The following is a 44,616-nucleotide window of genomic DNA, read 5'->3' as shown; positions in this document are numbered from 1 at the left end:
CACCTCCGAACAATCGAGCGCTGGCCTCGACATGCTGACTGATGAGGAGCGCGAGACCTTTACCCGGCTCAACACCGAGTATGTGGAGAAGCACGGCTTCCCCTTCATCATCGCGGTGCGTGATCACAACAAGGCGTCGATCATGGAGGCGTTCCACCGGCGTATCCACAATGACCGGGCGACCGAGTTCGACGAGGCCTGCCGCCAAGTCGAGCGCATCGCCCAGTTCCGCCTGCAGGATCTGCTGCCGTGAGCGGGCGGCTGACAGCAAAGCCGCTGACCGCAGCGGCATTTGCGCCCTATGGCGACGTGATCGAGGTCTCGGGCACACCCGACAAGATGATCAATCAGGGCATGTGCGGCCGTCACCACGACCGCGCGGCACTTGATTTCGGCCCGGACGGACGGGCCGGCATCAGCCTGTTTGACGCCAAGGCCCGCCATCTTCCGCACAAGGTGGACATGGTAGAGCGCCATCCGGAGGGCAGCCAGGCCTTTGTGCCAGTAAGCGGTGTGCCGATGCTGGTGGTGGTGGCGGATGACGACGGCGGTGTGCCGGTCAACCTGCAGGCCTTCATCAGCCAGCCGGGCCAATCCATCAATCTGCACCGGGGCACTTGGCACGGGGTGCTCGCCCCCCTTGGCGCGCCCGGCCAGTACATTGTTGTCGACCGGATCGGCACCTCGCCAAATCTCGAAGAACACTGGTTCAAGGAGCCATTTACCGTGGTCGCTGTCTGACCGCATACCTTGAAGCCGCCAACAAAAACAAGAAGCGGCAAGATCCCCATGACCGACAGGAGATTCCATTCATGGCTGACACTTCCATCGGGACGCCAGCACAGCTGCGCGACCCCAACTATACGCCGCCCTTGCACAAGGCGGTGCCGCTGGGCATCCAGCATGTGCTGGCGATGTTCGTTTCGAACGTGACGCCCGCGATCATTGTTGCCGGCGCAGCCGGCTTCGGTTTCGGCTCCAACTCGCCGGATTTCCCGGAGCTGCTGTACCTGATCCAGATGTCGATGCTGTTTGCCGGGATTGCCACGCTGCTGCAGACCATCACTTTGGGCCCGATCGGCTCGGCGCTGCCGATTGTGCAGGGCACCTCCTTTGCCTTTCTGCCGATCATGATCCCGCTGGTTGCTGGCAAGGGCGTGGACGGGCTGGCCGCCCTGTTCACTGGCGTTATCGTGGGCGGCATCTTCCATGGCTTGCTCGGTACGGTGATCGGCAAGATCCGCTTTGCCCTGCCGCCGCTGGTGACCGGGCTGGTGGTCACCATGATCGGCCTGGCGCTGGTCAAGGTCGGCATCCAGTATGCCGCAGGCGGCGTTCCCGCCATCGGCACCCCAGAATACGGCTCCCTGCTGAACTGGTCTGCGGCGCTGGTGGTGATCTTTGTCACACTGGGTCTCAAGTTCTTTACCAAGGGCATGCTGTCGGTCTCTGCCGTGCTGTTGGGGCTGATCGTAGGCTACATCTATGCGCTGATGACCGGCATGCTGACGTTCGAGGCGGTTTCCGGATCCTGGGAGCGGGCCGCGGCCTTTGCCCTGCCGCAGCCGTTCAAATACGGAGTGGAGTTCTCTGCCGCCGCGATCATCGGCTTCTGCCTGATGAGCTTTGTCTCAGCCGTGGAAACCGTCGGTGACGTCTCCGGTGTGACCAAGGGCGGCGCGGGCCGCGAAGCGACCGAGGAGGAGATCGCCGGTGCAACCTATGCCGATGGTGTGGGCACTGCTGTGGCGGGCTTCTTTGGTGCCTTCCCCAACACCTCCTTCAGCCAGAACGTTGGCCTGATCGCGATGACCGGGGTGATGAGCCGCCATGTGGTGACCTGCGGCGCCATCTTCCTGATCGTCTGCGGTCTGGTGCCCAAGGTGGGCGCGGTGATCCGCACTGTGCCGATCGAGGTGCTGGGCGGCGGTGTGATCGTGATGTTCGGCATGGTGGTTGCAGCCGGCGTGTCGATGCTGTCGGACGTGGACTGGAACCGCCGCAACATGGTGATCTTTGCGATCTCCCTGTCCATCGGCCTAGGCTTGCAGCTGGAGCCCGGTGCGCTGCAGCACATGCCGGACACCGCACGCATCCTGCTGACCAGCGGTCTGCTGCCTGCAGCGCTGATTGCCATCGTGTTGAATCTGGTGCTGCCGCAGGAACTGGCGGGGGAGGCCACCGAGGAAGTCTCCGGCGGGATGAGCGGCCACGGCCGCGGGTCATTGCCGCATGAAGATCGCGCCTGAAGCACACCCCGTCAGGCAAGCTGAAATTGAAGAACCGGCCCGCAATGGGCCGGTACTTTTTTGCCTTAGCCCGCCAGCCCGTGCAGAACTGCCAGCCCCGGCAGTCAGCAGCTCCGCCGGCCGTTGCGCGGCCAGCGAGGTCAGCAGGGCAACGGCAATGAACACCACTGCCGCAACCGGGTTGATCAGGATGATCTCGCGGTCCTGAATACGACCCATCTGCCAGATGCCGTTCAGGCACAGCACCACGCCGACGACCAGCAGACTCAATCCCAAAAACATTCTTTCGTCCCTCAATGAAAAACAGGAGAGAGGTGCACCTCTCTCCTGCTGCTCCGCTATGCGGATATTTACAGAATGTGTTTCTAGCCGGGGCTTAGAAATCGACCTCGATGGCGATGCCTTTTTCGACCGCAACTCCAACGACAGAGGCCGCGACGGCCAGGTCCTGCAGGCCGACGCCGGTGCCGTCGAACAGGGTGATCTGGTCGTCCGAGGTGCGGCCTGGGTTGTTGCCGTTGATGACCGCGCCGATCTGGGCCACATCAAATTCCTGGATCAGGCCCTGCGCCACGGCGTGCTGCGCCTCGCCGATGGTGATCGACTGCGCCACCTCGTCGGTGAACACCGAGGCTTTGACCAGCAGTTCGGCCTCGACCTCCTGCTTGCCCTTGGTATCGGTGCCCATGCAAGCGATATGGGTGCCGGGGCTGACGTGATTTGCCATCAGCGACGGTGCGAAGGCCGAGGTGATGGAGATGATCACATCCGCCTCAGCCATGCCGGGGAGGTCCACTGCTTCAAACGGTAGGCCTGCCTCGGCCGCGACCTTCTCGATGTTGGGCAGCATTTCCGGGTGGTAGTTCCAACCGATGACCTTTTCGAACCGGCGCTGCTCCAGGGCTGCGCGCAGCTGGAAGGTTGCCTGATGGCCCGCGCCGATCATGCCGATCACCTTGGCGTCCTGACGGGCCAGATGCTTGATCGACACCGAAGAGGCCGCGGCGGTGCGCAGCGCGGTCAAGAGGTTGCCGCCCACTATCGCCTTCACCTTGCCGGTGTCCGGGTCGAACAGGAAGACGGTGGACTGGTGGTTGATCAGCCCGCGCTTTTCCAGGTTGTTCGGCCAGTATCCCCCGGCCTTGAGGCCCAGAGTTAGGCCCGCGCGGTCAAAGCCGCCCTTGAAGCCGTAAAGCGCGTCCTCGTGGCCGATTGCCTCGCGCACGACGGGGAAGTTGTAGGCATCGCCTGCGGCCATCGCGGCAAAGACCTTCTCGACCGCATCGAACGAAGCTTCGCGGGTCACAAGATCCGCAATCGCCTTTTCCGGAACGATATACATGTCTGTTTCTCCTCAACAAAAAAGCCGGCGGAGGGCGGCATGCGCACCTCCGCCAGTTCGGGGATCGTTTGCTTAGTAGGCCTTGCCGCGGGCCGAGACGGGCCAGACGGTTTCGACCTTGCCGCCCCTGACGCCGACGTACCAGTCATGCACGTTGGCGGTCGGGTCGCAGTGGCCGGGTACCAGCCGCAGCTTGTCGCCCACTTTCAGCGCACCGGAGGGGTCGGAGACAACACCGTGCTCGTCCGAGCATTTGATATATTCCACGTCGTCACGGCCAAAGATGAAGGGCAGGCCGCTGTCCACGGATTGCGCCTTGAGGCCGGCATCCACGATGGCCTTTTCGGCCTTGGCGTGGCTCATCACCTGGGTCAGCAGGAAGAAGGCATTTTCCCACTCGCCTTGGTCGATCCGGTTGCCGTCCTTGTCCAGGATGCGGCCGTAATCCGCGTCCATGAAAGCGTAGGAACCGCACTGCAGCTCGTTGTACACACCCGAGTTCAATTCAAAGTAGTAGGAGCCGGTGCCGCCGCCGGAAACCAGCTCGCACTCAATGCCTTCGGCCTTCAGGCCCTCAACCGCATCAGCAACTTGGGCGATAGCAATGTCCAGCTTGGCCTTGCGGTCCTCGTAGCTGTCCATGTGCTGCATGGCGCCCTGATAGGCCTGGATGCCGGAAAACTTGAGGTTCTCTGCCGCGTTCACTGCCTTGGCAATTTCAACCACGGCTTCGGTGGTGGTGACACCGCAGCGGCCTGCGCCGCAGTCGATCTCAACAAACACTTCCAGCTCGGTGCCGTGTTTCTGCGCTGCTGCTGACAGGTCCGCCACGTTGTCCAGATCGTCAACGCAGACGATGGTGCGGGCGCCCAGCTTGGGCAGGCGGGCCAGACGGTCGATCTTTTGCGGATCGCGGACCTGGTTCGACACCAGAATGTCCTTGATGCCGCCGCGGGCAAAGACCTCGGCCTCCGACACCTTCTGGCAGCAGACGCCAACCGCGCCGCCCAGTTTCTCTTGCAGTTTTGCGACATCCACCGATTTGTGCATCTTGCCGTGCACCCGGTGGCGCATGCCGTGCGCCTTGGCGTAGTCGCCCATCTTCTTGATGTTGCGCTCCAGCGCGTCCAGGTCGAGGACCAGCGCCGGGGTCTGGATGTCAGCCTCGTTCATGCCCGGGATCGCCGGGACGTCATAGCCGACTTCAAGCTCTTCGAATTTGGTCTGTGCGTTCATGTTTCTATTCCCCAGTTTAGCTGTTCATCCAGGGCAGCTTGTCGAGGTCGACATTGCCGCCGGTGACGATCAGGCCCACGCGTTTGCCCGCGAAGGCGTCTTTGTTTTTCAGAATGGTGGCGAGCGGCACCGCGGAGGATGGCTCCATCACGATGCGCAGGTGCTTCCAGATCAGTTTCATCGCCTCGATGATCTCCGCGTCCGACGCGGTGTAGATCTCGCTGACGTGGCCCGAGACAAAGTGCCAGGTCAGGTCCTTCAGCGGCACCAGCAGCCCGTCTGCGATGGTCTTGGGTGCATCGTCTGCGATGATGTAACCCGCCTTGAAGCTGCGGTAGGCGTCATCGGCCTGCTCCGGCTCTGCCGCAATCACCTGGGTTTCCGGTGCCAGCGTCGACAGCGTCAGGCAGGTGCCCGAGATCATGCCGCCGCCGCCGATCGGGGCCACAACCATGTCGAGCCCGTCAGTTTGCTCCACAAACTCCTTGGCGCAGGTGCCCTGCCCCGCAATCACTCGGTGGTCATTGTAGGGATGCACAAAATCGCCGCCGGTCTCCGCCTGCACCTTGGCAAAGGTCTCCTCGCGCGAGCTGGTCGAGGGCTCGCATTCGGTGATCCGCCCGCCATAGCGGCGCACGGTGTCCTTCTTGGCCTGTGGTGCGGTGCGCGGCATCACCACGTTGCACGGGATGCCGCGCAGCATCGCCGCATAAGACAGGCAGGAGGCATGGTTGCCGGAGGAATGGGTCGCAACGCCTTTGGCAGCCTGCGCCTCATCCAGCCCGAACACCGAGTTGGTGGCGCCGCGCACCTTGAAGGCGCCCGGCTCCTGGAAGTTCTCGCACTTGAAGAACAGCTCTGCCCCGGTCAGTTCATTCAGATAGGCAGAGGTGCGCACCGGCGTGCGGCGGATATGGGGCTGGATGCGCTCATGCGCAGCCAGCATGTCCTCATAAGTTGGGATATACATCGCAGTATCCTTCATCAGGCGGCAGCCTTGGCGCTGGAGGCTGTGTTGCCGCGGTAGTAGTCCTGCGCAGCAGCAACGCCGGAGCCCAGCGGGATGTTCAGGCCGAGGTCGGCCATGACCATTTCTGCGGTCGCAATACCGGACAGCGCCATCACGTCGGTCAGGCTGCCAAGGTGGCCGATGCGGAACACCTTGCCCGCGACTTCGCCCAGGCCGGTGCCAAAGGCGACGCCGTATTTCTCGGCCGCCAGACTGACGAATTTGTTGGCGTCAAAGCCCTCCGGCGTGCGGATCGCGCTGACGCTGTCGGAGTAGACTTCCGGCGAGGCGGCGCACAGCTCCAGCCCCCAGGCGCGGACCGCGGCGCGGACGCCCTCGGCAATCCGGTAGTGGCGGGCAAAGACATTCTCCAGCCCTTCGTCCAGCAGCATGCCGCAGGCCATGTTCAGACCGTTCAGCAGGCCAACGGAAGGCGTGTAAGGATAGGCGCTGTTGGCGTAGCCGTTTGCCATGTCTCTGATGTCAAAGAATGTACGCGGCAGGTTCGCGGTGTCCACCGCCTGCATCGCCTTGGGTGAAAAGCCAACGATGGCCAGGCCCGGCGGCAGCATGAAGCCTTTCTGCGAGCCGGTGACGGCGATATCGACGCCCCATTCGTCCATGCGGAAATCCATCGAGGCGATGGAGGACACGCCATCGACAAACAGCAGTGCCGGGTGGCCGGCGGCATCCAGTGCACGGCGGACGGCGGCGATGTCGGACTTAACGCCGGTGGCAGTCTCGTTGTGTGTCGCCAGAACCGCTTTGATTTCATGCGCTGTATCGGCGGTCAGGATTTCCTCGTAACGGTCTGCAGGAAGGCCTTCGCCCCAAGGGGTTTCAACAATCTGGACGTCCAGCCCATGACGCTGGCACATGTCGATCCAGCGGTGGCTGAACATGCCGTTGCGGGCGGCCAGGATCTTGTCGCCGGCGCTCAGAGTATTGGTGATCGCGGTTTCCCAGCCGCCGGTTCCGGTCGACGGGAAGACAAAAATCTCGGCGCTCTCGCTTTTCAGAACCTTCTTCACCCCGGCCAGTGCCGGGTGCAGGATCTGACCGAACAGCGGCGAGCGGTGGTCCAGCGTCGGCATGTCCACGGCCTTGCGCAGCGCTTCGGGCATATTGGTCGGACCGGGGATGAAAACCGGATTTTGAAAGCTCATTTCGTGCCCTCCTGTGGCGATTTCCTTCAGAGTAAGGGGAAGCTGTCCGCAGGTGAATTTTTTTGAAAAAAGATTTCAAAAACTAGTCAAACATAGAAAAGTCGCATAATTTCAAGCGCTTTAGTTTTTTCACTGTACAGAAGTGATTTTCATAATTATCCATAAGCTGCTGCTTGAATTGCCAGGGAAGGCCTGAAAATGCCCCAGCCGCCGCGCCGCAAAGGCCGCCCCAAAAGCTTTGATACCGCCAGCCAGCCGGCCACGATCCAATCGCTTGACCGGGCGCTGGATGTGCTGGATGCGCTGGCCGGAGCCAGCGGAATGACGCTGACAGAGCTTTCCACCGCGCTCGATCAGTCGGCGGCGACCATGTACCGGGTGCTGGCCACGCTGGAGGCGCGCCAAATCGTCGAGATGGAGCCGCAAAGCCAGACCTGGCACATCGGCGCCATGGCCTTCCGCCTCGGCTCTGCCTTCCTGCGCCGCTCCAGCGTCATTGAACGCGCCCGCCCGGTGATGCGCGAGCTGATGGAGGCAACGGGCGAGACCTCAAACCTCGGCATCGAACGCGGCGGCGACGTGATGTTCGTAAGCCAGGTGGAAACCCACGAGTCGATCCGCGCTTTCTTCCCGCCGGGGACGACGTCGCCGATGCATGCATCAGGCATCGGCAAGGCGCTGCTCAGCTGTTTCGAAGAGGATCAGCTCAGCCGCTTCCTGCGCGGCCGGGCGCTGGAGAGGTTCACAGAGAAAACCCTGACCTCCGCGGCGGCCCTGCGCGCGGACCTTGCGCAAATCCGCAGCCGCGGCTGGTCGTTTGATGATGAAGAAAAAGCACCCGGCATGCGCTGTGTCGCGGCGCCGGTCTTTGGCATGCAGGGAGAGGTGCTGGCGGGGATCTCCATCTCCGGCCCTACCGCGCGGATGCCGGACGGCGGCATCAATGGCATCGGCGCGCTGGTCAAGGAAGCCGCGCAGAAGCTTTCCCATGGGCTGGGTGCGCCAGCCGTCGGGGATACCCTGCCCGGCTGACCGCCGGGCAGCGCCCGGGCACAGATCAGGGCCGGGCGCTGCCCCGCCCCTTAGCGCAATGGCGCCAGCGGCATGTGACGGTTGACGTCCTTGTACAGCAGATAGCGGAACTTGCCCGGCCCGCCCGCATAACAGGCCTGCGGGCAGAAGGCGCGCAGCCACATGTAATCGCCCGCCTCAACCTCGACCCAATCCTGGTTCAGCCGGTAGACCGCCTTGCCCTCCAGCACGTAAAGCCCGTGTTCCATCACATGGGTTTCGGCAAAGGGGATCACCGCGCCCGGTTCAAAGGTGACGATGGTAACATGCATGTCGTGGCGCAGGTCATTGGGGTCCACGAACCGCGTCGTCGCCCATTTGCCCTCGGTTTCCGGCATCGGCGTGGGAACGACATGCTTGTCGCTGGTGACAAAGGCCTCCGGCGCCTCCATCCCCGCAACTGACTGATATGCCTTGCGGATCCAGTGGAACCGCACCGGCGCATCGCTGTTGTTGCGCAGGCTCCATACGGCCTGCGGCGGCAGGAAAGCATAGCCGCCCTCCTCCATCTCATGCGCGGTTCCGTCAATGGTCAGGGTCATTGATCCTTGCACCACGAACAGTACTGCCTCGGTGCCCGGCTCAGTTTCCGGACGCTCGCTGCCGCCGCCGGGGAGTACCTCGGCGATATATTGCGAGAAGGTCTCGGCAAATCCCGACAGCGGCCGCGACAGCACCCAGAAGCGCGCCTTGTCCCAGAACGGCAGCAGGCTCGCCACGATATCGCTCATGGTGCCTTTGGGGATCACCGCATAGGCCTCGGTGAACATCGCCCGGTCAGTCAGCAGCTGGGTCTGCGGCGGCAGCCCGCCTTCCGGTGCATAATAGGATCGTTTGGTCATCGGCTGCCTTTCCTGCTGAACTGCTGCCCCATTGATACCCGCCTGCCCCGCGCAACCGAACTTATTTCCGTATCAAGATTACCTGAAGGATTATTTCGGAAATTTTGAAGGCCAGGAAACCAAGGCTACTGGCCGCTGCCGATATCCTCTGGCGCGATAGAGACGGTTTTGACCACTGCATAGCATTCTGCACCGGGTTCCAATCCCAGCGCTTGAGCTGAGCGGCGGGTGACACGGGCCAGCACCCGGCCTACCGGCGTGGTCAGCGACACCATCGCGCCCGGACCTCCCCCGGTGCGGACATGTTCGACTATGCCAGGCAGGATATTCAGAGCCGAGAGCCCTTCGGGGCGCTGGCGCGACAGTATGACCTCATGCGCCGAGATCCGCACCCGGACCACGCTGCCGGGTGCTTTGGCGACTTGCGGCAGGAACAGCGGCACGCCGCCTGCATCCAGTTCCGTCAGCCCGTCGCTGTGATGCCGGGCAACCCGCGCCTGCAGCAATGCGCCTGCTGCACGGACCCCTGCAGGTATCACCGCCGGATCGCCCAGAACCTCTGCCGCGGTGCCTTGCCGCTGCACCTTGCCGTCCTGCAGCACAACCACGGTGGTTGCCAGCCGGGCAACTTCGGCAGCGGAGTGGCTGACGTATAGCATCGAGATGCCGATTTCATCCCGGAGCCGTTCGAAATAGGGCATTATCTCCGCTTTGCGGGCCTCGTCGAGCGCCGACAACGGCTCATCCGCCAGGATCATCCGCGGCGCGGCCAGCAACGCCCGGCCAATGGCAACCCGCTGCTTCTCGCCGCCTGACAACCGTCCAGGACGCCGCTGCAAAAGCGGTCGGATGCCCAACAGCTCCACCACCCGGTCCAGGCTTTCAGGCTTGGTATCCCGCGGCGCAAACCATTGCCCGAACAGCAGGTTCTGCCGCACCGTCAGATGCGGAAACAGCCGCCCCTCCTGAAAGACATAGCCCATGCGGCGTTTGTGCGGCGGCCGCCATTGACCCTCTCTGGTGTCGCACAGCACCTCCCCTTCCAGCGCCACCCGGCCTTGATCAGGGCGGAGCAGACCCGCCACCGCCTGGATCACCGTCGTCTTGCCGGTGCCGGAGCGTCCGAACAGCACGGTAACACCCGGCGGTGCCTCAAACTGCACATCAAGCCCGAACCCCGGCAGAGCATGTTGCAGCGACACAGTCAGCATCAGCGCCCCTCTGCCCGGTCAGCCGCCCGCCGCGCCAGCAGTTCCGACAGCAGCAAAGCGGTCAGGGCAATTGCGATCGACACCAGCGTCAGCCTTAGCGCGGCGGTTTCTCCGCCTGGAACCTGCAGGAACGTATAAATCGCCGAAGGCAGCGTCTGGGTCTGCCCGGGAATGCTGGAGACAAAGGTGATTGTGGCGCCAAACTCCCCCATCGCCTTGGCAAAACCCAGCACCGCACCGGCGATCAGCCCGGGCAGGATCATCGGCAGGGTGACGGTGGCAAAGCACATCAGGCGGGATGCGCCCAGGGTGGCGGCGGCCTGTTCAAGCTTCGGGTCCACTGCTTCCACCGACAGGCGGATCGCCCGCACCATCAGCGGGAAGGCCATGATGGCAGCGGCCAGGGCCGCCCCGGTCCAGCGGAACGCAAAGACGATGCCGATCTCCTGCAGCGCCCCGCCGACCGGCCCTTTTGTGCCGAACACCATCAGCAGCAGATAGCCGGTGACCACTGGCGGCAGGATCAGCGGCAGATGCACCAGGCTGTTGACGATCTGCTTGCCGGGAAACTTCCAGCGCGCCAGCGCATAGGCCACAAAGACCGCCAGCGGCAGCGCTGCCAGGGTGGCCCAGACAGAAACCCGCAGCGACAGCATGACCGCCTGCCACTCCTCGGGTCCCAGCCATGCGGTCCCCGTGCTCACTGTTCCGGTACTCCAAACCCGTGCTGCAAGAAAATCTTCTGCGCTAAGGGGCTGCGGAGATAGTCCAGAAACGCGCGGGCCTCAGCGGCGTTACGGTTTGCAACAATCGCGGCCGGATAGATGACCGGCGGGTGGCTGTCCTGCGGAAAAGCAGCAACTATGGTAACATCGGCGCTCGCCGTTGCATCGGTGGCATAAACCACCCCCATCGGTGCCTCACCGGAGGCGACGAGCGCCAGCGCAGCACGCACATTGGCGGTCTGCGCAACCTTTGGCGCAACCGCCTCCCACTGCCCCAGCGCCGACAACGCGGCCTTGCCGTAAACACCCGCGGGCACCGCGTCCACAAGCGCCATTGCCAGCCGGCCCTGGCCCAGGAGGCTGGCAAGGTCGGCATCTTCCAGGTCCAGAGGCGCCTGTCCCTTACCATGCGCAATCAAGACCAGCGTGTTGGTCAGAAGATCCAGGCGCGAGCCCGCGTCGATCAGTTCTGCGGACTGCAGCACATCCATCCAGCCCGGATTGGCCGAGACAAATAAATCCGCAGGCGCGCCAAGTTGGATCTGCCGGGCCAAAGCAGGAGACCCCGCATAGGAAACTGTGAGGCTTCGGCCAGTATCTGCCCTGTAGGCTTCGGCGGCTTCATCCAATGCTGTTTTGGTGCTGGCTGCAGCAAAAACCGTCATCTGGGCCTGCGCCAGCCCCGTCAGGACAATGACCAAACCACCAGCCGCAATCAGGCGCCGCCAGAGTTCCGGCGAAGCCAATGATTTCAAGAATGAAGCCGGGTTTGCGTTCATAACCCCTAAGGAAGTACCCCCGCCGCCCGGCACGGGCAAATGGAAATTCCAGCCTGGCTTCCGTGCAGCCCTGCCCAAAGGGTCTACTGGCAGAAGGCCTGAGATCAGAACAGATCAACCACGCCCGCACTTGCAGGCGCAGGAGCCGCCGCCGCTGCCGGCCGTACCGCGGCACGCTGCTCCATTTCACCCAGGCGGCGGTCGTCTTTGACATGGGTCTGCTGCGCCGCACCGGAACAGGCGTGGAACCGTACACGCCGCGCCGAGGTGCCGCCAACACTCGACGATATGCAGGGGATGCCTTCATCGCGCAGGAACCGTTGCACGAAATCTGCATTTGCAGCACCGATGTCGGACAAGTTCGCCGACATCTTGGCACCGCCGAACACCTTGGCCTTCAAGTTCGAACGGATGGCGCCCTTCTTCATGATACCGTTGATCAGCAGTTCCATGGCGTGGATGCCATAGCGGGCATTGGCCGCCCCTCCCTGGCGGGCATTCGCAAGGAGGAAATGGTTCATTCCGCCTACACCATTTTCGGGATCATAAATGCAAGCCGCGATGCACGACCCAAGCACCGTGGAGAACACGGTTTTTGGATCTGTGGTCACACGGTACTCCCCCTGCAGAACCGTTACAGACTTTGAATTGGCGAAGACAGTGGTCAATGGTTTGGTTCCTTCCTGCGGAGCATTCAAGCCTTGCTGGCTTGCAATAGTGTGCTGGCCATCCGGGTCAACGGAACCTGCTGCTGTGCGGCGCCGATGTCCCAAGCCACCCTTGGCATCCCGTAGACAACCGAGGATTTTTCGTCTTGGGCAAATGTCTTGGCGCCCGCCTTGCGCAATTCCAGCAGACCCCGGGCGCCGTCCTGGCCCATACCGGTCAGGATGGTGGCAACAACGTCCCTTCCATATGGCACGGCAGAGGTGAACAGAGCGTCAACAGAAGGCGTGTGGCCGGAAATATCAGGCCCCTCCTTCATCCGCAGACGCACCGGTTTGCGGCTGCTCAACCCCATATGGCGGCGCTGGCCGGCCGCAACATAGACATGGCCTGGCTCCAGCGTGATCCCATCCTCAGCCGGACGGACCCGCGCCGGGCAGATCCGGTCCAGCAGCGACACCAGCCCGGCGCCGAAATTCTTCCCTGTGTGCTGCACAATCAGCGTGGGCGGGCAGTCAAAGGGGAAACCGACCAGAACATTGCGCAGCGCCTCCACGCCGCCGGTGGAAGACCCGATCAGGATCAGTTTCTTGACGCCGTCCGCAGGCGAGGCCGCGCGCCTGGCGCCATTGGCCGCAGCACCGGCACTACGGCGCGGCGCCTTGATCATCATGTCGAAATACTGGGCGAACTGGCTGGGATGATCCGCTTTTGTCAGCTCAAAGATACCCGCGCCCATATTCAATAGCGGCGAGGATTTCCGGGCCGGGGTGGCACCTTGGGTATCCATGACTGAAACCCATCGGGTATCCATCGCGGAAAACAGCGCCATCATCATCTCAAATTCTGGCAGCTTGGTAAATCCGTCCTCCACAAAGGCAAAAACCGGCTGTGCGGCTTCTGCCTGATTGTAGGCCATCATCAGGTTGTTCGCCAAAAGCACTTTCATGCCGGGGTAGGCGGATTCCATGTAGCCTTGCAAAGTTCGGGCAAAGCTACGGTCAGTGGTAATGATCAATAAGTTTCGCGAAGACAATGGGTTCCCCAGTCAAATTGCAGTGCCCTAGGAATTTGCAGGCACAGGTTGCCATGTCTGAAGGCGCCGCAGACTGGCCGCGGCGCCTTCGGTGAGTTCTTAGAAGTCCTGCCACACATCGCGGGCGGCGTTTCCGCTGCCGGCTGCGGCGGAGGACGGTGCCGGGCTCGCCTCAATGTCCCAGGCATCATCGCCATGGGCGGATGGCGCAGCCGGCGCCGGGGCCACAGGAGCTGCAGCCCTTGCAGGACGGGGCGCAACGGTGCCCCCCGCCACGCGGAAGTGCGCCACCAGTTCGGCCAGCTTGCCCGCATCAGTGTTCAGCATGTGGCCGGCTGCGGTGGCTTCCTCCACCATCGCGGCATTCTGCTGCGTCACCTGATCCAGCTGGGTCACACCGGTGTTGATCTCGTTAAGGCCCGTGGATTGTTCGGCCGCGCCTTCTGCGATGCCGGACACCAGTTGCGAGATATGCGTGACCTGCTCAACGATGCTCTGCAATGCCTGGCCTGCCTTGCCAACCAGATCGACACCACGCTCCACTTGCTTGGAGCTGTCAGAGATCAGTGTCTTAATCTCCATCGCCGCATCTGACGAGCGCTGCGCCAGCGCGCGCACTTCGCTGGCAACAACGGCAAAGCCCTTGCCGGCCTCGCCTGCCCGCGCCGCCTCGACACCCGCATTCAAGGCCAGCAGGTTGGTTTGGAAGGCGATATCGTCGATCACGGAGATAATCTGGCTGATGTGGTTCGAGCTCTGCTCGATCTCAGTCATGGCAGAGACCGCGCTCTGCACCACTTCGCGGTTGTTCTCCGCCTCGGTGCGGGCCTCGGCCATGGTGGTTTCGACGCTGCGCGCGCCCTCGGCGGCAGATTTCACCGAGGCCGTCAGCTCATCCAGTGCCGCGGCGGTTTCTTCCAGCGTGGCCGCCTGGCTTTCGGTGCGGTGCGACAGGTCATCGGAGGCCTGGCTGATCTCTGCTGCCCCATTGCGGATACTGCCAGAGGCCTCAATCACCTGCTGAACCGTAGAGCTGAGGTTGCTGACAGTGCTGTTAAAGTTCTGCCGCAGCTGCTCATACTCCTCCGGGAAGGCACTGGTAATCGGCTGCGAGAAATCACCATCCGCCAGCTGAACCAGGCCGGCACTCAGGCTTTCGACCACCTGCTGCTGCTGGCGCTGCATCTCGGCACGTTCTTCTTCCGCGGCACGGGCCATTTTCAGATCGTCCTGCATGGACACAAGTGTCTTGCCGATCTTGCCGATTTCGTCGGTCCGGCCTGCAGCCTCCACGTCGGTGTCCAGATCGCCGGAGGAAACGGCCTCCATATCGGCGCAGATGCGGTTGATCGGCTTGGTGATTGACCGTGCAAACAGCCAGCCGAAGAGCGACATGCCCGCAGCACAGATCAGAGACGCCATCAGCAGCATGTTGCGCTTTTTAACGGCAGGCGCCATCAGTTCTGCCCAATCCTGTTCCGCAATGATGGCCCAGTTGGCGAATTCCAGCGGCAGCGGCTCTGAATAAGCCAGTACAGGCTGTCCGTTCAGGCCCGGAACCCCCTTTTGCACATGGGATTCGCCATCAAAAGCCGCGGCCACTTGCGGTGTCGAGGGCAACTGAGAAAGCACCTTGTACCCTTCCTCAAACCGGGAGGTGGTCCGGGCTTTCATGTCAGCGCCTGCAATATAGACCTGCGTGGAGCCGCCCATGCCTTGTTCGTTGTTCACAATCGCGCCCAGCAGATCCACCGGGATTTGCACCGCCAGCACGCCGACGGTCAGATTGGCGTCATTCACAACCGGCGCCGCAGCAAAGGCAGCCGCCGCCCCGCCCGAAGGTGCATAGGGCTCCATATCAGCAAAGAACACATCGCCGCGGCTGCCATCCAAGGCAGTCTGGTAGACTTTGGCCAAGCCGGAGTCCTTGAAAGGGCCGGTCATCATGTTGGTGCCGAAATCATTTTCCTTGAACACCGAATAGACGATGTCGCCAGCCAGATTGATCAGGAAAGCGTCATAGTAACCTTTGCTCTCGATCAGAGTCTTGTAGGCCGGATGGAAGGTTTCGTGATGCATGTGGTAGGGCGAATCGCCCTTGCCGCGTCCCAGCAGATGCTTCTGCCCGATCGGGTTCGGATTATCGTCGATATAGGCCTGGCGCAGGATCTGCCCCGGATTGCCGTCCAGATCATTCCAGGTCATCGTCAGCCATTCGATGGCCGTAGCGGTTGATGGCACCGCCGCCAGGGTCTGCACATCCGCATGGATTCCGTCCAACAGGGTCTGAACCGAATACTTCCGGTCAGCCACCATGGAGCGGAATTGGTCTTCAGCATTTTGTTCAGCGCTGTTTTGAAAACTGATTGTGCTGATGGTGACGAGAATCGCCGTCACCAGCACACCGAACCCAACAACAAACAGCGGCAGTTTTTGTGCCAGCTTGAGCGATTTTAGCGCTTTCATTCCGTCCTCCTAAGAGTGATGCGGTCTAGGCCACCGCACGAGTAATGCCGCTCAGGATGCAGCGCATATGTTAATTTGCGGCTTACGGGACGACCAGCTCACCTTGCTCAGGCGCAAAAAAATGCTGATTTCCGCCACGCTCCAGCGTCACTTTCTAAAGACCGGGTAAAGATGCACGCACAGGCTGTGCGCGGCTTTCGGCGCACCCCGCACCAGCGCTGAAAATCCGCGACTTAGCGATTCCCGGAGCAGCCCGCCTACCGGTAAAAATTGAGAGGCTTTGACGGGAAGAAGTGCAGGCACCCTCCTTATGAATCCCTCACAACAGGCAGGCCGCGGCAATCAAATGTTAAGGCACGCCGCCTATGAATTGCTTCATCGAACTCGAACTGATCGCCGACAACGGGGGTGCGAATCGCCGAAAATGACAACGGAAACGCAAAAGCACGTATTGGATTTGCCGAATGCCTTCGCGGAGCTGGATCCGCTGATTGCCTTTCTGCAAGGGGCTCGCTCCAAAGCGGTCGAAATAGACTGCGGCGGTGTCGCCCTGATGCCGTCGCGCTGCCTGCAGCTCCTGCTCGGCGCAGAGCAGCAGTGGCGGTCCGAGGGGGTAGGCTTCTCAGTCACCAATATTACCGAATCCTGCCGCAAGTCCCTGACGCTTCTGGGGCTGGAGCCCAACCGATTTGAAGACGAGGAAACAGCATGAAAACCAAAGTTCTGGCAATCGACGATTCCCGCACGATCCGGAATCTTCTGGCCGCGACCCTGGAAGAAGCAGGATTTGAGTACCACTGCGCCGTCGATGGCCGCGAAGGTGTCGACATGTACTCCGATGTGGATCCCGATGTGGTGATCACCGACATCAACATGCCCAACCTCGACGGTTTCGGCGTGATCGAGGAACTGCGCGGCACCGGTATCAACTCCAAGGTGCCGATCCTAGTCCTGACCACCGAAAGCGCGCCTGAGTTGAAGGCCCGCGCCCGCGGTGCCGGCGCCACCGGCTGGATCACCAAACCCTTTGACGACGCCTCTCTTATCTTCGCGCTCAAGCGTGTGACCGGAGCCGCGGCCTAAGATGTCGGGGTCGATTCAGGATACCTTCTTTGAGGAGTGCGAAGAGCTCCTTGAAGCAACGGATGAGGGTCTGACCGCCATCGAAGGAGGCGATCACGACCCTGAGGTGGTCAATGCGATTTTCCGCGCCGTGCACTCGATCAAGGGGGGCGCCGGAGCCTTTGGCCTGGATGATCTGGTGGCCTTTGCCCACCGATTCGAAACCGTGTTCGACGAGGTGCGCTCCAACCGGCTGGATCTGGACGAGAAGCTGATTCAGCTGCTGCTGCGTTCCAGCGACCATCTGTCGGCGCTTGTCGAAGTCGCCCGCGACGGCGGTCAAGTCGACGAGGCACATCACGATACGCTGCTGGCTGCACTGGATGAGTATATTCCCGAAGAGGAGGAAGACCTCACCTTCGAGCCGATGGGACTGGGCGCCGCACCGATGGTGGACCTTGGCGATCTCGGCGGTGCTCCAACGGAGCCGCAGGAAGAGACCTACCGGATCCGGTTCCAGCCGCTGAAAGAGATGTACGGCACCGGAAACGAGCCTTTCTTCCTGTTTCAGGCGCTCAAGGACATGGGCGAGCTGACGGTGAAGCTTGATGAAAACGAGCTGCCCGGCTTTGACGCCATGGACATGGCCGAAAGCTACCTGGCCTGGGATCTGGTGCTTGTGACCAAGGAATCCCGGTCCATCGTTGAGGCGGTCTTCGAGTTTGTCGAAGGCCTGTGCGAACTCTCGATCGAAGGAGACGGGGACGCGGAAGCGGAAGCAAACGCTCTGGCTGCGCTTGACGCCATGTTCGCGCCGCCTTCTGGGGACACATCGCCCGAGCCGGATACAGGCTCTGCTGCAGTCCCTTTTGAGCCGCCGGCCCCCGCACCAGAACCCGAAGCCAAACCGGCAGCTGCCGAAGAAAAGGCCTCGGCCCCGAAAGCCGAGAGCGGCAAGCAGGAGCAGCGCGGCGGTCCCAAGCCGACGCTCCGCGTCGAACTCGAGCGGGTGGACCGGCTGATCAACGCTGTCGGGGAGCTTATCATCAACCATTCGATGCTGGCCCAGCAGATCGCCAATCTCAACGTTTCGGATACCCGCGACGTCGAGACTGAGCTGGAGGGTTTCAAGAACCTGGCCCGTGACATCCAGGAAGGTGTCATGGCCATCCGCGCACAACCGGTGAAACCGCTGTTCCAGCGGATGGCCCGGATCGTGCGCGAGGCATCGGCAGCGACGGACAAGACCTGCAAGCTGGTCACCGAAGGCGAAAACACCGAGGTCGACAAGACGGTCATCGAACGGCTGTCCGACCCGCTGACGCATATCCTGCGCAACGCGGTTGACCATGGCGTGGAAAAACCCGACGACAGGGAAGCCGCCGGGAAGTCCAGGGTCGGTGAAATCCGGCTGTCTGCCTCCCATCGCTCCGGCAGTGTCTGCATCGAGATCAAGGACGACGGCGCCGGTGTGAACCGCCCGCGCGTGAAGCAGATTGCCATTGAGAAGGGTCTGATCCCGGAAAACGCCGAGCTGACCGACAGCGAGATCGACAACCTGCTGTTTGCGCCTGGCTTCTCGACGGCGAAAGAGATCTCCAATCTCTCCGGCCGCGGGGTCGGCATGGATGTGGTGAAAAATGCGGTGACAGGCCTCGGCGGGCGCATCAACATCTCCTCCGCGCCGGGTAGAGGCTCCACCTTCACCATCATCCTGCCGCTGACGCTGGCGGTGATGGACGGCATGGTGGTGTCGGTCGCCGATCAGACCATGGTGGTGCCGATCACCTCGATCGTCGAGACCATGCGCGGCAGCGACGACATGATCAACAGCCTCGGCGCCGATGGCACCTTGCTGTCGATCCGCGGCAACTTCGTGCCGATCTGCGATGTTGCCGGCGCCCTTGGCCTCTACCGTGAAAGCGACCAGCAGGCCGGCGTGTACCTGCTCGTGGAAACCGAAACCGGCCAGCGCTGCGCCCTGGCGGTGGATGACATCCACGACCAGCGCCAGGTGGTGATCAAAAGCCTGGACGGCGTTTGCGGGGATATCCCCGGTGTCGCCGCAGCAACCATCCTGGGGGACGGCAAGATCGCCATGATCCTGGACCCTGAAAGCATCATTGCGGCCTCGCCTTCGGCAGCCGCCTTTGACACCGAGCGGAGATTGAGCAATGCAAGCTGAAGTGAAGCAAACCGATCAGGAAGTGAAACACGCTGAGCACAGCGAGTTTGTCAGCTTCACCGTGGCCGGGCAGGCTTTCTGCCTGAAGATCACCCAAATCCGGGAAATCCGGCGCTGGTCTCCGGTGACGATCCTGCCGCATGCCCCGGCCGATGTGCTGGGCGTGATGAACCTGCGCGGCGCGGTGATCCCGATCTATGACCTCTCTGCCCGTTTCGGCCTGCAGCAAACCGAGGCCAGCGAGCGCAATGTGGTTATTGTTGTCTCCGTGCACGGCAAACCGGTCGGCCTGCTGGCGGAATCCGTATCCGAGATCATCTCGATCAACCCGGATGACATCCAGGAAACCCCGCCCGTCGACAGCCGCAATACCATGGAGTACATCCAAGGCATCATCTCCCACGATGATACCATGGTGCGGATCATCAATCTGGATGCAGTGATTTCGGCCCCGGAACAGGTGATGCTGTGAGCGCAGTCGGGTCCATCTCTCCGAATACAGAGAGCTTTTCGCTGTCGGATCAGGAATTCGAGGCCATTGCGCAATTCGCGCATAAGAACTTCGGCCTGGCCATGGCGAAAAGCAAGAAGCCGCTGGTGTCGTCACGGCTGGCGCGCAAGCTGCGCCAGCGCAACATTACCAATTTCAAGGACTACCTGGCCAGCCTGGACGGTCCGAATGCGGATGAAGAGCGCAGCGGCCTGCTGTCGCTTCTGACTACCAATGTGACTCACTTCTTCCGGGAGCCGCACCACTTTGAAACCCTGCGCAACGATGTTCTGCCGCCGCTGGTAGAACAGGCGCGCAAGGGCGGCCGCGTCCGCATCTGGTCGGCTGGCTGCTCCAACGGGCAGGAGCCATACTCCATTGCCATGACGGTTCTGGATCTCTGTCCGGAAGCGGCGAAGCTGGATTTCAAGATCCTGGGCACCGACATCGACCCGGTTGTGGTGCGCCATGCGCAAACCGCAAAATACCCCGAGGATGAGCTGGCCCAGATCGACGCCAAATACAGCAAGCTGCTGCCCAAGCGCGATCCCGACGGGCGCCTGCCCGAAAGCCTGCGCAAACTGATCACCTTCGGGGTTCTCAACCTCATCGAGCCTTTCCCGTTCCGCGGCAAGTTCGATGCAATCTTCTGCCGGAACGTGGCAATTTATTTTGACAACCCGACCCAGCAGAAGGTGTGGAGCGCCTTTCAGAATGCCCTGAACCCGGGCGGCTACCTCTTCATCGGTCATTCCGAGCGCATGTCAGGCCCGGCAGCGCAGAAACTGAAGACGGCCGGGATCACAACCTATGTCAACTCACCCGCTGGCAGGACGTCCTGACCACGGCTGCAAGCAGAGCAGAAGGAAAGAAAAATGAGCTTGAAAGACTCTCTCCGCGTAATGGTTGTTGACGATATGTCGACAAGCAGGGGGATCATCACACAAAGCCTGGATGAGATCGGCATCAAGAACTACATGGTCGAAAATTCCGGCCAGGGCGCCTACCAGAAACTGACCCAGACCCCGGTGCATCTGGTGCTGTCGGATTACAATATGCCGGGCATGGATGGCCTGGGCCTGCTGCAGGCGCTGCGCAACCACCAGGTGACACAGCGCGTCGGCTTCATTCTGGTAACCGGCAAGCCCACACCGGAAATGATCCAGGTTGGCAAGCAAATCGGTTTGAACAACATCGTCCGCAAGCCCTTTACGGTGGCGACGATGAAACAGGCCATCGAACAGGTCGTCGGGCGGCTGTAATCATGGAGCATCCCGACAAAGCTCTCAGCGAACTCTGCGCTGCATCAGCGTGGGAAATGGAGCAGCTGGGGCGCCAGATGCAGGCACTGGAAGATGTTGTCCTGGATGTATTGGAGCGGGGCACCGCCCCGACCAGCCAGGAACTGCGGTCTCTGCAGGACTTCGACCTGGTGATCCAAACCCTGGCCGGGCTCTCTGGATTCTACCGGCGCGTGCAGGCGCAAGTCGAGGAAGCCGGCCCCGCGGATCTGCCTGCGGCCGCGGCCGGGGTCACACTGGAGAAGCTGCGTGACAGGCTGCGCGGCGCTAAAAGCCTTGCCGCTTCCTGAAAATCAGCGGCCCCGCCCGATCCAGGCGGGGCCGCGCTCCGGTCGCGGAATTCATTTTTCTTTGCAGCTTTCGCGGACTACATTGGGCCTTAGCTGAAACTGCCAGCCAAGGTGTCCGCATGTCTTTCTTTTCCAAGTCTCTGATTTTCCCGGCCTTCCTTCTGTTCGCGGCGGCGGCGCAGGCAGCAAGCGACCGGATTGCCCTGGTGATCGGCGTGGCGGAGTATCAGTATCTTCCGCCGCTTGAGAACACCCGCAACGACGCCGTTGCAATGGCCGATACGCTGGAAGGCATCGGTTTTGATGTCAGCCTCGCCTTGGATCCCGGCACCGAAGACATGGTGCAGTTGCTGGATGATTTCACGTTCCGTTCCGAGGTCGCGGACTTGGCGCTTGTTTATTTTGCCGGCCATGGGATCGAAGTGCAGGGCGAGAATTTCCTGATCCCGGCTGATGCCCAGGTGGCCAGCAACAGGGATGTGCAGCGCCAGTCGCTGTCTCTGAAACAGCTGCTGGCGGCGGTGGACCGGGCCCGCAAGATGCGTATTGTCATTCTGGATAGCTGCCGCGACAATCCGCTGGGCGATTCCATTGCTCTGGAGCAGGAGGGCGGCCAAGCGGCGGCATCTTCTGAGACAACCCGCGGCGGCGGCGGCATGGCTCCCGCAGACCCCGACCGCGGCACCCTGGTCGCCTTTGCGGCCAAAGACGGCCAGGTGGCTTTGGACGGGTCCGGCAGCAACTCTCCCTATGCTATGGCGCTGATGGATAAAATGGTTCAGCCCGGGCTTGAAATCAGCCTGATGTTCCGCCAGGTGCGCGACAATGTGATGCAAAACACCGCAAATCTGCAGGAGCCACATACCTATGGGTCGCTTACCGGCGTGCCGTTCTACCTTGCCGGTCCCGGGGACAATGATACCCCTGTCAGTGCGGCTGACGCATCCGCAGCCTGGGCCGCTTTGAAACCGGACCAAGAGGAACAGCTGCTGGCACTGGCAGAGCTCGGCGACACCCGGTCGATGCTTGGCCTGGCCTACATTCGGTTGAATCCGAACGAAGGCCGGTTTGATCCCGCCGCCGCGGTCGATTTCCTGCAGCGCGCCGCAGACGCCGGCTCTCCTGAAGCGCAGTTTGAGCTTGCCAAACTATACGAGCGCGGCACCGGTGTTGATGTTGATCAAGCAAAGGCGCTTGACCTGTATCAGGCCGCGGCCGCCCAGGACTTTGCCGATGCGATCAATGATCTTGGCTTCCTTCACTATCAGGGCGGGCTGGGCCTGCCGGCCAATCCAAAGAAAGCACTCGCGTTCTTCGAACGGGCGGCCGACCTACGCCACCCGCAGGCTCAGTTCAATTTTGCCGCTTTGATTGATGACGGGCTAATTCCGTCGAAAGGTCCAGAAGATTCAGCCCATTATCTGTATGCCGCATTGCGGACAGGCAGTTCAGATGTACTTAAGCTTCTCAGTGATCGGCCGAATATGTTCACCTCCGAAACCCGGCGTGCGTTGCAGAAGAAACTGAAGGAAAACAATTTCTATGCAGGCGCCATTGATGGGGATTTCGGGCCGGGCACCCAGCGGGGAATCCGGCAAGCCTATGGACTGGAAGGCTGACCGCTCTAATTCAAGCGGATGTTGTTACATCGTGTCCTGTTCCTGATCCTGATCACTTGTTTCCTAAATTCTCCCACTGAGAGCCAAGCTGGCGGCTGTGGCTGCGGCGGCTACGGCGGTGGCGGCGGCGGCGATGGCGGCGGCGACGGTGGCGGCGATGGAGGCGGCGGCGATGGCGGCGGTGACGGTGGCGGCGATGGCGACGGCGATGGCGGCGGCGGCGATGGCGACGGCGATGGCGGCGATGGAGGCGGCGGCGACGGTGGCGGCGACGGTGGCGGCGATGGCGGCGACGGTGGCGGCGATGGCGGCGATGGCGGCGGCGGCGATGGCGATGGCGACGGTGGCGGCGATGGCGGCGATGGAGGCGGCGGCGATGGCGGCGGCGACGGTGGCGGCGACGGTGGCGGCGATGGCGGCGGCGGCGATGGCGATGGCGACGGTGGCGGCGATGGCGGCGGCGACGGTGGCGGCGACGGTGGCGGCGATGGCGGCGGCGGCGATGGCGATGGCGACGGTGGCGGCGATGGCGGCGGCGGCGATGGCGACGGCGATGGCGGCGATGGAGGCGGCGGCGACGGTGGCGGCGATGGAGGCGGAAGCAGTGATGGTGGCGGAGCCGGAGACGTCAGCTCGCGTGGCGGCGGCAGTGACGGCGACCGCAGCTTTGGCTTCAATGGGCGCAGCCGGCCTTTGACCAAACGGATCCACTCAGCAGACAGCGTCGATGAACGCGTTTCCAATATCCAATTGCTTTGCGGCAGTGTTCCGCCGCAGTATCTGATTGATTGCCTGGCCGAGAGGTTTGAAGCACTGGAAAAAGACCTGGCTCGCCTGCCGGGCCACAGGGAAGTCCGCAGTATTCTGCGCGAAACGGCTCAGGACCTGCGCCGGATCGCGGTCGAGAACCGCGATATGACACAGCCCAGGGTCACCGCCCGCACCCAGTCCAGCTCTCAGAGAACACATCGCCCGCTAATCGCGGTGGCGCCAGAGAAGCAAGCCGGGGCCGCGGTGCAGGCGCTGGCAGTGCTGGAGGAAACCCAGACCAAACTGCTGCGTTCCGCAGAAACCTCTCCGACCCGGTCCATTGCACGCTACCGCAGGATCGCATCAGCACTGGATTCAAGCAAAGTTCTTCTACGCTCTGTTTGATTCCACAGGAATTGACACCACGCTACAGCAGGCCGTCAGCGATCCATTGATCCAGCTGGCGGCGGCTGATCTCGAAATGCATGCTGTCTTCGCGCCGGAACCCGGCCCCCCAGACCCATCCCTGATCATAAAAGAAATCCGCCATGATCGTGAGGCCCAGCTGGGTCTTGCCATCGGTGAAATTGTCCAGCTTGCCGTCGATATTTAGATCCACCGCCAGACCATAGCTGTGTGTCGACAGTGAATTGGCGGTCCCCCGGATCCTGCGCACACACAGGGCCCCTGCAGTGTTGATACGGGCATAGAGATCAGGATCGGCCTGGCGGATATTCTCAAACACCACCTTCAGGCTATCGATCGCCGGACGCAGCATACTGACACGGATCGGCCCGACCTGTTCGGTTACGAGCTTTTCCTTCAACTCCGGATTGGTCATCGGCTGGCAAGTGTCGTTCAAGTCCTCCCGCGGCCGGCCCAGCTTTTCAGTGAGATAAGCGCCCCCGGTCACCCTCAGGCCACGGTTCACATTCAGCCGGTCGGCGATCAGCACTACTTGGGCATAGTCCAGATCAGCCCCGCCAGTTTGGTTCCAGATCGCGGCCTCGCCGGCCGCGTCATCGGTGAAAGGGCCTCCGGCGCCTGCCCCTCCCGCGGGCAGGCTGGCAACCTCGTTTTGCAGCTCTGTCAGCCGTGCCTGCAAATCTTCGACCTGCTGGCGCAGCATTTCAATATCAATCCGGGCCGTAGAATCCACGCCGCCAGCCCCCTGATAGTCCTCTTCGCTCAGCAGCCAGCTGAGCCCGAACCAGACCACAGGGGCCAGCACCAGGCCAATTGCAATTATGACAGCTGGCAAAACCCGCATTTTTCCTCCTGGACTAATTGCGCCTATTTCAGTCTTTCGCCGCCTGCCAGTAAACCCCCTGATTACAACTTGCCGGAAACACCGTGTTTTTTTCCGGCGCCGGCCTGCGCCCGCCATTGGCAGGCTGCGGGCGCTGGTATAAACTGTTTGTTATGTTGCAACGGTAAGAGGGGGCGCCGGGCATGATCCGCCTCAATGAAATTTTTGCAAGTGTTCTGGGTGCAGGTTTGATTTTGGCACCAGTGGCGCAGGCGCAATCAAACAGCGGTGAATTATCTGTCGAAGAAATCACTGAAGCCTTCAAGAAACAAAAAACCCGCGGCCTGGTCATCGTGCCCAGCAGTGCCGGCGCCTCGGATGACAGCACCGAAGAGACGGCGACCGTGGCCGCGGCAGCCGAAGAATACAACCCAGTCGACCGCCAGACCCAAATCAACGTCCAGATCTCCTTTGATTTCGACAGCGCCGCGCTGCGGGCGGACCAGGAGCCAAAACTGGCCAATATGTGCGCTTCGATGAAGGCGCTGAACGGCACCGTGTTCCAGATCATCGGCCACACCGACAGCTCCGGTTCTGCAGCTTACAACGAACGCCTGTCACTACTGCGGGCGCAGGAAGTGCGCCGCCATCTGATCAGTTCCTGCGGCGTGCCGGAGGACATGCTCAAGGCGATCGGCATGGGGGAAACCGCGCCGTTCAATCAGGACAACACGCGCGCAGATGAAAACCGCCGCGTTGAATTTCAGGCTCTGGGCTAAGTACAGCCCGGACCCGCGCCGGATCAAGGGCCAGGGAGACTTCCATGCTTAAATCGCGCCCTGGCGACTTGTTCCAGCCGGGTGACCTGCTCAACAATACCTACAGGATCGAATGCCTGCTGGGCCGCGGCGGCACGTCGGATGTGTACAAGGCGCGCTCGGAGATTTCCGGCAACCTGGTGGCCCTGAAGGTGCTGAAGCAGGAACTCGCCGCCAACGAGGACTTTACCGTCCTGATGGCGCGCGAGGAAAACATTCGCGAAATCCGCCATGCCGCCGTGGTGCGCTATTCTGAAAACCACCGCACGCCGGATGGCCATATCTATCTACTGATGGATTACGTCGACGGCCCCGGCCTCGATAAGCGCCTGAAACAGGGCCCGATGGCAGCCGATGACTTGCTGGTGATCTGCCGAAGGGTGGCCCAGGGTCTGCAGGCGGCCCATGCCCGCAATATTGTCCACCGCGACCTCAGCCCCGACAATATCATCCTGCGGGGCGGCGACCCGGCAGAGGCGGTGATTATCGATTTCGGCATCGCCAAGGACACCAATCCGGGCGCCCAGACCATTGTCGGGAATGAATTTGCGGGCAAATACTCCTATGCCGCGCCAGAGCAGATGAGCGGCGACACCGATGCCCGCTCGGACATTTATTCGTTGGGGGCGCTGCTGCTGGCAAACTTCCGCGGCGCTGCTCCCAAGCTGGGTGCCAACCCGATGGAAGTGGTTGAAAACAAGAAAAAACCAGTTGACACCAGCGGCGTTCCAGAGCCGCTGAAAACCCTGATCGAACGCATGTGCGCGCCGGACCCGGCCGACCGGTTCCAAACCGCAGGCGAGGTTTTGGCGTTTCTCGACACTCCCGGCAGCGGGGCTGATGGCGGCAGCCTGGCGGATCTGCTGGAGGCGCCGAACGAAGACGCCACCATCATCGTGCCGCAGACCAGCAAACCTGCTCCGCCGCCGCCCTCCTCCAAACCAGACACGGAGAAAGCAGCGAAACGCGGCGGCGGACTCTGGGCGGCTTTGGCGGTGCTCCTGCTGTTGGGCGGCGGGACCGGCGCCTATTTCGGGGGCTTCCTCGACAGTTTCCTTGGGCCCAGCTACCCGGAGGCGCGCCCCTATTCCCTGATAGCCGAAAAACCTGCCGGCGGACCCGTGGAAATCGTCGGCAACGTGCCGTCCGAGGCGGTGCGGGATGCGCTGCTGTCAGTGTCTCAGGATGCAGATCTCACCCTGGCATCCGGGACGATTGCCGACACCTGGGGCGCCGATGTGCTGGATACCTTGAGGCCGCTCGAGGGGCTGCGCGAATGGCGGCTGGTCGTCAGCAACAACAAGGCCCGGCTGACAGGCACCACGGATGACACCAATGTCGCGGAGATGCTCAACGAGCTGTTCCGCAACGGATTGCCCGGCGCCCTGGAAGGCAAGGCCGAAATCCGGTTTGAACTGCCGATGCTGCCCGTGGCTGAGGTCAAGGCGATCATGGACAGCTTTTCCGACTGCGGACCGCTGGTGCGCCAGGGCAACGGCCACTTCGAAGGCTATGGCCCCGCCGACCCGATCCTGATCAGCGGCCGGGTTGCCAGCACCGCCACCCGGCTGGAGCTGTTTGATGCGTTGCGCGCGCTGGCTCATGAACGGCAAGTGGTTCTGGACGTCGAGGTTCTGAATGATGCGCTGTGCGTCGTAGAGCAGCACCTGCCCAAGGCGCCATCAGGCGGTGCTGAAGTGGAGTTTGCAGTTGGCGGCGACACGGTGGAGCCGAACCCTTCCGGCCGGTTCTTCGTCGGTGAAAACCCGGTGATCGATGTGGTGTTGCCGAATGATGTGACAGACGGCTATCTGACGGTCTCGATCCTTGATGTTTCGGGCAATGTATTCCACTTGCTGCCCAACATCTCGCGAGAGGACAACGCCATCTCCAGTTTACGCGGCGGCGAAACCGGCGATATTCCGGTGCGCGTCGCCTACAGCCTGGAGGAATCCGCATCAAATGGCGGTATCGCCTTCAAGGTCGACGACAGCACGCTCGGCAAAAGCAAGGTGCTGGTGCTGCATTCCGCCGAACCGCTGTTTGACGGAATGCGCCCAACCTCTGAAAGCGCGGTGGGGTTCGCCGAAGCACTGAAAGCCAGCTATGATGCGGATTCCAGCCGCATCCGCTCGCTTGACAGCCGTATCCTGGTCACGGCCAAACCCTGATAGGGGCACCGGAAATTTAAAAAATTCCGGCTGGGAAACGGGTAAGCTACAGCACGTCCACCACGATCACGGTGATATTGTCCGCCCCGCCACCTGTCAGGGCGATCTGGATCAGCTGATCCCCCACCGTTTCCAGCGGCGCATTGCCCAGCACGTCTTCCAGGATCTGGAAGGTGGCATATTTGGTCAGCCCGTCAGAGCAGATCAGAAACCGGTCGCCAGTTTCAGTGTTGCCTCGGATCTTGTCAATCTCCAGCTCCTCTCCAACTCCGACTGCGCGGGTAATGGCGTTGGAATGCGGGTGCTGCTCCGCCTCATCCCAGGTCATCTTGCCGGCCAGAACATATTCCGCCACCGCTGAATGGTCCTCTGTCAGCATCTCGATATGGCCATCCCGCTGCCGGTAAATCCGGCTGTCCCCGGCCCATAGGCCGACAAAATGCTGGTTCGCCATAATCAGCGCCGCAACAGTTGACCCGATGGTGCCACCGCCGCGGGCTTCGGCCTCGGCCCGGATAACCTTATGCGCGTTCTGGATGGCATCGCGCAGCGCATGCATCCGGGCCGCAGGGTCCAGACCTTCCGGGATCATTGCAACCGCGTCGGCAATCAGCCGGCTGGCATAATCCCCGGCATCATGGCCGCCCATTCCGTCAGCAACCAGCCAGATATCGTGCTCCGGCAGCGCCAGCACCGCATCCTCGTTTACCTTGCGCTTGAGTCCCACATGGGTCTTGGCGATATAGCGGTATTTGCGCAGCTGGTTCATCATGCCGCCTCAGCACCGGTCCAGACCGGCGCACCCGGATCGAACAAACCCAGTGCCGCAGCCCCTCCCGGCAAGCCCTTGCAAGCCAGCGTGCGCGGCTCCCCATCCAGAACCGCGGTCCAGATGCTGCACCCGGCAAGGCGCGGATTAAACCGCCCGTCCGGATCTGCGGCCGCCAGCCTCTCCAGACCTTGCGGCCCGGCCTTTATCACCTCCGTTGCCTCAGGCTGTTCGTCCACGGGTTCCGGCACAGATGCAAGCCGGTCTGCAAGCCTGTCCTTGGTCATGCTGTCCTCCAATGCATCCAGTGCCAACTCCTCCAGCTGCTCAAACAGAGCGCTGCACACCAGGTGACCAAACCCCTCTCCGCCGGACGCTGGCACCGGTGCCATCAGGCTCAGCGGAAACCGCCGCCCCACCCTGTCAACCGATGGCATCATAACACCCCACACCGCCGCGCGCCCCGTGAGCCCCGCAGGTAATGTAAAACGCCAGATCGGCGCGGACATGTAGTGCACATCAAAGCCGGATCCATAGACCGTCCTGCCATCCAGCAAAATCTGCTGCAGCCATGCATCCCACACCCGCACGAAGCCGCCCGGCGTGTTCAGCCGGAAGAAATCCCCGGTTGAAGGCATCTTGCCGAATGCGCCAAACCCCGCCATCACATCGACTTCGGGCAGCTGAATTTCGCCATCGCCGGCAGGGCGAAGGGATTGATGACAGACCCGGACTGCAGCTCAAACAGCGCCAGCCGCCCGCCGACGCGGAAATTCACCCGCCGCCGGTCGGAGACGTTGGTGCGCCGCACCTCCGCCGCGTCCAGCAGCCGGAACCAGGCCCACGGCCCGTCCCGCGACAGCACGTTCTCAGCATCACGCTTCTGCGGGAGCAGCGTCAGCCGCGCCAGCCCAACCGAACCCGGCCAGGTCACCGCCACAGGCGTCGGCGCACCAGAGCGGTGATTGTAGGCGACCTTGGTGCCGTCGATTTCCAGCAGTACCTCCTTGGCCTTGGGGTCCAGGGCGTTGACGGTGATCTGGAAGTTCACAGCCGGCTGCGTCCCGCCGGCAAAAAACGCCTCCTTGATCTCGGACGCATATTGCATCTGCTGCAGTACCGCCGGGCTGATGCCCAAATCCACGTCATTCACCCGCTTCCAGGTCCAGGGGCGGCTGCGGGTGTCGACATATTTCAGCAGATGTTCGTTGAAGAAGCTATCGATCATCCCGCTTGGGGAGAACAGCTTGGCAAAGTCCGCCATCGCCACATCGGCACGTGCCGAGCGGTTGAACGGATAGCGGTTGGCCAGCGCCTTCTCGCAGAACGGCAGCACCGCAGATTGCCAGCGCGCGTTGATCGAAGCCCGGGTTCCCTCCGATGTAATCCCGGACGAACCCGCCGAAATCTGCGTGGCCCAGCGGGGCAGCGGCCCGCCCATCCGGCTGGCGGTCTGCTGGAACTGCAGCAGCGCCTGACCGCTCTGGCCGCCGGATGCAACACCGGAGAAGGACATCTTGTTCAGCTCCTGATAGACCAATTGAAGCTGCCCCATCAGGTCGTCCAGCTGCGACGGCTGCCCTTCGGGCCGGTTGACAAGATCATACAGCCACTGGAACCGCTCCTGCACATAGGCCCCCGGCGGCTTGGCCGCCTGGCCGGGCGCATTTTCGGCAGAGCCGACCAGCGCCTCCAGCAGGATCTGCCCTTGGATCGACAGGTTCGAACGCGCCTCAATCGCGGCCACGTTCTGGGCGCCTGCGGCAAGCGTGCCCGCATCCAGAACAGATTTGTCCTCGTTCAGCCGGGTCTCGTTGCTGACTTCGGTCAGAATATTGACGATGGGCGACGTCGGCCCGGACAGAACGTTGGTAACTTCCACCGCATGCGACAAGGATTCCAGCGGCACGATGTCGATATCGCCCAGGATCTGGTCATAGCGACTGATATAGTCGTTGTAGTAGAGGTCCAACACATCGCGGCTAAGCTTCAGCAGTACTGCCTCGTTCTGCGCCGCCTCATTCTGCTCACCCAGCACCCAGGCCTCGCGGTGAACCCGCTCGGCAACGCTGACCGCCTCTGGCAGGAACACGTTGTGGAACCCATCATAGGTATAGATACCCTCGATCCCGTCGTTCAAAGGTTTGCCGGAACTCCTGACCAGCACCCGCTTGACCGACGGCCCGCCAACATCGGTGATCCGCCATTTTGGGAGCGCCGTTGCCTGCTGCGAGTTCAGGATGCCGTTATACACACGCTGCGCCAGCGGCATTTCCGACAGGATGTTCTGCGCCTGCTCGATCAGCGGACCGTTCAGCGCAATCTCCTCCATCGGCTGCGACAACAGTGCAGTCAGGTGGTCCATCAGGTCGGCGCGCAGCTGGCTGCGGGCGATGCCGGGATAGGCAAGGTTTTCCCAATCCAGCCGCATCCATTCCTTAACCAGATCAGGGTTCATCGGCCCCTGAAGACCCAGCATCAGGTAAATTTTCAGCGCCTCATACAGCGTATCGGGGTTGTTCATATTCCCCTCGATCTGCTGCTCCAGCCGCACCAGCAGACGCGGCAGCAAACGCCGGTTCAGCGCCCCACGGTAGGTCTGCGCCGCCTGTGTACCGATCACTTCGCCCTGATACAGGCCATAGGTCATCTCGCGCTCTGGCTCTGGATCAGAAAGCACGGGATTGCCCGGCAGGTCGCGCAGATTGTTCAAAGCGGCGGCGACCGGCACCAGGTCCGTGTCCCCAACCGGGCTGGGCGGCAGCGTGGCTGCCGCCGCCTGGAAGGCTTCGACCTGCTCTTCCGCTTCCTCGATCAATTCCGCGTTCTCGAGGTATGAATTGACCCACAGCCCCCCCGTCGCAAATGCCACCAGCACGGTAGCTGCAATCGCAATCCGGCGGGTCCAGCGGTAGCGGCGCTCGACCTTGTCGTCAGCCGAGACCAGCCCAGCCTCAGGAAACATCACGCTCTCGAACAGGCGGGTCAGGAAGAAACTGCGCCCTGTCCCCTGCCCCGAGCCGATTGCCTGCCGTCCGATGCCAAAGGTCTGCGCCATGCCCAGCATCAGCCGGTCAATCGGGGTGCCTTCCTGGGTGCCGGAGGTGAAATAGGCCCCGCGCAGCATCTGGCGCTGCTCATAGCGGTTGTCCTGGAACACCTCCATCAGGAACTCGCGCGCCACGCCCCGCATCGAGGCCACCTGCGCCGGGAACCCGGCAATCAGCGCCCGGCGCTGATGGTCGGTCTCAGTCTGCATCTTCTCCAGCAGCTGGGCATTGATCTGCCCCAGCAGCAGCCCGAATTCCTCGTCGAACCCGGCAATCGGCGGCTGTTCCTTCTTGCCCTTGGGCAGCGGCAGAGTGAATCCCCAGACCTGTTCGCGGTCTTCCTTGCCAAGGCTGTCGTGGAACTCCTGGAAGCCTGCAATCAGGTCGGCCTTGGTGAACAGCACATAGACCGGGAAACGCACACCCAGCTTCTCGCGCAGCTCCGCCAGACGGCGGCGCACGGCGGCGGCGTGGCTTTTCTGGGTGATCTCATCCTGCAAGGACAGGTCCGACAGCGAAATAGCAATGATCGCGCCGTTGATGGGCTGCCGCTTGCGGTACTTCTTGAGCAACCCCAGAAAGCCCAGCCAGGCGGCGTTATCAGCCTCTGCGTCGCTTTCCTGTGTGGTATAGCGCCCGGCGGTGTCGATCAGCACCGCCTCATTGGTGAACCACCAGTCGCAGTTGCGAGTGCCGCCAACGCCGCCAATCGCCGCCTTGCCCATCTTCTCGGCCAACGGGAATTGCAGGCCTGAGTTCACAATCGCCGTGGTCTTACCGGCACCCGGCGGGCCGATCATGATGTACCACGGCAGATCGTTCAGGTGCCGCCGCCCGCCCTTGGACTTGCGCAGCTCTTTCATGGCATCCTTGAACTTGCCGCGCAGCTCGCCGATTTCCTCGGACAGCACATCATCTTCCGAAGTGTCGACGGCCTCCGCCATCTCCTCGGTCATCTCCTTGTCCTTGCGGCGGCGGCGCCAGAAAATAATACCGATGGTGAGGAAATAGAGAAGGAAGATCACTCCGATAGTGATCAACCGCGCCATCACGCCATCAAACGGCCGCCAGTCATCGCCGCCGATGAAGGGTGCAAAATACCACACGCAGGCCGCCAGAACCGCGGCCAGGATCAGCAGAACGGTGTAGATCGACCGGAACAGGGGAAAGATATAACGGCGGATCATCCTTCAACCTCCTGAACCAGAAGGATTTCAATCCTGCGGTTTTTGGCGCGCCCTGCTCGGGTGCTGTTGTCTGCAATCGGTTCCTTATCGGCGCGGCCCTCCGCAGACAGCCGGTCCGGATCGGTCATGACCTTGGCCATGCCTGCCATCACCGATTTTGCCCGCGCCAGCGACAGCGCCATATTGGACGGGAAACGCGACGAGCGGATCGGCACGTTGTCGGAATGCCCTGCCACGATGATCTTGCCCTTTTCATCATTCAGCGCCTCGGCCACCCGGTTCACCGGGTTGCGGAACGCCTTGCTCAGCTGATCCGAGCCAGAGCCGAACATGCCGGATCCGGTCAGCCGGATGATGAGCGTGTTGCCCTTCTGGAAGACCTGCACGATGCCTTCCTTGATCTCCGGCTCCAGGAAACCTGAAACCTTAGCGACCTGTTCCTCGGTGGTCGGCGCCAGCGGTGGCGGTGGCGGCGGCGGCGCGCGCCGTTCCAGCTCTGCCTTGGGGCCGGAATCCACGATCGTCAGCTGCCCGACCACATTTTCGGTCTGATTCGACAGCATCCAGCTAAGGCCCAGAAACTGCAGCGCCAGAATGGCACAGGTCGCGGCCATGGTGATCCACACCAGCCGCCAGACCGACAGCGCCTTGAAGGGCTTAACCAGTCCTTCCCAATGCGGCGACAGATCGCGCTCGACGGGGCCTCGCTGGTTGCGGATGATCCGGGCCAGTGCGCCGCGGATCTGCAAGTGCTTCTCGGAACCGCCCTGCTCCACACGCAGACGGCCCTCGAACCCCAGCGACAGGCACATGTACAGGAACTCGAGCATGTCGATATTGTTGCCAGGTTCCTTCTCCAGCCGTGCCAGCAGGTCATAAAACCGGTCGCCGCCCACCACCTCGCGGTGGAAGGTCGCCACCATCGACTGCAGTCCCCAGGCGGATTGGCCGCCCCAAGGCGTGTTCAGCACCACATCGTCCAGCGTCGCGCACAGCGCATAGCGCGCAATTTTCACCGTCTGCGCGGCAATCCCCGCTTGCAAGGCACGGTTTTCAAACGCGCGCACCTCGGCAACCACATTCTTGCGCAGCCCGTCCGGGTCCATGTGCTGGGCCCGGTTGCGGATGCGGGAAATCAGCGCAAACAGAGTTGAGGCGCAGGCCGTCAGCTGGTTCATCCCCGTCAGCGCCATCTTCGGCGCTTTGGCACCACCCGCTGTGGCCTGCGGTTTCGGTGCTGCCGCCTGCGGCACGCCATAAGCATCCAAATCCGGCTCCGCGGGCTGTTCCTGAACCGGCTGGGTCTGCTGCGGCACCTCCGGCTGCTGCATTGGCGCGGCGGTACGCCGTCCGCCCGGGTTCGGCTTGATCACCGTCTTGTCGGTATCCCCCGGTTCGGCAAAGGGATCGTCATAGTCAGCCATTTCAGCGCCTTCCCTTATGCATTACGGATCGCCCAAAGCTCCATCTTGAGCCCCGGATACTGTCCCGACACATGCACCGCGATACCGCCCGAGGTGGTCATCTTGCGCCAATAGGGGCTGTCCGCATCCATCTCGAAATAGACCACGCCGGAATGATAGGGGATCTGCCGCGGAGCCACCGGCAGGGGACGCAGGGTGATCCCCGGCAGGGCCGAGTTCACCAGCTGGCGGATCTCCTCCACAGGGCCGATCTTGGCCTGGCCGGAGAAGTGCTTGCGCACGTCCTCGGCCGGGATATCGGCACTGACAGCCAGCACGAACCCTGCGTTGCCCAGCAGCTTGCGGTCGGCGATGACGCCCACCGAGATGCCGTATTTGCGCGCTTCCAGCTTGATCGGGATCGCTGTTTGCTCCAGCACAGAGCTCAGGTACTGGCGCAGCACCCGGATCACCGGTGCGAAGCACTCGACCAGATTATCGTGGGTATAGGGCGGAAATTCCGGCGCCTGCTTTTCCGTCGACATGAACACCGACAGCTCACCCGCCATGCCGGCGCAGGCGGTGAACAGCCGTTCCGGGTGAAGGTTCTCGATGTTGCGCAGGTGGCGCACCTGCGGCAGCATCCGGTTCACCACCGCCAGCAGCATGAAGTCCGACACATCGGCCACCCCGCGGGCGCCGCCCGCCTCCGCCAGGCGGCCCGCCAGCGCCTCCATCCGGTGCGCAAGAAGCCCTTCCAGCTCGCGCAGGAAGCCGCTAAGCGCAGGCGCGGCCCGCACATCCAGGCAGGACGGGATAAAGGCCTGGTCCAGCACGATCTCCTTGTCAGGGCGCACTTCGATGATGCGCGCCACCGGGATCGCCAGCAGGTCGGCCAGATCATCCACCTCCAGCGCGAACTGCAGGCGCATCTTGCCCACGTCCAGCTCCACCGGCTTGCGCTCGGTCGAGGTCACATCGGTCACTTCCACCTTATCCGGGCGCAGGCGGCTGGCCGAACGCTCAGCGCCGCTCAGATCCACCTCGGTCGCCCCCTGCCGGCGCTGCGGCACGGTCAGGTAGACAATGCAATCCTTGACGGTCGTCGGCACTTCCATCGCCGGCGGATGCGGGTCCGCCATCGGCACCCGGAACACGGTGCCGTCGTGGCTCAGCCCCTCGCAGGACTTAACCGCGAACTGGCCGATCTTCAGTGCCTCGTGGTCGATTTCCAGCCCGTTCACGCCCCAGGCATAGGGACTGAGCCGCCGCGCCAGCCCGGACACCAGCGCCTCGTTGTAACGGTCGGACTGCTGGAAATGGTGCGGCTGCAGAAACAGCCCCTCCGTCCAAAGTACCTTGCTGTCCCAGGACACCGGGATCTCCTCTCAATTACGGGCACGCGCACTGGGCGCGGTGCCGGTCATTCCTTCAACCTGTCCAGCTGGTCCTTGTAGGCCCGCGCGAATTCGCGGCTGAACAGGTCGTGAAAATCATTCTCAGCCTGGTCGGAAATCTCCGCATAAAGCTGCTCATAAACGTCCCAGTACTGCGCCTTCTTACCGCGCAGGAGGCCGGTGAAACCGCCCTTGGTCTCAATCTGGCTTTCCAGCGCCTTGGGGTCGAGCCGCTTCAGCACGCCTTTCAACGCCGCCTCCATGCCGGTGACCATCGCCACCTCATGCGCCTTGATGTCCCGCAGCGCCTCCTCGGCAGCGGTTTCGGGCGAAAGGTAGCCCTTGGTCGCCGGGCGCACCATTGCCTCGAGGGCCTGCTCCGGCGTGATCGAGAATTTCAGCGGGTTGTTTCCACCGGTAGAAATCATTGTCTGCTCAATGCGGAACTCGGACTTGATCGAGGTTCGGGTCATCAGGATTTCGCGCAAGCCCGTGACCAGTGTTTTCATCACCCGGCCCATCCGCGCCATGGTGCTGGCGTGCTCCGAGGGATCTATGCTGACGTCAGCCCCCGCCCCATTGAGGAATGCGGCCACAGCCTCCTGCGCCTCGGCAGAGGGTGCCGCGGCCGGAGCAACGGTCCTCTCTGCAGCCTCATGTTGCGGCGGGATCTCCTGCGGCGGCACAGGCGGTGCCTCTTGCGGCGGAGCAGCAGGCGGCACTTCTGTTGGCGGCTGCGGCACCTCACGCGGCGGGGTAACTGGCTGCGGGTCCGGCTGGGGCGCGGGAACCTCCGGCTCGCCGATGCCAGACAGGAAGTCGTCATCCCAATCATCCGGGATCAGGCTGGACTGCGCCGCAGGTGCCGCAAACCCGTCCGAAGCGGTCGGGTTGTGATTGGGCAGGCTTGCCCCTTCACCCTCGCGCCCGTCGCTGGCTTTCTGAAAGAACGGATCCTCCTCCTCGCCCAAGGGTGGCAGCAGCTCGTCGATCGGGTCCACAGGATTGAATTGCGCAGGCCCCTTCGGCCCCTCGCCCAGCAGATCATCCAGGAAATCGCCGCCCGGCCCGGCATCCTCCAGCAGTTGCAGCGGATCCGGCGCATTGGCGGCATTCCCGTGCGATGCAGGGCCTTGTGCCGCAGGCGCCGCAATCATGCCGCCCACGTCCGCCAGGTCTTCGCGGATTTCCACCACCAGCTCATAATTGCCGACACACAGCACATCGCCGTTGTTCAGCGGCGTCGGGGTACGGCCCAGCGGGATCTTGGAATAGTTCAGAAACGTGCCATTGGAGCTGAGATCAACCACCACCACATTGCCGTTGTGATCCTCGATCACACAGTGGTTGCGCGACAGCATCTGGTCCGGATCCGGCAGCACCAGGTCGCAGCTGGCACCGCGCCCCACCGTGAGGCTCGGCCCCCGCATCGGAACAGGGGCCGCATCACCGGGCATTGCACCCGAGCTCTGGAATTTCAGTGTCACTGCCATGCTGGGCTTACCCTCCTACCAGCACAGTGAATTCCCCTTTGACAACCATCCCGCCGCAAGCCGTATTGTCGAGCACGCGCGCAGCTGGCAGGCTGTTGATCAGCACCGTCGCCGACCCCTTGATGATCGGATGCGGTGCGGGCGCGGCAGTGCACATATCGCTCAGCCGCGCGGCCGGCAGCTTTCCTACCAGCACAGTTACCGCACAGGGCGGCAGGATCGGCGTCGGCACTGGCAAAACCGGCGGTGGCGGGGTGGAGGGCAGCATGCAGGCATGCAGATCCGTCATCCGGGCCTGTGGCATTCCCATCTATCACATCCTCCCTAGTCAGTCCTGCGCCGCGTGCTGGGGCACTTCGATCACTTGCCCTTTGCCGCCGCGCGCAATATCCAGCGCGCGCTCGATCAGCACGCCGCCGTGTTCTTCAAACTTATCAGACAATTGACCCAAGGCCACCATATTCATGGCAAAGGCGGCCGCCTCAGAGGCCCCTGCCGGAGCAGGATATTGATTTAATTCTCCGGGTCCCAGGGTTCCGGCCGCATACAGCACCGCCAGCGCACAGTTCACCGTGTCGTCATCCACATAGGCATGATCCAGGGTGATCCGCGCCTTGTCGCGGTTTTCCTCGCTGGGCTCAAACACCCAGGCCTCCGACGCAGTCAGCGAGGCCGGATCCTTGTCCGACCGCGGCCCGATGTAGTCGCGCGCCGCCAAGCAGGCCCACCAGACCCGCTCGCGCGGGGGCAGCAGCACCGCCAGCGTGCGCAACAGATCAACTAAGGCACCCTTGCGCTCCAGCTCTTCAAGCACAACCCCTGCCTGCGCCGTTGGCGGCGCCTCCAGCGGGGTTTTCAGGATGACATTTGCCCGCGACAGCAGCTTGGCCACCGGGTCGGCGGGCATTTTCACCAGCTTTTCAAATCTTGCCGACATCTGCACCCGCCTAGTTGATCATCGTGAGGCCGCCCTTCAGGGTCAGCATCGCATCGCCCTTGACGGTGGTCATCGGCGCCTTGGCCTCAACCATGCCGGAGCCTTCGATCTTGATCATCGGCCCCTTGATGGTGACACCCGAGTTGTCGATCTTGACCGAGGAGGCGCCCACGGTCAGCTTGATCTCCTGGCCCGCGCTCATCGCAATCTTGCCCGCGGTCACATCCACGGTGAGATTGCCCAAAGACACCGTTTCCGAATGGTTTCCCTTGGCAATGGTTTCGGTCAGGTTTCCAGTGTCGACGTCCAGGGTCATGTTGCCGGTCTGGATGTTCTCCGACTTGTCGCCTGTCTCCACGACTTCGGTGCGGTCGCCCTGATGCACGGTTTCCGTCATGTGCTGCTGCACCGTCAACACATAGCTCTTTTCATCCGCCGAGGTGACCTCAGGATCCGGCGCATCCATGCCGACGGTCACCGTGGACCGGTCCTTGACCAGCATCTGATGATCCTTCTCGGCCTGCACCCGCATCAGTTCGCTGTCTTTCTTGTCGTCGAACATCAGCTCGTTGTAGCCCCCGCCGCCCTTGGAGGAATTTGTCTTGATACCCAGCTGGGTCTGATCGTCCGGGTAGGTATAGGGCGGCATGGTTTCCGCATTGTACAGCATCCCGGTGCAGATCGGCCGATCCGGGTTTCCATCCTCGAACTGGATCACTGCCTCTTGACCGATACGGGGAACGGCCACCATGCCCCAGTTCTTGCCAGACCAGGGCGTCACCACCCGTACAAAGCAGGACGAGGTCTCGTTCTTCTTGCCCTCGCGGTCCCAATGGAACTGGATCTTAATGCGGCCATGCACATCGGTGTGAATTTCCTCACCGCTAGGCCCGACCACGGTGGCTGTCTGCAATCCCTGCACTTCTGGCCAGGGTGTTACCAGCGGCGCCCGGAATTGATCGGATTTCAGAATTGCGCCAAAGGTCGAGGCATAGACGTCATGCTCCATCTCCTCCGGCACCTCCATGTTCTTCGCCTTCACATCGCGGCGCATGGCCCCTTTGTCCGCAGTTTTCTTCTGGCTCTGGCTTTCCCGTTCACCGTAATCCCAAGCCACCTTGATGTGATGCTCCGCATCAATCACCAAGTATTCCTTGTTGTTCTCTTTCACCGGGTGCTCCTTCATAGTGAAGGTGCAGCCCGTGACCAGCGTCGGCACGCTGGAGGCACCGCGCCAGCGGATGTGCTTGATCGCCTCTGCTTCCATCCGCACCCGCGCCAGCTTGTCGCCCAAGCCGGAGTTTTTCCGGTAGTGCCCCTGGTAATCGTAGACTTCATAATCCTTGTAGCTGTGCTTGCCCTTCTGGATGGATGATGCCGCCTTAAGATCACCTGTTGGTGTCAGGAAATCAAAATCGTTCAGTGTGACCTTGCCCCTGGTGATCCGCTCATCCTTGGCCCACTCAGAGATATGCTCCTCGCGCCGCCGGTCGCTGTCATCACGGGCGTGAAACTCGATATCCGCACCGCCCGCAATCGGGGTGTGGCCGCTGACACCGTCGCACAGCACCAGCTTCTCCGGGCTGCTGGAACTGTCGAAGTAGAAATAAATCCCTTCCTCCTCCATCAGCCGGCACAGAAAATCGTAATCGCTCTCGCGGTACTGCAAGCAATATTCCCGCTTCTCATAGCTCTCGCTCAGCTTGTCAGTGAAATCACTGAAACCGTATTCATTGAACAACTGCTTGATGATCTCCACCGTGGTCTTTTCCTGGAACACCCGCAGATCCGCGGTGCGGGTCAGCATCCAGAACCAGGGACGCACCTCGGCCACATACATCTCATAGCCGTTGCGGAACCCCAGATATTCGACCGAAACGCACTTGCCATTGAACTGATGCTCCGTCTGCTGGCGCATCACATGCACGTTCATCTGCTTGCCGACCAGATCCTCCAGCTTGGGCTGTTTCTTGGTCGCCGCGAATTCGATCGTGGTCTCGGTGAGCTTGCTCAACCCCTCGCGCACGATTGCCCGGCTCATCATCAGGCCTTCGGTGTCATAGCCCCCCGACATCCAGGCGAGGTCGTTTTCATGGCCCTTGCTTACAACCATGTCTCCTCCTTTCCGCGACGGGAACGGGGCCGGTAATCGCCGGCAGTGTTCTCAAACATTCGCATCACAAATCATCCAAAAGCGCGGCGAGGTCCGCATCCATTTCATCATCATCCCCATCACCGCTGTCGTCATCATCCCCAAACGACGACAACAAATCGTCCAGATCTCCAAGGCCATCGTCCTCCCCGCCATCGCCTTCGAAATCCAGATCATCCAGGCCGAGATCGTCCTCATCGTCTCTGCCCGAATCCAAATCAAGATTCAGGTCTTCGTCCTCTTCGCCACCCGCCGCAGGCGGTTTGGGTTTAGGCAACCCGCGCGGGTCCGGGGGCGAGGGCTCCGGCGCCGGCAACCCGGTCCAGGGCCCCAGGATCTCGCTGCCCTTAAGGGAGTTGAAGGACGTGAGCCGCACCTCGTCCCGCCCCTTGACCGCACTCACCGCCATGAACCCGCGTTCCTGCGCCAGCGCGATCTTGTCCAGATCGATGTTGCGCTCGGTGCAGGGCAGCGCCACCTGGTCGCCGAACTTGTCGTTCACATAATGATAGGGCATCCCACCCAGGGACATAATTTTACCCAACTGCAGCGACGGCCCGTGTTCCGTGAACGACCGCCCCAGCAGGATCGCCACCAGCACCACCGGATTGGCCCAAAGCATACCCTTCAGGCCTTCCGTTTCGGTAAACTCCTCGAAATCAAACTCATAGCAGGGATCGGTTTTTTCGCCATAAGGCCGGCGCAGCAGGAACCGCGGGCTGGCCAGCCCCAGATGGCCTGCCTCCGCCATGCCCTGAAGCGTGTCCCAGGCCTCCGTCACCAGCTTGGGCCGCTCCGCCTTGGGCGTTTTCAGGAACTCCGGCGAAATGGAGGCAAAGAAAGGCGCGTCCACATGCGCCGCCACCCGCGCGATCCGGCCCAGCAATTCGGCATGCGGCGGGGTCTCCTCAAACTGATACATCCCGATCAGCGCCGAATAGCCGCCGCGCCCGCTCTCCTCGTCCAGGGGTTCCTCGGTCAACAGCCGCACGAAACCGGTCTTGGACAGGTCGTCTTCGGCCGCCAGATCCGCTGCCAGCTCCTCTGCCGAGATGTCATACAGCATCACATCCAGCGTATCGTCCGCCTCAATCGAGCGCGCCATCAAGTCAATCGAGCGCCATTGCGCCTCGACCGATTGGAATTCCGGGTGATGCAGCACCAGCCGCATCGCATCGGACAGCGCCTCGTCCACCGCCTTTTGCATCGCGGTGACATCCGGATCCGGCAGCGCCCGGATATGCGGCCCGACGACGCGTGCCAGCAGGTCCTCCACCGGCGTGGCCGGGCGGGGGCTAATGCCGGCATCCCCGATCAACTGCTGAAACGCACTCAGCCGCTTGTCCGCCGGCACCGAATTCCCAGCTGAAGTCCGCTTCGGTGCCCGGGCCTTGGTGCCGAATTTCTCCGCCCAGGCCTTCAGCGATTTCGCCGCATGATCCGCGGTCGCGCCGCTCTGCAGCTGCTTGCGCAGGCCGACCAGCTCGGCAAACAATTCCACGTTTTCATACAGCTCATCCGGATGCAGCCCGTCCAGATCCTCCAGCTTGACCGCAATGCCCGCACCATCCTTGCCGATCGGCAGCACCAGCTCGGTGGTAAAGCTCTCGATCACATCCTCAACCGTGTCCGGATCCAGCAGCACCGCCTTGCGCGCCGCCAGCGCATCGCCAGTCTCGATCTGCCCTTTGGCCGCGCGGCCCGAAAAATCGCCCAGGACAGCAATCCGGAACCGCTTGCGCTCCAGCTTTTGCGGCTCGGGCCGCTCCGCGCTCATGGTGCCATAGGCAAACTCCGGCTCGTCTGAGGCTTCGGCCGCTGCCGCCGCTGCAGGCTCATCGCCTCCCTCGTCCAAATCTCCCAGGAGCGCATCCAGATCGCCGCCGCCTGCCTCAGCGGTATCCTCGTCGTCTCCGCCAAGATCGCCAAGCAGTTCGTCCAGGTCCAAATCCCCGCCGTCACCGCCCATCAGGCTGTCCAGATCCGCATCCGCGTCCCCCAGCCCGCCCAGCAGCGCGTCGAGATCATCTTCGGCGCTGTCCGCCTCCTCTGCCGCTTCGGCCTCCACCTCTTCGCCAAGACCTGCCAGCAGGCTGTCCAGATCGCCGTCTTCTTCCTCATCGCTGCCCAGATCGCCTAGCAGGTCATCCAGGCTAGCGTCCTCCTCGTCCGCGTCCTCATCCAACCCGCCAAGAAGCGCGTCCAGATCATCCTCGCCAGCGTCCCCGGCCCCGCCGCTGACGTTGTCCTCCAGACCGCCCAACAGCGCATCGAGATCGTCACCACCGTCTTCTTCGGCGGCCTCCTCATCTGCCAAAAGCGCATCCAGATCAGAGTCTTCGTCCTCTTTCTCCGCGTCCAAACCGCCGAGAAGATCATCCAAGGTGCTGTCTGCCCCGCCCTCAACTGCTGTTTCCTCCCCCAAGGCGCTCAACAGCGTATCAGAGCCGTCCGCAGTCTCCTCCTCTGCATCCAGACCGCCCAGCAGGCTATCCAGATCGTTCTCCTCATCCGGCCCGCCGGCGAACAGCGTGTCCAGATCCTCGTCACCGCTGTCCGCATCCTCCGTGCTGCCAGCCTCGGCAAGGCCTGCCGGCACCTCAACGGACTCATCTTCGGCATCATCTTCCGGCGCATCACTGTCCAGGTCCGCAAGCAGATCCTCCAGCCCGCTGTCTTCACCTTCGTCTTCCGGCGCAGCGTCCAGCAAGCCCTCAAGAATATCCTCCGCGCCATCCTCTCCCGCGTCCTCAAGCTCAACACCAACCAGGCTCTCCAGTGCATCCTCCAAGTCTTCACCGTCTTCAGCCTCCTGCACCGCGGCCCCCGCCAGGCTCTCCAACGCAGCGCCGGAAAAATCTTCGTCGTCGGTGGCATCCGGCTCCAGCCCGGCCAATCCCTCGAGAATATCCGAGTGGTCTTCCGAATCCGGCTCTTCAACTTCAGCAGCGGCCAGGCTTTCCAGAGCGTCATCCGCCGCGGTGTCTTCAACCTCCCCCACAGCAGCCTCTGCCAAATCACCCAAGACGCCGGAGTGGTCCTCTTCCACGGCCTCCTCAATCTCGACAGAAGCCAGGCTTTCAAGCGCATCGCCTGTGGCGGCATCCTCTGCCTCCGGCACTTCCAGGTCCGCCAAGGCATCCAGAACGCCAGAGTGATCCTCTTCTTCCGCCTCGCTCACCTCAACCGCCGCAAGGCTCTCCAGCGCCGCATCCGCGGTATCTTCTTCCGCGGCCGCTTCCACTTCCTGCGCCGCCAGCCCGGCGAGCACATCGCCCGAAGTGTCTTCTTCCTCCGCAAGGGTTTCCGCCTGCGCCAATCCTTCCAAGACAGCGCCCGTCTGATCTTTCTCTGCAGCTTCCGGAACTTCAACGCCCGCCAGTGCGGCCAGCGCCTCGCCGGCTTCATCGGCCGGGTCTTCTTCGTCCGGTGCCGCGGCGCTCAAGCCCGCCAGCACATCCGCCGAACCATCATCCGCCACTTCCTCTGCAGGCTCCGCCGCCCGCAACCCGCCCAGCACGCTGCCGGAGGCATCTTCCGTTTCGGTCTCCTGCGGCGCTTGGGCGGCAAGCCCCTCCATCACCGCAGCGGAGGTGTCTTCCTCAACAGTCTCCTGAACCTCAGCCGCAGCCAGCGACGCCAGGGCATCCGCGGCCTCATCCGACAGGTCTGTGTCCTCAGGTGCCGCCGCACTCAGACCCGCGAGCACATCCGCGGAGGTGGGTTGCGGCGCCGCAACTTCCGGCACGGCAGAGCGCAACCCTTCCAGCACATCTGCCGACGTATCCTCCTCTGCCTGCTCCTCAGGCGCCGCCTCGCGCAATGCATCCAGAACACCGTTCGCGGTGTCCTCAGCGGCTGTCTCCTCCGGCGCCTGCGCCGCGAGGCCTTCCAGAACATCACTCGTGGTGTCCGCTTCTTCCTTCGGCAACTCCAGATTGCGCAGGCTGTCCAGCGCCGCTGCACTGTCCGCGTCCGCCGTAGGTGCCGACACCGCCGCCAGCAGCGACGGGTCGTTCAGGATCGTCTCGATCAGCGTCTCGGCCCCGGTCTTGCCGTCCATATAGGCCATCAGGTTCTGCAGCTGGGTGCGCGCCTCCAGCAGCGGGCGCAGCGCATCTACCTTGGCGGCAATCGCACCGGGCGCGAAATCCGCCATGCTCTCAAACGTCAGATCCACCGCCAGATTGCCCTCGCCGGTCAGCGTGTTGGGCACCGTGAAGGCCGCCCGCGGGGCCAGGCCCTTCATGCGTTCGTCGAAATTGTCGACGTCGATCTCCAGGAACTTGCGGTCGGCCACCGCGGGCTGCTCGACCGTGGATTTGCCAACCAGATCGCTCATCACCCCCATCACAAAGGGCAGCTGCACCTTCTTCTCGGCGCCGTATAGCTCCACGTCATATTCAATCTGCACCCTTGGCGCCCGGTTGCGGGCGATAAACTTCTGAGAGCTGTCAGCCATTGCCCTGCCCTTTCAACTCGGCCAGCTCAGCCC

At 62.3% G+C, this 44,616-nt stretch carries 40 protein-coding genes and 1 pseudogene (1 of these 41 cut by a window edge); 16 read left to right on the top strand and 25 right to left on the bottom strand.

The features are described from left to right. The 3 genes from uraD to ACXAEK_RS22590 all read left to right on the top strand — a co-directional run. Positions 1 to 253: 2-oxo-4-hydroxy-4-carboxy-5-ureidoimidazoline decarboxylase (gene uraD / locus ACXAEK_RS22600; RefSeq protein WP_475045552.1), on the top strand; the 253-nt coding region annotated here is incomplete at its 5' end. Continuing rightward, positions 250 to 741, top strand: a complete 492-nt coding sequence (locus ACXAEK_RS22595) for an ureidoglycolate lyase (protein ID WP_475045551.1) — start codon at positions 250 to 252, stop codon at positions 739 to 741. The genes uraD and ACXAEK_RS22595, both read left to right, overlap by 4 nt. A gap of 71 nt (positions 742 to 812) precedes the next feature. Then, positions 813 to 2,249, top strand: coding sequence for a uracil-xanthine permease family protein (locus tag ACXAEK_RS22590; protein ID WP_475045550.1), 1,437 nt, complete (start codon positions 813 to 815; stop codon positions 2,247 to 2,249). On the opposite strand, the gene ACXAEK_RS22585 is transcribed toward ACXAEK_RS22590, so the two are convergent. From ACXAEK_RS22585 to bhcA, 5 genes are all read right to left on the bottom strand, one after another. Beyond that, positions 2,223 to 2,531: an AmiS/UreI family transporter gene (locus ACXAEK_RS22585; protein ID WP_475045548.1), complete on the bottom strand. Its 309-nt coding sequence runs from the start codon at positions 2,529 to 2,531 to the stop codon at positions 2,223 to 2,225. The two genes, ACXAEK_RS22590 and ACXAEK_RS22585, sit on opposite strands and share 27 nt — an antisense overlap. A 94-nt stretch (positions 2,532 to 2,625) precedes the next feature. Further along, positions 2,626 to 3,591 carry an iminosuccinate reductase BhcD gene (gene bhcD / locus ACXAEK_RS22580; RefSeq protein ID WP_475045546.1) on the bottom strand — a complete coding sequence of 322 codons (966 nt, stop codon included), beginning with the start codon at positions 3,589 to 3,591 and terminating at the stop codon, positions 2,626 to 2,628. 72 nt (positions 3,592 to 3,663) lie between these two features. Continuing rightward, on the bottom strand, positions 3,664 to 4,827 hold the full coding sequence (gene bhcC / locus ACXAEK_RS22575; protein ID WP_475045545.1) for a 3-hydroxy-D-aspartate aldolase BhcC: 1,164 nt from the start codon (positions 4,825 to 4,827) through the stop codon (positions 3,664 to 3,666). A gap of 16 nt (positions 4,828 to 4,843) precedes the next feature. Continuing rightward, positions 4,844 to 5,812 (bottom strand): beta-hydroxyaspartate dehydratase BhcB, encoded by a 969-nt coding sequence (gene bhcB / locus ACXAEK_RS22570; RefSeq protein ID WP_475045543.1) that lies wholly within the window; start codon positions 5,810 to 5,812, stop codon positions 4,844 to 4,846. Beyond that, entirely contained in the window at positions 5,812 to 7,002 is a 1,191-nt protein-coding gene (gene bhcA, locus ACXAEK_RS22565; protein ID WP_475045542.1) for an L-aspartate--glyoxylate aminotransferase BhcA, read from the bottom strand. The genes bhcB and bhcA overlap by 1 nt, the downstream gene beginning before the upstream one ends. A 198-nt stretch (positions 7,003 to 7,200) precedes the next feature. Between bhcA and bhcR the strand changes: the two genes are divergently transcribed. After that, positions 7,201 to 8,034, top strand: a complete 834-nt coding sequence (gene bhcR / locus ACXAEK_RS22560) for an HTH-type transcriptional regulator BhcR (protein WP_475045540.1) — start codon at positions 7,201 to 7,203, stop codon at positions 8,032 to 8,034. 50 nt (positions 8,035 to 8,084) lie between these two features. Here bhcR and ACXAEK_RS22555 read toward each other — a convergent pair whose 3' ends face one another. The 7 genes from ACXAEK_RS22555 to ACXAEK_RS22525 all read right to left on the bottom strand — a co-directional run bounded on the left by ACXAEK_RS22555 (position 8,085) and on the right by ACXAEK_RS22525 (position 15,798). Beyond that, on the bottom strand, positions 8,085 to 8,915 hold the full coding sequence (locus ACXAEK_RS22555) for a bifunctional allantoicase/(S)-ureidoglycine aminohydrolase (RefSeq protein ID WP_475045539.1): 831 nt from the start codon (positions 8,913 to 8,915) through the stop codon (positions 8,085 to 8,087). Positions 8,916 to 9,040: 125 nt separating this feature from the next. Next, the gene (gene modC, locus ACXAEK_RS22550; RefSeq protein WP_475045537.1) at positions 9,041 to 10,126 is read right to left on the bottom strand and encodes a molybdenum ABC transporter ATP-binding protein; all 1,086 of its coding nucleotides are present in this window, start codon (positions 10,124 to 10,126) and stop codon (positions 9,041 to 9,043) included. After that, positions 10,126 to 10,782 (bottom strand): molybdate ABC transporter permease subunit, encoded by a 657-nt coding sequence (gene modB, locus ACXAEK_RS22545; protein WP_475045561.1) that lies wholly within the window; start codon positions 10,780 to 10,782, stop codon positions 10,126 to 10,128. The genes modC and modB overlap by 1 nt, the downstream gene beginning before the upstream one ends. 44 nt (positions 10,783 to 10,826) lie before the next feature. Beyond that, a complete protein-coding gene (modA, locus tag ACXAEK_RS22540; protein WP_475045536.1) occupies positions 10,827 to 11,630 on the bottom strand; it encodes a molybdate ABC transporter substrate-binding protein in 804 nt (267 codons plus the stop codon). 104 nt (positions 11,631 to 11,734) lie between these two features. Beyond that, positions 11,735 to 12,298, bottom strand: a complete 564-nt coding sequence (locus ACXAEK_RS22535; protein ID WP_475045535.1) for a chemotaxis protein CheD — start codon at positions 12,296 to 12,298, stop codon at positions 11,735 to 11,737. Between the two features lie 26 nt (positions 12,299 to 12,324). Continuing rightward, a complete protein-coding gene (locus tag ACXAEK_RS22530; protein ID WP_475045533.1) occupies positions 12,325 to 13,266 on the bottom strand; it encodes a CheB methylesterase domain-containing protein in 942 nt (313 codons plus the stop codon). Between the two features lie 165 nt (positions 13,267 to 13,431). Continuing rightward, positions 13,432 to 15,798 carry a methyl-accepting chemotaxis protein gene (locus ACXAEK_RS22525; RefSeq protein WP_475045532.1) on the bottom strand — a complete coding sequence of 789 codons (2,367 nt, stop codon included), beginning with the start codon at positions 15,796 to 15,798 and terminating at the stop codon, positions 13,432 to 13,434. Positions 15,799 to 16,222: 424 nt separating this feature from the next. Between ACXAEK_RS22525 and ACXAEK_RS22520 the strand changes: the two genes are divergently transcribed. From ACXAEK_RS22520 to ACXAEK_RS22475, 10 genes are all read left to right on the top strand, one after another. Then, on the top strand, positions 16,223 to 16,510 hold the full coding sequence (locus ACXAEK_RS22520) for an STAS domain-containing protein (protein ID WP_475045530.1): 288 nt from the start codon (positions 16,223 to 16,225) through the stop codon (positions 16,508 to 16,510). Beyond that, entirely contained in the window at positions 16,507 to 16,881 is a 375-nt protein-coding gene (locus tag ACXAEK_RS22515) for a response regulator (protein WP_366663558.1), read from the top strand. The genes ACXAEK_RS22520 and ACXAEK_RS22515 overlap by 4 nt, the downstream gene beginning before the upstream one ends. A 1-nt stretch (position 16,882) precedes the next feature. Further along, complete coding sequence (locus ACXAEK_RS22510; RefSeq protein WP_475045529.1) at positions 16,883 to 19,045, top strand: chemotaxis protein CheA; 2,163 nt, start codon at positions 16,883 to 16,885, stop codon at positions 19,043 to 19,045. Beyond that, positions 19,035 to 19,517 (top strand): chemotaxis protein CheW, encoded by a 483-nt coding sequence (locus tag ACXAEK_RS22505; protein ID WP_475045528.1) that lies wholly within the window; start codon positions 19,035 to 19,037, stop codon positions 19,515 to 19,517. Before ACXAEK_RS22510 ends, ACXAEK_RS22505 begins: the two co-directional genes overlap by 11 nt. Further along, positions 19,514 to 20,377: a CheR family methyltransferase gene (locus ACXAEK_RS22500; protein WP_475045526.1), complete on the top strand. Its 864-nt coding sequence runs from the start codon at positions 19,514 to 19,516 to the stop codon at positions 20,375 to 20,377. The genes ACXAEK_RS22505 and ACXAEK_RS22500 overlap by 4 nt, the downstream gene beginning before the upstream one ends. A gap of 33 nt (positions 20,378 to 20,410) precedes the next feature. Then, the gene (locus ACXAEK_RS22495) at positions 20,411 to 20,797 is read left to right on the top strand and encodes a response regulator (RefSeq protein ID WP_475045525.1); all 387 of its coding nucleotides are present in this window, start codon (positions 20,411 to 20,413) and stop codon (positions 20,795 to 20,797) included. Between the two features lie 2 nt (positions 20,798 to 20,799). Next, entirely contained in the window at positions 20,800 to 21,126 is a 327-nt protein-coding gene (locus ACXAEK_RS22490) for a hypothetical protein (RefSeq protein ID WP_475045524.1), read from the top strand. A gap of 119 nt (positions 21,127 to 21,245) precedes the next feature. Next, positions 21,246 to 22,745, top strand: a complete 1,500-nt coding sequence (locus ACXAEK_RS22485; RefSeq protein ID WP_475045522.1) for a caspase family protein — start codon at positions 21,246 to 21,248, stop codon at positions 22,743 to 22,745. Positions 22,746 to 22,842: 97 nt separating this feature from the next. Then, entirely contained in the window at positions 22,843 to 23,442 is a 600-nt protein-coding gene (locus tag ACXAEK_RS22480) for a hypothetical protein (RefSeq protein WP_475045521.1), read from the top strand. After that, a complete protein-coding gene (locus ACXAEK_RS22475) occupies positions 23,439 to 23,900 on the top strand; it encodes a hypothetical protein (RefSeq protein ID WP_475045519.1) in 462 nt (153 codons plus the stop codon). Before ACXAEK_RS22480 ends, ACXAEK_RS22475 begins: the two co-directional genes overlap by 4 nt. Before the next feature lie 22 nt (positions 23,901 to 23,922). Here the strand turns inward: ACXAEK_RS22475 and ACXAEK_RS22470 are convergent, their stop codons facing one another. After that, complete coding sequence (locus ACXAEK_RS22470; RefSeq protein ID WP_475045517.1) at positions 23,923 to 24,765, bottom strand: M15 family metallopeptidase; 843 nt, start codon at positions 24,763 to 24,765, stop codon at positions 23,923 to 23,925. Positions 24,766 to 24,947: 182 nt separating this feature from the next. On the opposite strand from ACXAEK_RS22470, the gene ACXAEK_RS22465 reads away from it, so the two are divergent. Together ACXAEK_RS22465 and ACXAEK_RS22460 are read left to right on the top strand one after the other, a co-directional pair. Beyond that, a complete protein-coding gene (locus tag ACXAEK_RS22465; RefSeq protein ID WP_475045515.1) occupies positions 24,948 to 25,523 on the top strand; it encodes an OmpA family protein in 576 nt (191 codons plus the stop codon). Positions 25,524 to 25,567: 44 nt separating this feature from the next. Continuing rightward, entirely contained in the window at positions 25,568 to 27,733 is a 2,166-nt protein-coding gene (locus ACXAEK_RS22460; RefSeq protein ID WP_475045514.1) for a serine/threonine protein kinase, read from the top strand. A gap of 46 nt (positions 27,734 to 27,779) precedes the next feature. On the opposite strand, the gene ACXAEK_RS22455 is transcribed toward ACXAEK_RS22460, so the two are convergent. The 12 genes and pseudogenes from ACXAEK_RS22455 to ACXAEK_RS22400 all read right to left on the bottom strand — a co-directional run. Beyond that, complete coding sequence (locus ACXAEK_RS22455) at positions 27,780 to 28,502, bottom strand: PP2C family protein-serine/threonine phosphatase (RefSeq protein WP_475045559.1); 723 nt, start codon at positions 28,500 to 28,502, stop codon at positions 27,780 to 27,782. Continuing rightward, a complete protein-coding gene (tagF, locus tag ACXAEK_RS22450) occupies positions 28,502 to 29,167 on the bottom strand; it encodes a type VI secretion system-associated protein TagF (protein WP_475045512.1) in 666 nt (221 codons plus the stop codon). Before tagF ends, ACXAEK_RS22455 begins: the two co-directional genes overlap by 1 nt. Beyond that, a complete protein-coding gene (tssM, locus tag ACXAEK_RS22445; RefSeq protein ID WP_475045511.1) occupies positions 29,167 to 32,739 on the bottom strand; it encodes a type VI secretion system membrane subunit TssM in 3,573 nt (1,190 codons plus the stop codon). The genes tagF and tssM overlap by 1 nt, the downstream gene beginning before the upstream one ends. Then, entirely contained in the window at positions 32,736 to 34,163 is a 1,428-nt protein-coding gene (icmH, locus tag ACXAEK_RS22440) for a type IVB secretion system protein IcmH/DotU (protein ID WP_475045510.1), read from the bottom strand. Before icmH ends, tssM begins: the two co-directional genes overlap by 4 nt. Positions 34,164 to 34,177: 14 nt before the next feature. After that, positions 34,178 to 35,518, bottom strand: coding sequence for a type VI secretion system baseplate subunit TssK (gene tssK / locus ACXAEK_RS22435; RefSeq protein WP_475045508.1), 1,341 nt, complete (start codon positions 35,516 to 35,518; stop codon positions 34,178 to 34,180). Between the two features lie 47 nt (positions 35,519 to 35,565). Then, positions 35,566 to 37,032, bottom strand: a complete 1,467-nt coding sequence (gene tagH, locus ACXAEK_RS22430; RefSeq protein WP_475045506.1) for a type VI secretion system-associated FHA domain protein TagH — start codon at positions 37,030 to 37,032, stop codon at positions 35,566 to 35,568. A gap of 7 nt (positions 37,033 to 37,039) precedes the next feature. Then, positions 37,040 to 37,342 (bottom strand): PAAR domain-containing protein, encoded by a 303-nt coding sequence (locus ACXAEK_RS22425; RefSeq protein ID WP_475045505.1) that lies wholly within the window; start codon positions 37,340 to 37,342, stop codon positions 37,040 to 37,042. 18 nt (positions 37,343 to 37,360) lie between these two features. Further along, a complete protein-coding gene (locus ACXAEK_RS22420; RefSeq protein ID WP_475045503.1) occupies positions 37,361 to 37,969 on the bottom strand; it encodes a DUF6931 family protein in 609 nt (202 codons plus the stop codon). 10 nt (positions 37,970 to 37,979) lie between these two features. Beyond that, a complete protein-coding gene (locus ACXAEK_RS22415) occupies positions 37,980 to 40,082 on the bottom strand; it encodes a type VI secretion system Vgr family protein (RefSeq protein WP_475045502.1) in 2,103 nt (700 codons plus the stop codon). Positions 40,083 to 40,146: 64 nt separating this feature from the next. Next, on the bottom strand, positions 40,147 to 43,701 hold the full coding sequence (locus ACXAEK_RS22410) for a type VI secretion system contractile sheath domain-containing protein (RefSeq protein WP_475045557.1): 3,555 nt from the start codon (positions 43,699 to 43,701) through the stop codon (positions 40,147 to 40,149). Between the two features lie 384 nt (positions 43,702 to 44,085). Beyond that, positions 44,086 to 44,583, bottom strand: a pseudogene (gene tssB / locus ACXAEK_RS22405) (type VI secretion system contractile sheath small subunit); the annotation flags it as partial. After that, positions 44,576 to 44,616 carry the end of an ion transporter gene (locus ACXAEK_RS22400; protein ID WP_475045500.1) on the bottom strand. The gene runs 814 nt beyond the window's last position, so 41 of the gene's 855 nt are visible here — the last part of the coding sequence; the start codon falls outside the window, past its right edge; it ends in the stop codon at positions 44,576 to 44,578. The gene ACXAEK_RS22400 and the pseudogene tssB, both read right to left, overlap by 8 nt.

It is taken from the genome of Leisingera sp. ABM4_101, assembly GCF_056158725.1.
Note: the sequence above shows the minus strand (reverse complement) of the source record. Positions and strands in the feature narration are given on the sequence as shown.

Coding starts and splice junctions, on each gene's coding strand:
- bhcR (WP_475045540.1), top strand. CDS start 7,201: ATGCCCCAGCCGCCGCGCCGCAAAGGCCGCCCCAAAAGCTTTGATACC.
- ACXAEK_RS22470 (WP_475045517.1), bottom strand. CDS start 24,765: ATGCGGGTTTTGCCAGCTGTCATAATTGCAATTGGCCTGGTGCTGGCC.
- modA (WP_475045536.1), bottom strand. CDS start 11,630: ATGAACGCAAACCCGGCTTCATTCTTGAAATCATTGGCTTCGCCGGAA.
- ACXAEK_RS22515 (WP_366663558.1), top strand. CDS start 16,507: ATGAAAACCAAAGTTCTGGCAATCGACGATTCCCGCACGATCCGGAAT.
- ACXAEK_RS22455 (WP_475045559.1), bottom strand. CDS start 28,502: ATGAACCAGCTGCGCAAATACCGCTATATCGCCAAGACCCATGTGGGA.
- bhcD (WP_475045546.1), bottom strand. CDS start 3,591: ATGTATATCGTTCCGGAAAAGGCGATTGCGGATCTTGTGACCCGCGAA.
- tssM (WP_475045511.1), bottom strand. CDS start 32,739: ATGATCCGCCGTTATATCTTTCCCCTGTTCCGGTCGATCTACACCGTT.
- ACXAEK_RS22410 (WP_475045557.1), bottom strand. CDS start 43,701: ATGGAGGGGCTTGCCGCCCAAGCGCCGCAGGAGACCGAAACGGAAGAT.
- ACXAEK_RS22465 (WP_475045515.1), top strand. CDS start 24,948: ATGATCCGCCTCAATGAAATTTTTGCAAGTGTTCTGGGTGCAGGTTTG.
- ACXAEK_RS22420 (WP_475045503.1), bottom strand. CDS start 37,969: ATGTCGGCAAGATTTGAAAAGCTGGTGAAAATGCCCGCCGACCCGGTG.
- ACXAEK_RS22425 (WP_475045505.1), bottom strand. CDS start 37,342: ATGGGAATGCCACAGGCCCGGATGACGGATCTGCATGCCTGCATGCTG.
- ACXAEK_RS22555 (WP_475045539.1), bottom strand. CDS start 8,915: ATGACCAAACGATCCTATTATGCACCGGAAGGCGGGCTGCCGCCGCAG.
- tagH (WP_475045506.1), bottom strand. CDS start 37,032: ATGGCAGTGACACTGAAATTCCAGAGCTCGGGTGCAATGCCCGGTGAT.
- ACXAEK_RS22530 (WP_475045533.1), bottom strand. CDS start 13,266: ATGGAATCCGCCTACCCCGGCATGAAAGTGCTTTTGGCGAACAACCTG.
- bhcB (WP_475045543.1), bottom strand. CDS start 5,812: ATGAAGGATACTGCGATGTATATCCCAACTTATGAGGACATGCTGGCT.
- bhcC (WP_475045545.1), bottom strand. CDS start 4,827: ATGAACGCACAGACCAAATTCGAAGAGCTTGAAGTCGGCTATGACGTC.
- tagF (WP_475045512.1), bottom strand. CDS start 29,167: ATGGCGGGGTTTGGCGCATTCGGCAAGATGCCTTCAACCGGGGATTTC.
- ACXAEK_RS22525 (WP_475045532.1), bottom strand. CDS start 15,798: ATGAAAGCGCTAAAATCGCTCAAGCTGGCACAAAAACTGCCGCTGTTT.
- bhcA (WP_475045542.1), bottom strand. CDS start 7,002: ATGAGCTTTCAAAATCCGGTTTTCATCCCCGGTCCGACCAATATGCCC.
- ACXAEK_RS22495 (WP_475045525.1), top strand. CDS start 20,411: ATGAGCTTGAAAGACTCTCTCCGCGTAATGGTTGTTGACGATATGTCG.
- ACXAEK_RS22460 (WP_475045514.1), top strand. CDS start 25,568: ATGCTTAAATCGCGCCCTGGCGACTTGTTCCAGCCGGGTGACCTGCTC.
- ACXAEK_RS22585 (WP_475045548.1), bottom strand. CDS start 2,531: ATGTTTTTGGGATTGAGTCTGCTGGTCGTCGGCGTGGTGCTGTGCCTG.
- modC (WP_475045537.1), bottom strand. CDS start 10,126: ATGCTGACTGTGTCGCTGCAACATGCTCTGCCGGGGTTCGGGCTTGAT.
- modB (WP_475045561.1), bottom strand. CDS start 10,782: ATGCTGTCGCTGCGGGTTTCTGTCTGGGCCACCCTGGCAGCGCTGCCG.
- ACXAEK_RS22485 (WP_475045522.1), top strand. CDS start 21,246: ATGTCTTTCTTTTCCAAGTCTCTGATTTTCCCGGCCTTCCTTCTGTTC.
- ACXAEK_RS22590 (WP_475045550.1), top strand. CDS start 813: ATGGCTGACACTTCCATCGGGACGCCAGCACAGCTGCGCGACCCCAAC.
- icmH (WP_475045510.1), bottom strand. CDS start 34,163: ATGGCTGACTATGACGATCCCTTTGCCGAACCGGGGGATACCGACAAG.
- ACXAEK_RS22415 (WP_475045502.1), bottom strand. CDS start 40,082: ATGGTTGTAAGCAAGGGCCATGAAAACGACCTCGCCTGGATGTCGGGG.
- ACXAEK_RS22510 (WP_475045529.1), top strand. CDS start 16,883: ATGTCGGGGTCGATTCAGGATACCTTCTTTGAGGAGTGCGAAGAGCTC.
- ACXAEK_RS22505 (WP_475045528.1), top strand. CDS start 19,035: ATGCAAGCTGAAGTGAAGCAAACCGATCAGGAAGTGAAACACGCTGAG.
- ACXAEK_RS22490 (WP_475045524.1), top strand. CDS start 20,800: ATGGAGCATCCCGACAAAGCTCTCAGCGAACTCTGCGCTGCATCAGCG.
- ACXAEK_RS22520 (WP_475045530.1), top strand. CDS start 16,223: ATGACAACGGAAACGCAAAAGCACGTATTGGATTTGCCGAATGCCTTC.